Source organism: Brevibacterium sp. SMBL_HHYL_HB1 (assembly GCF_018208375.1).
GTDB classification, from domain to species: Bacteria; Actinomycetota; Actinomycetes; order Actinomycetales; family Brevibacteriaceae; genus Brevibacterium; species Brevibacterium intestinavium.
In genome coordinates, this window is sequence record NZ_CP062936.1 from 1,265,665 (window position 1) to 1,323,335 (window position 57,671).

Annotated in this window: 53 protein-coding genes and 4 tRNA genes (2 of these 57 only partly in view); 51 read left to right on the forward strand and 6 right to left on the reverse strand. The window is 66.7% G+C overall.

The genetic code is table 11. The features are described from left to right. Both lepA and hemW read left to right on the forward strand, forming a co-directional pair. Window positions 1-134, forward strand: the end of a protein-coding gene (gene lepA, locus IG171_RS05815) for a translation elongation factor 4 (protein ID WP_249204111.1). Its footprint begins 1,735 nt before the window's first position; the window shows 134 of its 1,869 coding nt (coding positions 1,736-1,869); the start codon falls outside the window, past its left edge; the stop codon is at window positions 132-134. Continuing rightward, a complete protein-coding gene (gene hemW, locus IG171_RS05820) occupies window positions 135-1,364 on the forward strand; it encodes a radical SAM family heme chaperone HemW (RefSeq protein ID WP_212130544.1) in 1,230 nt (409 codons plus the stop codon). 81 nt (window positions 1,365-1,445) lie between these two features. Here hemW and IG171_RS05825 read toward each other — a convergent pair whose 3' ends face one another. After that, window positions 1,446-2,132, reverse strand: a complete 687-nt coding sequence (locus tag IG171_RS05825; RefSeq protein ID WP_212130545.1) for a DUF4870 domain-containing protein — start codon at window positions 2,130-2,132, stop codon at window positions 1,446-1,448. Window positions 2,133-2,423: 291 nt separating this feature from the next. Between IG171_RS05825 and IG171_RS05830 the strand changes: the two genes are divergently transcribed. Further along, window positions 2,424-2,996 carry a hypothetical protein gene (locus IG171_RS05830; protein WP_212130546.1) on the forward strand — a complete coding sequence of 191 codons (573 nt, stop codon included), beginning with the start codon at window positions 2,424-2,426 and terminating at the stop codon, window positions 2,994-2,996. On the opposite strand, the gene IG171_RS05835 is transcribed toward IG171_RS05830, so the two are convergent. Then, window positions 2,989-3,594, reverse strand: coding sequence for a DUF4870 domain-containing protein (locus IG171_RS05835; RefSeq protein WP_212130547.1), 606 nt, complete (start codon window positions 3,592-3,594; stop codon window positions 2,989-2,991). The two genes, IG171_RS05830 and IG171_RS05835, sit on opposite strands and share 8 nt — an antisense overlap. A gap of 118 nt (window positions 3,595-3,712) precedes the next feature. Further along, a complete protein-coding gene (locus tag IG171_RS05840) occupies window positions 3,713-4,579 on the reverse strand; it encodes a DUF3097 domain-containing protein (RefSeq protein WP_212130548.1) in 867 nt (288 codons plus the stop codon). 154 nt (window positions 4,580-4,733) lie between these two features. Here IG171_RS05840 and hrcA point away from each other — a divergent pair, with 154 nt between their 5' ends. The 8 genes from hrcA (at window position 4,734) to zapE (ending at window position 12,780) form a co-directional block, all read left to right on the forward strand. After that, a complete protein-coding gene (hrcA, locus tag IG171_RS05845; RefSeq protein ID WP_212130549.1) occupies window positions 4,734-5,786 on the forward strand; it encodes a heat-inducible transcriptional repressor HrcA in 1,053 nt (350 codons plus the stop codon). A gap of 84 nt (window positions 5,787-5,870) precedes the next feature. Then, window positions 5,871-6,977, forward strand: a complete 1,107-nt coding sequence (gene dnaJ / locus IG171_RS05850; RefSeq protein WP_212130551.1) for a molecular chaperone DnaJ — start codon at window positions 5,871-5,873, stop codon at window positions 6,975-6,977. Next, window positions 6,974-7,768 (forward strand): 16S rRNA (uracil(1498)-N(3))-methyltransferase, encoded by a 795-nt coding sequence (locus tag IG171_RS05855; protein WP_212130553.1) that lies wholly within the window; start codon window positions 6,974-6,976, stop codon window positions 7,766-7,768. The genes dnaJ and IG171_RS05855 overlap by 4 nt, the downstream gene beginning before the upstream one ends. A gap of 102 nt (window positions 7,769-7,870) precedes the next feature. Continuing rightward, window positions 7,871-8,872 carry a PhoH family protein gene (locus IG171_RS05860; protein WP_249204112.1) on the forward strand — a complete coding sequence of 334 codons (1,002 nt, stop codon included), beginning with the start codon at window positions 7,871-7,873 and terminating at the stop codon, window positions 8,870-8,872. Then, window positions 8,869-9,357 (forward strand): rRNA maturation RNase YbeY, encoded by a 489-nt coding sequence (gene ybeY, locus IG171_RS05865; protein ID WP_212130557.1) that lies wholly within the window; start codon window positions 8,869-8,871, stop codon window positions 9,355-9,357. Before IG171_RS05860 ends, ybeY begins: the two co-directional genes overlap by 4 nt. Before the next feature lie 2 nt (window positions 9,358-9,359). Then, window positions 9,360-10,694, forward strand: a complete 1,335-nt coding sequence (locus IG171_RS05870) for a hemolysin family protein (RefSeq protein ID WP_212130559.1) — start codon at window positions 9,360-9,362, stop codon at window positions 10,692-10,694. Between the two features lies 1 nt (window position 10,695). Then, entirely contained in the window at window positions 10,696-11,631 is a 936-nt protein-coding gene (era, locus tag IG171_RS05875) for a GTPase Era (RefSeq protein ID WP_212130561.1), read from the forward strand. Window positions 11,632-11,772: 141 nt separating this feature from the next. Continuing rightward, on the forward strand, window positions 11,773-12,780 hold the full coding sequence (gene zapE, locus IG171_RS05880; protein ID WP_212130562.1) for a cell division protein ZapE: 1,008 nt from the start codon (window positions 11,773-11,775) through the stop codon (window positions 12,778-12,780). Between the two features lie 36 nt (window positions 12,781-12,816). On the opposite strand, the gene IG171_RS05885 is transcribed toward zapE, so the two are convergent. Then, window positions 12,817-13,293 (reverse strand): TIGR02611 family protein, encoded by a 477-nt coding sequence (locus IG171_RS05885; protein WP_249204114.1) that lies wholly within the window; start codon window positions 13,291-13,293, stop codon window positions 12,817-12,819. A 135-nt stretch (window positions 13,294-13,428) separates the two neighbouring features. On the opposite strand from IG171_RS05885, the gene IG171_RS05890 reads away from it, so the two are divergent. The 17 genes from IG171_RS05890 to IG171_RS05970 all read left to right on the forward strand — a co-directional run bounded on the left by IG171_RS05890 (window position 13,429) and on the right by IG171_RS05970 (window position 30,220). Next, window positions 13,429-13,501 (forward strand) — tRNA-Gly (locus tag IG171_RS05890). 26 nt (window positions 13,502-13,527) lie between these two features. Then, a tRNA-Cys gene (locus tag IG171_RS05895) sits at window positions 13,528-13,598 on the forward strand. Window positions 13,599-13,628: 30 nt separating this feature from the next. Beyond that, a tRNA-Val gene (locus IG171_RS05900) sits at window positions 13,629-13,700 on the forward strand. Between the two features lie 37 nt (window positions 13,701-13,737). Next, a tRNA-Val gene (locus tag IG171_RS05905) sits at window positions 13,738-13,809 on the forward strand. Window positions 13,810-13,977: 168 nt separating this feature from the next. Then, entirely contained in the window at window positions 13,978-15,192 is a 1,215-nt protein-coding gene (locus tag IG171_RS05910) for a DUF4190 domain-containing protein (protein ID WP_212130563.1), read from the forward strand. A gap of 192 nt (window positions 15,193-15,384) precedes the next feature. Beyond that, complete coding sequence (thrS, locus tag IG171_RS05915) at window positions 15,385-17,391, forward strand: threonine--tRNA ligase (RefSeq protein ID WP_212130564.1); 2,007 nt, start codon at window positions 15,385-15,387, stop codon at window positions 17,389-17,391. Beyond that, window positions 17,388-17,996 carry an HIT domain-containing protein gene (locus IG171_RS05920; protein WP_212130565.1) on the forward strand — a complete coding sequence of 203 codons (609 nt, stop codon included), beginning with the start codon at window positions 17,388-17,390 and terminating at the stop codon, window positions 17,994-17,996. The genes thrS and IG171_RS05920 overlap by 4 nt, the downstream gene beginning before the upstream one ends. Further along, entirely contained in the window at window positions 17,993-19,954 is a 1,962-nt protein-coding gene (locus IG171_RS05925; protein ID WP_212130566.1) for a S9 family peptidase, read from the forward strand. Before IG171_RS05920 ends, IG171_RS05925 begins: the two co-directional genes overlap by 4 nt. Before the next feature lie 198 nt (window positions 19,955-20,152). After that, window positions 20,153-20,632, forward strand: a complete 480-nt coding sequence (locus IG171_RS05930) for an NUDIX domain-containing protein (RefSeq protein ID WP_212130567.1) — start codon at window positions 20,153-20,155, stop codon at window positions 20,630-20,632. Window positions 20,633-20,739: 107 nt separating this feature from the next. Then, complete coding sequence (locus IG171_RS05935) at window positions 20,740-21,492, forward strand: YebC/PmpR family DNA-binding transcriptional regulator (protein ID WP_212130568.1); 753 nt, start codon at window positions 20,740-20,742, stop codon at window positions 21,490-21,492. Next, complete coding sequence (ruvC, locus tag IG171_RS05940; protein WP_212130570.1) at window positions 21,492-22,088, forward strand: crossover junction endodeoxyribonuclease RuvC; 597 nt, start codon at window positions 21,492-21,494, stop codon at window positions 22,086-22,088. Before IG171_RS05935 ends, ruvC begins: the two co-directional genes overlap by 1 nt. Before the next feature lie 131 nt (window positions 22,089-22,219). Further along, a complete protein-coding gene (gene ruvA, locus IG171_RS05945) occupies window positions 22,220-22,816 on the forward strand; it encodes a Holliday junction branch migration protein RuvA (protein WP_212130571.1) in 597 nt (198 codons plus the stop codon). 53 nt (window positions 22,817-22,869) lie between these two features. Beyond that, a complete protein-coding gene (ruvB, locus tag IG171_RS05950; RefSeq protein WP_212131556.1) occupies window positions 22,870-23,913 on the forward strand; it encodes a Holliday junction branch migration DNA helicase RuvB in 1,044 nt (347 codons plus the stop codon). An 81-nt stretch (window positions 23,914-23,994) separates the two neighbouring features. Continuing rightward, window positions 23,995-24,588: a preprotein translocase subunit YajC gene (yajC, locus tag IG171_RS05955; protein WP_249204117.1), complete on the forward strand. Its 594-nt coding sequence runs from the start codon at window positions 23,995-23,997 to the stop codon at window positions 24,586-24,588. Between the two features lie 38 nt (window positions 24,589-24,626). Beyond that, complete coding sequence (gene secD, locus IG171_RS05960; protein WP_249204119.1) at window positions 24,627-26,891, forward strand: protein translocase subunit SecD; 2,265 nt, start codon at window positions 24,627-24,629, stop codon at window positions 26,889-26,891. Continuing rightward, window positions 26,888-27,904 (forward strand): protein translocase subunit SecF, encoded by a 1,017-nt coding sequence (secF, locus tag IG171_RS05965; protein ID WP_212130572.1) that lies wholly within the window; start codon window positions 26,888-26,890, stop codon window positions 27,902-27,904. The genes secD and secF overlap by 4 nt, the downstream gene beginning before the upstream one ends. A gap of 18 nt (window positions 27,905-27,922) precedes the next feature. Continuing rightward, window positions 27,923-30,220 (forward strand): bifunctional (p)ppGpp synthetase/guanosine-3',5'-bis(diphosphate) 3'-pyrophosphohydrolase, encoded by a 2,298-nt coding sequence (locus tag IG171_RS05970; protein ID WP_212130573.1) that lies wholly within the window; start codon window positions 27,923-27,925, stop codon window positions 30,218-30,220. A gap of 50 nt (window positions 30,221-30,270) precedes the next feature. Here the strand turns inward: IG171_RS05970 and IG171_RS05975 are convergent, their stop codons facing one another. Next, entirely contained in the window at window positions 30,271-30,810 is a 540-nt protein-coding gene (locus IG171_RS05975; protein WP_212130574.1) for a hypothetical protein, read from the reverse strand. Window positions 30,811-30,931: 121 nt separating this feature from the next. Beyond that, window positions 30,932-32,284, reverse strand: coding sequence for a DUF349 domain-containing protein (locus tag IG171_RS05980; RefSeq protein WP_212130575.1), 1,353 nt, complete (start codon window positions 32,282-32,284; stop codon window positions 30,932-30,934). Between the two features lie 119 nt (window positions 32,285-32,403). Between IG171_RS05980 and IG171_RS05985 the strand changes: the two genes are divergently transcribed. The 23 genes from IG171_RS05985 to carB form a co-directional block, all read left to right on the forward strand. Then, window positions 32,404-33,048: an MBL fold metallo-hydrolase gene (locus IG171_RS05985; RefSeq protein WP_212130576.1), complete on the forward strand. Its 645-nt coding sequence runs from the start codon at window positions 32,404-32,406 to the stop codon at window positions 33,046-33,048. Window positions 33,049-33,149: 101 nt separating this feature from the next. Then, on the forward strand, window positions 33,150-34,484 hold the full coding sequence (hisS, locus tag IG171_RS05990) for a histidine--tRNA ligase (RefSeq protein ID WP_212130577.1): 1,335 nt from the start codon (window positions 33,150-33,152) through the stop codon (window positions 34,482-34,484). A gap of 59 nt (window positions 34,485-34,543) precedes the next feature. Beyond that, the gene (gene aspS, locus IG171_RS05995; protein ID WP_212130578.1) at window positions 34,544-36,328 is read left to right on the forward strand and encodes an aspartate--tRNA ligase; all 1,785 of its coding nucleotides are present in this window, start codon (window positions 34,544-34,546) and stop codon (window positions 36,326-36,328) included. Next, complete coding sequence (locus tag IG171_RS06000) at window positions 36,328-37,809, forward strand: replication-associated recombination protein A (RefSeq protein WP_212130579.1); 1,482 nt, start codon at window positions 36,328-36,330, stop codon at window positions 37,807-37,809. Before aspS ends, IG171_RS06000 begins: the two co-directional genes overlap by 1 nt. 112 nt (window positions 37,810-37,921) lie before the next feature. Next, entirely contained in the window at window positions 37,922-39,130 is a 1,209-nt protein-coding gene (locus IG171_RS06005) for a cation:proton antiporter (protein ID WP_212130580.1), read from the forward strand. 59 nt (window positions 39,131-39,189) lie between these two features. Beyond that, a complete protein-coding gene (locus IG171_RS06010; protein ID WP_249204312.1) occupies window positions 39,190-39,498 on the forward strand; it encodes an NAD-binding protein in 309 nt (102 codons plus the stop codon). A gap of 321 nt (window positions 39,499-39,819) precedes the next feature. Continuing rightward, window positions 39,820-40,419, forward strand: coding sequence for a 30S ribosomal protein S4 (gene rpsD / locus IG171_RS06015; protein WP_212130581.1), 600 nt, complete (start codon window positions 39,820-39,822; stop codon window positions 40,417-40,419). Between the two features lie 433 nt (window positions 40,420-40,852). After that, window positions 40,853-43,507 carry an alanine--tRNA ligase gene (gene alaS / locus IG171_RS06020; RefSeq protein ID WP_212130582.1) on the forward strand — a complete coding sequence of 885 codons (2,655 nt, stop codon included), beginning with the start codon at window positions 40,853-40,855 and terminating at the stop codon, window positions 43,505-43,507. Continuing rightward, window positions 43,504-43,980 carry a Holliday junction resolvase RuvX gene (gene ruvX, locus IG171_RS06025; RefSeq protein WP_212130583.1) on the forward strand — a complete coding sequence of 159 codons (477 nt, stop codon included), beginning with the start codon at window positions 43,504-43,506 and terminating at the stop codon, window positions 43,978-43,980. Before alaS ends, ruvX begins: the two co-directional genes overlap by 4 nt. After that, the gene (mltG, locus tag IG171_RS06030; RefSeq protein WP_212130584.1) at window positions 43,977-45,119 is read left to right on the forward strand and encodes an endolytic transglycosylase MltG; all 1,143 of its coding nucleotides are present in this window, start codon (window positions 43,977-43,979) and stop codon (window positions 45,117-45,119) included. The genes ruvX and mltG overlap by 4 nt, the downstream gene beginning before the upstream one ends. After that, window positions 45,116-46,003 (forward strand): shikimate dehydrogenase, encoded by an 888-nt coding sequence (locus IG171_RS06035; RefSeq protein WP_212130586.1) that lies wholly within the window; start codon window positions 45,116-45,118, stop codon window positions 46,001-46,003. The genes mltG and IG171_RS06035 overlap by 4 nt, the downstream gene beginning before the upstream one ends. 13 nt (window positions 46,004-46,016) lie before the next feature. After that, window positions 46,017-46,799 (forward strand): hypothetical protein, encoded by a 783-nt coding sequence (locus IG171_RS06040; protein ID WP_212130587.1) that lies wholly within the window; start codon window positions 46,017-46,019, stop codon window positions 46,797-46,799. A 10-nt stretch (window positions 46,800-46,809) separates the two neighbouring features. Next, window positions 46,810-48,009: a chorismate synthase gene (gene aroC, locus IG171_RS06045; RefSeq protein WP_212130589.1), complete on the forward strand. Its 1,200-nt coding sequence runs from the start codon at window positions 46,810-46,812 to the stop codon at window positions 48,007-48,009. Next, on the forward strand, window positions 48,006-48,644 hold the full coding sequence (locus IG171_RS06050; RefSeq protein WP_212130591.1) for a shikimate kinase: 639 nt from the start codon (window positions 48,006-48,008) through the stop codon (window positions 48,642-48,644). The genes aroC and IG171_RS06050 overlap by 4 nt, the downstream gene beginning before the upstream one ends. A 96-nt stretch (window positions 48,645-48,740) precedes the next feature. Next, window positions 48,741-49,856, forward strand: a complete 1,116-nt coding sequence (gene aroB, locus IG171_RS06055) for a 3-dehydroquinate synthase (protein WP_212131560.1) — start codon at window positions 48,741-48,743, stop codon at window positions 49,854-49,856. Between the two features lie 151 nt (window positions 49,857-50,007). Further along, the gene (efp, locus tag IG171_RS06060) at window positions 50,008-50,568 is read left to right on the forward strand and encodes an elongation factor P (protein WP_212130593.1); all 561 of its coding nucleotides are present in this window, start codon (window positions 50,008-50,010) and stop codon (window positions 50,566-50,568) included. Next, window positions 50,569-50,979 carry a transcription antitermination factor NusB gene (gene nusB / locus IG171_RS06065; protein WP_212130595.1) on the forward strand — a complete coding sequence of 137 codons (411 nt, stop codon included), beginning with the start codon at window positions 50,569-50,571 and terminating at the stop codon, window positions 50,977-50,979. 110 nt (window positions 50,980-51,089) lie between these two features. Further along, on the forward strand, window positions 51,090-51,641 hold the full coding sequence (gene pyrR, locus IG171_RS06070; protein ID WP_212130597.1) for a bifunctional pyr operon transcriptional regulator/uracil phosphoribosyltransferase PyrR: 552 nt from the start codon (window positions 51,090-51,092) through the stop codon (window positions 51,639-51,641). Beyond that, entirely contained in the window at window positions 51,638-52,618 is a 981-nt protein-coding gene (locus IG171_RS06075; protein ID WP_212130599.1) for an aspartate carbamoyltransferase catalytic subunit, read from the forward strand. The genes pyrR and IG171_RS06075 overlap by 4 nt, the downstream gene beginning before the upstream one ends. Then, on the forward strand, window positions 52,611-53,924 hold the full coding sequence (locus IG171_RS06080) for a dihydroorotase (protein WP_212130601.1): 1,314 nt from the start codon (window positions 52,611-52,613) through the stop codon (window positions 53,922-53,924). The genes IG171_RS06075 and IG171_RS06080 overlap by 8 nt, the downstream gene beginning before the upstream one ends. Next, window positions 53,909-54,403, forward strand: coding sequence for a hypothetical protein (locus tag IG171_RS06085; RefSeq protein ID WP_212130603.1), 495 nt, complete (start codon window positions 53,909-53,911; stop codon window positions 54,401-54,403). The genes IG171_RS06080 and IG171_RS06085 overlap by 16 nt, the downstream gene beginning before the upstream one ends. Next, window positions 54,400-55,560, forward strand: coding sequence for a glutamine-hydrolyzing carbamoyl-phosphate synthase small subunit (gene carA / locus IG171_RS06090; RefSeq protein WP_212130604.1), 1,161 nt, complete (start codon window positions 54,400-54,402; stop codon window positions 55,558-55,560). Before IG171_RS06085 ends, carA begins: the two co-directional genes overlap by 4 nt. Window positions 55,561-55,575: 15 nt before the next feature. Further along, window positions 55,576-57,671, forward strand: the 5' portion of a protein-coding gene (gene carB, locus IG171_RS06095; protein WP_212130606.1) for a carbamoyl-phosphate synthase large subunit. Its footprint extends 1,180 nt past the window's final position; only the first 2,096 of its 3,276 coding nucleotides appear in the window; it begins with the start codon at window positions 55,576-55,578; the stop codon falls past the right edge of the window.

Genomic DNA, 57,671 nt, shown 5'->3' on the forward strand with positions numbered 1-57,671 from the left:
AGCGCAAGCTGCTCGAGAAGCAGAAGGAGGGCAAGAAGCGGATGAAGATGGTCGGCACCGTCGAGGTGCCGCAGGACGCCTTCATCGCCGCGCTGTCCTCCGATGAGCCGGAGACCAAGGACAGCAAGAAGTAAGTGCCCGCACAACCGACCGGTGAGGTGCCACCGCGCGACGGCTCACTTCCCGCCTCGGCGGGGGTGGGCGCCGCCGACCGGGGGCTGAGCCTCTACATCCACGTCCCCTACTGCCGGGTCCGCTGCGGCTACTGCGATTTCAACACCTACACCGCCGAGGACCTCGGACCGGGAGCCTCGCGTGAGGATTTTCGCGCCAATCTCGCCCGCGAGCTCGATCTGTCGGTGACCACCCTCGCCGAGGTCGACGCCGGTGACCGTGAGGTCTCGACGATCTTCTTCGGCGGAGGCACCCCGACTCTGCTGCCGGCGAATGTGCTCGCCGGAGTCATGGACGATATCCGCGCCCGCTTCCGTCTGGCCGCCGACGTCGAGGTCACGACCGAGGCCAACCCCGACACGCTCGATCCGGACTACATCGCCACCTTGGCCGGTTCCGGATTCAATCGCGTCTCGATGGGGATGCAGTCGGCCGTCCCGCATGTGCTCGCGACCTTGGATCGGACCCATGATCCGGACAAGATCCCCGAGGTGGCCCGGTGGGTGAAGGAGGCAGGACTCGATCTCAGCCTCGACCTCATCTACGGCACTCCGGGGGAGTCGATCGAGGATTGGCGGCGTTCGCTCGATGTGGCCCTGTCCAACGACGTCGATCACATCTCGGCGTACTCGCTCATCGTCGAACCCGGAACGAAGATGGGGGCGATGGTCCGCCGCGGCCAGCTGCCGATGCCCGATGAGGACGACCTCGCCGACAAATACGAGATCGCCGATGCCGCGATGACCGCGGCCGGACTGCACTGGTACGAAGTGAGCAACTGGTCGACCGGGACCGAGACCAGGTGTCTGCACAATATGGCCTATTGGCAGGGCGCCGATTGGTGGGGGTACGGTCCCGGAGCTCACTCACATGTCGGCGGAGTGCGGTTCTGGAACGCCAAGCATCCCAGGGCCTGGGCCGATCGGCTGCTGGCCGGGCAGTCCCCGTCGATCGGCCGCGAGGTCCTCGACGAACAGACACGGGAGATCGAACGGATCATGTTGGCCGCTCGCATCGATTCCGAACTGCGGCTGGACTCCTTGGCCGCTGGCAGCGAGCAGGCGATCAGGACCTTCGTCAAGCAGGGTCTGCTCGACGAAGACGGTGTCGCCGACGGCCGGTTCAAACCGACCCTGCAGGGCCGACTGCTCGCCGACCATATGGTGCGAGTGCTCACTGAATTCGTCTGAAGCCCGGCCCCGGGCAATGAACCGGGGTCGGGCTTCCGCACAGCCTTCAGACAGGCTGCGGTCGGGGTCAGCGCAGGCGGCTCACTTGATCCAGTTCGGGGTCATCGGGATTCTGTAGCCCTCCCCGCGGTTGGCGGCGAGTCCGGCGATGATCTCGATGACGATCATGTAGATGCTGACGACTGGGATCAGGAGCAGGATGAGCAGGCCGATGCCGACGATCGAGAGCACCCCGCCGATGAAGCCGAGACCGACGACGGCGATGACCCCGATGATGAGCAGATTGAGCGACTGTGCTCCGTGGTGGCGGATGAAGGGTGATCTGTCCTTGTTGATGAGGTAGAGGACAAGCGTGACGATCCAGCCGAGACCGACGACGTAGGTGGCGGCATGCGCCAGGTGTGACCACAGCGCAGTCGTGCGTTCGGTCTGATCGGCGGCCCAGAAGCCGACCGAACCCGATCCGTAGGCGGACTCGGGAAGCGGTGCGCCGACTGGGACTCCGGCCGCGGGGGAGAAGGCCGAAGCGGCTGCGGTGGAATGGGGCGCATAGCCGGGCTGGGGCCCGCCCTGCTGATACGACTGCGGGCCGTAGCCGGGGCTCTGCTGACCGTACTGCTGGGAGCCGTAGGACTGTTGGCCCTGCTGCTGCGAGCCGTAGGGCTGGTCGCCCGGGTGCTGCGCGTAGGGCTGCTGGGGCCCGGAAGCCTGGGAATAGTTGGGTGGCATGGGGCGGCCGTTGTCCGACGGGTGGGGATTGTTCGACATGTGAGTCCTTTCAAAGCCTCTCGACTCCACCGTAGCCCAGTCGCCGTGTGGGTCCTAGGGAGGAAAGCCCGAATCCTGGGCCAATCCGGCAACGGGTGTAGTAAGGTCGAAACGGAATCGGTCATCGGTGCCGAACGGACTGCCGCTTCGAATATGAGTACACAGGATCCCGGGTTCGGGCAGGAACGCCGGTCAGAAGCCTGGCCGAATCCTGCGCCGCCGCTGACCGGCCACTCTCACTCTGACACGGGTCGCATGCCCGGCCACATGCCGGCCGAGGATCCACGCGAGATGGCCGCACGGGCGAGGGAGGATCTGCTCCGTGGAGCCCACCGCACGGGGCGGATGCACGTCTCCGGTCTGCCGAAGCGCCCGTGGGAGGTCATCGTCGCCTCGGCGTTGGGATTCATCGCCCCGTTCTTCGTCCTTGCAGCTCTCCTCTGGATGGCATTCACCGGCGGGCGGACGTTCCGACTCCTCGGCTGGATGTTGCGCGGGATGGGAGACCTCACTGACACGACGGCACTGTCCTGGGCCGGCGATGCCTCGACAGGAATCGCCACGGTGATCGTCGGCATCGGGACTGCCATCGGTCTCGTCGTCGTTGCGGGATTCACGGCCTATGCGTGGCGACTGGTCGTCGGTCACGAGCGCGCTCGGTGGGTGGCGCTGGCCTGCCTCGGACTGGCCTTCATGGTGATGACTCCGCTCAATCCGCTGCTGATCAGCTGCTTTCTGCTGTCCGGCACCGCGAGCGTGGTGTTGGCCTTCCTGCCCCGGTCGTCGGCTTGGTTCGCCCGTGCTCGGAGATCGGAACGGGCAGGCCCGGGAGCCGGCGGTCAGGACGGCGGACGAGTCATTTGATCATTGAGATCGCCAGGGGAATTCTGTAGCCCTGGCCGCGATTGGCCGCGATCGCGCCATTGACATGGAAGATGATGTCAACGATCGCCGCGGCCAGGAGGATGAGCAGGCCGACTCCGGTGTGTGTGAAGATCGAACCGATGAAGAAGATCGGGAACAGCGTCAGCTCGAAGTTCAGCGACTGCCGAGCATGTTCGCGAACGTACGGGGACTCGTCCTTCTTGACGAGGAAGAGGATGAGCGGGAGAAGCCAGCCGAGCAGGATGGACCCGATGTGGGTCCAGACCGCAGCACTGCGGTCCGAGGGGGAGGGCTGCCAGAAGCCTTCGGACCCGGTGCCGAAGGCCTGCGGCGGCAACAGCTGTGAGTTGAACAGCGCCCGGTCGGCTGCCGGGCCGTTGGCGCTGTGCGAGACCGAGTAGCTCTGCGGTGGCCCATAAGGCGGTTGGGAACCGTAGGGCTGCTGAGACCCGTAGGGGGTTTGCGAACCGTAGGGCGGTTGCGAACCGTAGGGCTGCTGGGGCCCGGATGCCGCAGGGTAATCCGGCGGCATCGGTCGCGGCTGGCTGTCGTCGGGCTGCTGGGGATTCTGCGTCATGAGCGTCCTTTCGAGTCCTCGGACTCTCCGCATTACCGCAGGTGTTGTGATTCCGGGCGGAATCGTCGACTGCTGTCGTCATCGTCGGCAGGCTCCGACTCAGCCGACGTCCTCCGACTCAGCCGACGGTGACGAAGTCGATGAGCTCCTCGACGCGTCCGGACAGGGTCGGTTCGACATCGGCGATGGTGGTCACTTTCCCGAGGATGCGCACCCAGCCGCGGGCGACATCGCGATGATCGGCGTGCGGCCACCCGATGCGCCGCAGGATCCCGGTCTTCCAATCCTCGCCGCGGGGAACGGCCGGCCACTGATCGATGCCGACGACATGCGGTTTGACCGCCTGCCAGATGTCGACATAGGGGTGACCGATGATGTGGACGACGTCGCGGTACCGGGGATCGGCGCGCACCGCCTCGGCGATCTTCGATTCCTTCGTCCCCTCCACCAGGTGATCGGCGAGGACTCCCACCCGATGGTCCGCATCGGGGCCGAACGCCGCGAGCTTGTCGGCGACGTCATCGAGGCCGCCCAGGGGTTCGACGACGACGCCTTCGATGCGCAGATCGTCGCCCCAGATCTTCTCGACCAGTTCGGCATCGTGTTTGCCCTCGACCCAGATGCGCGATCCGCGTGCCACCCGTGCCTTGGCACCTGCCACGGCACGCGAACCCGAGGCAGTGCGAGCAGCGCCGGTCGCCTTCTTCTTCGTCGGCAGGCGGAGATCGACCGGCTGACCCTCGAGGAGGAATCCCGGCCCGAGGGGGAAGGCCCGAACCCTGCCCTGCCGGTCCTCGAGGTTGACGACGACACCGGCCGTGGTCTTCTCGGCCCCGACGACGGCCCCGACGTATCCGCTCATCGCATCCTCGAGGACCATGCCCAGTCCGATCTCGACGGGGCGGGACTTCTTCGGCCGGTGCGAGGACGGGGAGTCACCGGAGAGGACATCGGAGCCATAGCGATCGAAAGCATTCACAGGCATCCACCATAATGGTCCGCGAAGACCGAAGCCCGGTGACCCTCCGACGGTGAGGCGGAAAGCGCGAAAGCGCCGGAGTCGAAATGAAATCACCCGCGAAGAGGCGTAGAATTGGCACTCAGTGTGAACGAGTGCCAAGCGTGTGGGGAGGTCAGCGATGAACGACAGCAGACGGGCCCAGGTTCTGCGCGCCATCGTCGAGGACTTCGTCGCCACGAACGAACCCGTCGGATCGAAGGCCATCGTCCATCGTCACACCCTCGGGGTCTCGCCGGCGACGATCCGCAACGACATGGCCCACCTCGAGCAGGAGGGCTACATCGCCCAGCCGCACACCTCGGCCGGGCGGATCCCCACCGATCTCGGCTACCGGATGTTCGTCGACCGCATCGATGAGTTCAAACCGCTGACCCAGGCGGAGCGACGGGCGATCTTCCAGCTCATCGACGGAGACGTCGACCTCGATGAGATGCTCGACCGCACGGTCCGGGTGCTCTCGGGCCTGACCCACCAAGTGGCGCTGATCCAATACCCGACGGTGTCCTTGGCTCGGATCAAGCACATCGAGATCGTCGGCCTCGGTCCGAGTCGGGTCCTCGTCGTCCTCATCACCGATGCCGGTCAGGTCGAACAGAAGACCGTCACACTCAGCCAGCTGCTCGACGACGGCGGGGTGCGCGAGATCCGCGATCGGATCAACTCCGAGTTCGCCGGTAAGAAGCTCTCCCACGTCGCGGGGGAGGCCGCCGGTGCGGAGCGGACCCCGACTCCCGCCGAGGCGGCCGGTGCCGAGGCCGTCGACCCGGACGAGATCGGCATCGACAGGATCAGGGCCGCGGTCATCGACCTCGTCGCAGCCACCCGCGAGGAGCGCATCATCATGGCCGGCACCGCCAACCTGGCTCGATCCGGGCATGAGTTCGGTGAGCAGATGGCCCCGATCCTCGAGGCCTTCGAAGAGCAGGTGGTGCTGCTGAAGCTGCTGACTTCGATGGCCGAGGACCAAGAGGAGATCAGCGTGCGGATCGGTCGTGAGAATACTCACGAATCATTCAGTTCGACATCCGTCGTCGCCGCCGAATATGGTCATGACGCAGGTTCCTCGGCCCGTCTGGCGGTGCTGGGACCGACGAGAATGGACTACCCGACGACGATCTCGGCCGTCAGGGCAGTGGCGAAGTACGTGTCCTCACTGCTCGACAGGGGATGAAGAGCTGCCGCATTTCCCCGCTCAGACGGCAGCTGACCACCACGAATATCAAGAACACACACCATCAGGGAGAGAGAAGTTTCTGTGGCCGATCACTATGAAACACTCGGAGTGTCCAAGGACGCTTCCGCGGCTGAGATCAAGTCGTCGTACCGGAAGCTGGCACGCAAGTACCACCCGGACGTCAATCCCGGTCACGAAGACGAGTTCAAAGCCATCTCACTGGCCTACGATGTGCTCTCCGACCCGGAGAAGCGCCGCAACTACGATATGGGCGGCGGCGAGAACGGGCAGGGCTTCCCGGCCGGCGGCGGATTCGGCGACATCTTCGAGACCTTCTTCGGCGGCGGAGGCGGTCAGGCCGGCGGCCCGATCCCACGCACCCAGCGCGGCAAGGACGCCCTCGTCGGCGTCAACATCGACCTGGAGACCGCGGCCTTCGGCGGCACCGTCGACCTCGACGTGACCACCGCGGTCGTGTGCGACACCTGCTCGGGTGCCGGCACGCAGGAAGGGACCTCGATCGAGACCTGCAGCCTGTGCCACGGCGCCGGCAGCGTCCAGCGCATGACCCGCACCCTGCTGGGCCAGATGGTCACGAACCAGACCTGCAACTCCTGTCACGGCTTCGGCACCGTCATCCCCAGCCCCTGCCTCAACTGCCAGGGCGACGGCCGTGTGCGCAAGCAGCGGACGATGAAGATCCGCATCCCCGCCGGTGTCTCCGACGGCACTCGGATCCAGCTGTCGAGCCAGGGCGAAGTCGGCCCCGGCGGCGGGCCGGCCGGAGACCTCTTCGTCGAGGTCATGGTCACCCGCCACGACGTCTTCCAGCGCGACGGCGACAACCTGCGCGCCTCCGTGTCCGTGCCGATGACCGCGGCCGCCCTGGGCGCGACGATCCCGTTCGAGACCTTCGACGGCACCCAGGACCTCAGCATCGCCCCGGGCACCCAGTCGGGCACGGTGGTCAAGCTGAGCGGACTCGGTGCCACGCGTCTGCGCTCGGAGACCCGCGGCGACCTGCTCATCACCGTCGAGGTGCTCACCCCCGACAAGCTCGACGACGAACAGCGCGAACTGTTCGAGAAGCTCGCCGAACTGCGCGGCGAGCAGGCCCCGAGAGCTCAGATCACCACCGAGAAGCACAGCATGTTCTCCCGCATGCGTGAGAGGTTCGCCGGTCGGTGAGCCTTCCCGTCTTCCACTGTGCCACCGCCGCTGAGGCGGTCAGCGGCCAGGTCCTCACCGTCGGTGAGGACGTGGCCGGGCACGCGGTGCGGGTGCGGCGGATCGGTCCCGGCGAGCAGATCGAGATCGTCGACGGTCAGGGCACGCGCGCCCGCGGCACCGTCACGGCCGCCTCGGCGACTCAGATGGGCCTCGACATCGCCGAGGTGACCACCGAGGAGGCGATGCGACCGCGTCTGGTCCTCGTACAGGCCCTGGCCAAGGGCGACCGTGATCTGCAGGCCATCGAGGCGGCCACGGAGATCGGCGTCGACGAGGTCATCCCGTGGGCGGCCGAACGCTCCATCGCCGATTGGCCGGCGAAGAAGCGGGAGAAGATGGCGGCGAAATGGGAGCACCTGCTCCAGGCCGCATCCCTGCAGGCGAGGCGATCCCGGTTCCCCCGACTGCACGAGCTGGTCCGCGGGACGTCTCTGGCCCGCCAGCTGTCGGACACCGATTCGATCTTCGTTCTCCACGAGACCGCGCAGCTCCGGCTGTCCCAGGCGCTGAGGGACCTCGGCGGCGAGACCGCCGGGCACGATCCCACAGGCGACCGGCCAGCGTATTCGGCCCAGCCCGAGCGCATCGTCATCGTCGTCGGCCCCGAAGGCGGCATCAGCGGCGGCGAACTCGAGGCCCTGGACGCCGTCGGTGCGAGAACGGTGCGATTGGGCCCGACCATCCTGCGCTCCTCCTCGGCAGGATCCGCGGGCCTGGTCATGACCCAGAGTTCATTGGGCCGTTGGTGAGACAACGGACTAAGATGGGAACACACCTAGGCGCCACCGGTGACGGTGCGCCCCCGCATGCAAAGGAACATTCTGGACATCACCCACCCACCCACGGACCCTGTGAATACCACCGACTCGGACGCAGCCGACGCTGACACCGGTGCGGACGCCCCAGACACCGTCCGCCTCGTCATCCCCGACTCCATCGACCTCGTCGAATTCTTCGGGCCCGGGGAAGCGAACCTGCGCGCCCTCGAACGCAGCTTCGACGACCTCGACATCCACGTGCGGACCAATCAGGTCCAGGCCGCTGGCGGTCCCAAGCGGGTCGAGGAATTCGTCAATGTCATCGGCGAACTCAAGAAGCTCCATGCCGCCGGTCATCGGATCAACGAGGAGACGATCGAGCGGGTCACGACGTTCTCCTCGGAGGGAGCGGCCGCCTCGGCGGTGCTGGGCACGAACATCCTGTCCACCCGCGGGAAATCGATCCGACCGAAGACGATGGGCCAGCACGACTATGTCAAGGCCATCCGCAACCACACGATCACCTTCGGCATCGGCCCCGCAGGCACCGGCAAGACGTACTTGGCCATGGCGATGGCCGTCAACGCCCTCCAGCACAAGGAGGTCTCGCGGATCGTCCTGACCCGGCCGGCCGTGGAAGCCGGAGAGTCGCTGGGTTACCTGCCGGGCAGCCTCAACGAGAAGATCGACCCCTATGTGCGCCCGCTCTACGACGCCCTGCACGACATGATCGACCCCGAGTCGATCCCGCTGCTGATCGAGACCGGCACGATCGAGGTCGCCCCGCTGGCGTATATGCGCGGACGCACACTCAACGATGCGTTCATCATCCTCGACGAGGCGCAGAACACCACGGCCGAGCAGATGAAGATGTTCCTCACCCGGCTCGGTTTCGGTTCCCGCATGGTCGTCACCGGTGACATCTCCCAGATCGACCTGCCGGGCAAGACCCGCAGCGGGCTCAAGGTCGTCCGTGACATCCTGACCGGAATCGACGATCTGCAGTTCTGCGAACTCGGCAGCAAGGACGTCGTCCGGCATTCGCTGGTGACGAAGATCGTCGACGCCTACGACCTGTGGGGGAGTTCCGAATGAACACCGAGATCCTCAACGAGACCGGCGCCGAGGTGGACCTCGACGAGGTCGTGGCCCTGACCGAATACCTCGGTCGGGCCCTCCACATGCACCCGGGGGCGGAACTGGCCGTGACCATGGTCGACTCCGCGGCCATGTCCGAACTCCACGTCACCTGGATGGACCTCGACGGCCCGACCGATGTCATGTCCTTCCCCATGGACCAGCTCCACCGCGGCGACCCCGACCACCCGACGGAAGGCCAGATGGGCGATATCATCATCTGCCCCGAGGTGGCTCGCGCCCAAGCCGAGGCGGCCGGCCATTCGGCGATGGACGAGATCCTGCTGCTGACGGTGCACGGTTTCCTCCACCTGCTCGGATACGACCACGGTGAGCCGGACGAGCGGGAGGAGATGTTCGCCCTCCAGCGGCATCTGCTGCTGACCTTCTTCGCCGCCCGCTACAACGGCCGCACCGACATCCCCACCCCCACCGAGGTCTGAGCGTGTTCGCCTATTTCCTCGGTGCGGCCCTGTGTCTGGTCGTCGCCGCCATCCTGTCTGCTGTGGACGCGGCGCTGCTCAATGTCTCCCACCACGCCGTCGAGGACGCCAAGGACGAAGGCAAGCGCGCGGCCGTGCGGGTCGAGAGGATCCTTGAGGACCTGCCGACGAACATCAACGTCATCATCTTCGTCCGCAACTTCCTCGAGGCGCTGGCCACGGTCTTCATCGCCCTGGCCTACAACTCCTACTACTCCGTGGGACCGCTCATGGTCTTCCTCACGGTCATCACCGCCTCGGTGGCGGTCTTCATCATCGCCGGCGTCTCGCCGCGCACGATCGGCAAGCGCCGGTCCCTGGCCGTGAGCCTCAACCTCAGCTGGATCGTGCGCATCGTCCTCGTCGTTCTCAAGCCGCTGACCCGGATCCTCGTCGTGCTCGGCAACCTGCTGACCCCGGACAAGGTGTTCAAGGACGGTCCGTTCGTGACCTCCGAACAGCTGCGCGACCTCGTGGAGCGGGCCAGCGAATCGGACGTCATCGAAGACGGCGAACGCGAGATGATCCAGTCGGTGTTCAACCTCTCGGACACCTCGGCGAACGAGGTCATGGTCCCGCGCACCGACCTCATCACCGTCGACGCCGATGTGACGCTGCAGAAGACGCTCAACCTGTTCTTCCGCTCCGGCTTCTCCCGCATCCCCGTGTGCGGCAACGACCTCGACGACGTCCGCGGCGTCGCCTATCTCAAGGACGTGGCCAGACGCCTCCACCTCCATCCCGAGGACGCCGATCGGCCGATCGGCAACCTGGCCCGCAGCGTGCTGTTCGTGCCCGAGACGAAGCCCGCCGATGACCTGCTGCGCCAGATGCAGCTCGATTCGACCCATCTGGCGATCCTCATCGACGAATACGGCGGCACCGCCGGGCTCGTGACGATCGAGGACATCGTCGAGGAGATCGTCGGCGAGATCGAAGACGAATACGACAACGGCGGCGATGAGCTCGTCGCCGCCGACGACGGCTCATTCATCATCAGCACCCGCATGTCGATCTCGGACTTCGCCGAGTACTTCGACGTCAAGATCGACGAGGACGACGTCAACAGCGTCGGCGGACTGCTCTCGAAGCTCATCGACCGAGTGCCCATCGACGGTTCGCACGCGAGCATCGAGGGCTTGGAGATCGAGGCCCTGGAAGGCCGGGGCCGGCGCCACCGCATCACCCATGTCCGGGTCACGCGCACGGACACGGACACCGCCGTCGAGGCGACGCAGACGGCTGAGGCCGCTGGCTCGGGAACACAGGACCGGTCGGAGACGAAGGAAGAGGACTGAGATGGAATTTCGCACGGACTACCCCGAGGACTACCGCGCGGGTTTCGCCTGCTTCGTGGGACGACCGAACACCGGCAAGTCGACGCTGACGAATGCGCTGGTGGGGGAGAAGGTCGCGATCACCTCGGCGAAGCCGCAGACGACGCGGCACACGATCCGGGGGATCGTCCACCGTGACGACCACCAGCTCATCCTCATCGACACACCGGGACTGCACAAGCCTCGCACCCTGCTGGGATCGCGGCTGAACGACCTCGTGGCCACGACGCTCAACGAAGTCGACGTCATCGGCTTCTGCCTGCCTGCCGATGAGCCGATCGGTCCGGGCGACCGATACATCGCCTCCCAGCTCGAACTCCTCGACGGCCGGACGCCGATCGTGGCGCTGGTGACGAAGGTCGACCTCGTGCCCAAGGACAAAGTCGCCGAGGCGCTGCTGGCCGTCGGCGAGCTCGCCGATTTCGCCGATGTCGTTCCCGTCTCAGCTGCCGAGGGCTTCCAGGTCGACACCGTCGACTCCGTGCTCGCGGCCCACCTGCCCGTCTCGCCCCCGCTCTACCCCGATGGTGACCTCACCGATGAGCCGGAGGAGGCCATGATCGCCGAGCTCGTCCGCGAGGCGGCACTGGAGGGCGTTCGTGACGAGCTGCCGCACTCCCTGGCCGTGCAGGTCGAGGAGATGTATCCGCGGGAGGGCCGCAGCGAGGACAACCCGCTGTGGAACGTCCACGTCAACCTCTTCGTCGAACGTCCCAGCCAGAAGGCGATCATCATCGGCAGCGGCGGGAGCAGACTCAAGGCGATCGGCTCGGAGTCCCGCCGCGGCATCGAAGGCCTGCTCGGGACCAAGGTCTACCTCGACCTCCACGTCAAGGTCGCCAAGGACTGGCAGCGCGACCCGAAGCAGCTCGGGCGCCTCGGCTTCGATTTCAGCTGAGCGGGGATCCGTCCGGCGGCCGACCGCTGCCATCGTGACGAAGGCGACAGCTCCTCGACCGCCCAGACCCGCTCTGTGACCGAGAGCACCCGCGCGGCCCAGGTTGAACCGGGTGCTCCTGCCTGCCTTAGACTAGGCCGAGTGAATGCCGAGCAGACTCTGGTCGCACTCAGCGACCGATCACCCCAAGTAGCACCCGAAGAGCTCATCGCCGGGCTCGTACCGCCGCCGCAGTTCGCCGACGTCTCCTTCGACAGCTATCGCACCGATCCGAACGAGCCGTCCCAGGAGGAGGCTCGCACGAAGCTGCGCCAGTTCACCCAGCGCTCGACCTCGACCGGGCTCCTCGGGCGTCTGTTCTCGAAGGGCAAGTCCGGTGCCAAGGGCGTCTACCTCGACGGCGGCTACGGCGTGGGCAAGACCCACCTGCTCGCCTCTGCTTGGCATGCCAATGACAAGCCGGCCACTTTCGGCACGTTCGTCGAGTACACGAATCTCGTCGGGGCGCTCGGCTTCGTCCGGGCCAGAGACGATCTGTCGGAGATGAAACTCGTCTGCGTCGATGAGTTCGAACTCGACGATCCCGGCGACACCGTGCTCATGTCCCGCCTCATGCGGGAGCTCACCGATGCCGGGGTGAAGATCATCGCCACCTCGAACACCCTGCCCGGCTCACTGGGGGAGGGGCGCTTCGCCGCTCAGGACTTCCTGCGGGAGATCCAGGCTCTGGCCGATCAGTTCGAGGTCTACCGCATCGATGGTCAGGACTACCGCCACCGTGCGCTCAGCTCCCCGGCACGGCCGCTGCCCGAAGGCGAACTGACCGCGGCCGCTGACGAGCTCGACGGGGTCGTGGCCCGGGATGACTTCTCCCAGCTGCTTGCCCACCTGTCCACCGTCCATCCCTCCCGCTATGGGCGGATGGTCGACGGCATCGATGCGGCCGTGTGGGAGAACGTGACGACGATCGAGAACGAGAGCGTGGCGCTGCGTTTCGTCGCGCTCGTCGACCGCCTCTATGACCGCAATGTCCACATCATCAACTCCGGTGCCCCGCTGGATGAGATCTTCACCGAGGAATCGCTGGCCGGCGGCTACAGGAAGAAGTACATGCGCTGCCTGTCCCGTCTCACCGCACTCTCGTCCTGAGGATCGACGAGACGCTGCAAAGGTCCTCCGACGGTCTCACCGCAGAGTGAGCAGTTCGAAGATCTCCAGATTCGGCACCCAGTCCGGCAGGCCGATGAGCTTGAACACACACCAGACGACGACTGCGACGAACAGCGCAGTCAGAGCCCCGATCGTCCACCGCACCCACAGGCGCTGAGCCATCACCCAGTGCGTCCACTTCTCGACATTCACGCGCACGAAGCGCAGCAGCCTCTGCGCCCATTTGAACTCGCTGGAGATGATGAACAGGCCGATGATGACGATGAGCCATCCCGGCCCGGGCAGGGGAACGAGCATGAGCCCGATGAGCACGACGAGCGTGCCGAGCCCGCCGACGATGCTGCGATAGATGCGAGCGGTGTGCGTGTTCGCCAGCACCGTTCGACGCCAGCGGAGGAATCCCAGCCGCAGCTTGCGCCACGGCCTGGGCCCCTGTCGATGATGGCGTGACAACCAGCCCTTGGGCCGGGTGCGAGGTGGATCGGCATTCACCCAACCACTATAGAACGCCGACCCTGAAAGCTCGATCTGCGGGTGTGAGCACGATCACCCGAGAACGATTTTGCGTATGCCGCCACCTGCGTATAGAGTTGTATCTCGTTGCGAGGGATACCGAGCAGACGAAATGCGGATGTGGCTCAGTTGGTAGAGCATCACCTTGCCAAGGTGAGGGTCGCGGGTTCGAGTCCCGTCATCCGCTCGGAGGCGTCATGGCACTGCCTTGGCGGTGGCGTGGCCGAGAGGCGAGGCAGCGGCCTGCAAAGCCGTATACACGGGTTCGAATCCCGTCGCCACCTCGGATGGCCGACAGCAATGTCGGCTGACCAGCGCGATTGGCGCAGCGGTAGCGCGCTTCCTTCACACGGAAGAGGTCACTGGTTCGATCCCAGTATCGCGCACAGGGACCACACGGTTCCGGTGCAACAACAGAATAGAGCGCGATTGGCGCAGCGGTAGCGCGCTTCCCTGACACGGAAGAGGTCACTGGTTCGATCCCAGTATCGCGCACAGAAGAAGCCCCGGGAACTCCACCCGGGGCTTCGTGCATTCCTCGGAGGCCCCGAGGTCCACCTGTGGCCGTCGTGTTGCAGGTCTGGCACGTGAGCATCATGCGGCACGAGGCTCTTTAGCTAGTAGGCTGGCCCTGTACACGACGGCAATCACTTCGGAGCACCTATGTCTACTCCTCAGAACCCCGACGGATCGAGCGACGGTTCACCCGGTCCGCATTCGAACGGTCAGAACCCGAACAACCAGCCGCCGAGCGCGCCCGACTACGGAAGCGACCCGAACGCGGGGCAGCAGCCTCCGCAGTACGGGTCCCAGCCCGGCGGACAGCAGTACGGTTCGCAGCAGCCGTTCGGCGCCTCCAGCGGTCAGGACCAGCCCTATGGTTCGCAGCCGTCGCAGCCCTACGGTTCGCAGCCGGGGCAGAACCAGAACCCCTACGGCCAGGGTCAAGACCCCTACGGGCAGGGCCAGTACGATGCCAACCAGTACGGGCAGAACCCGTACGATCCGAACGCTCAAGGCTATGACCCGAACCAGTACGGTCAGCAGCCGGCCTATGCCGCTGACGGCTCCTCCGATCAGTTCATCCCGGCCAATCCGAACGCCGCCTACGGTCAGTTCCCCGCGGGCACGGGCGGCAACACCTCGAAGAACCTCTGGGGCATCCTCGCCCTCATCGGCGGCATCGCCGGTGTCCTGACGTCCGGGCTCCTGTTCGGCGGTCTGCTCGGCATCGCCGCTGTGGTCTTCGGCTTCATCGCGCTGTCGGCCATCAAGAAGGGCCTGGCTTCGAACAAGGGGATGAGCATCACCGGCCTCATCCTGGGCTTCGTCGCCGTTCTGTTCACCATCGTCGCGCTGATCATCTACATGTTCCTCGGTGTCGGATTCCTCTCGGCTGTCGAAAGTGCGGCGAGCTCACAGTCGCCCTCGTCCGATCCGGTCGACCCGAGCCAAGGGGCCGACGGTGGCCAGGCCGCCCCCGCACAGGGCAGCGAAGTCACAATCGGAGACGACGTCACCGCGACCGTGCAGGTCCGTCCCGGCACAGCGTCCGGACATGCCTCCGGCGCCGAATCGTCCGATGGTGACATCGCCGTCGTCACGATGACGGTCAAGAACGACTCGAGTTCCGATATCGAGATGACTCTGGCGAACATGGAAGCCACTGACAGCAGCGGTCAGGACTACGACGACGTCTTCGACGGATCGCAGTACAAGGGCTCGCTCGCCTTCACTGACCCGGTGCCCGCCGGGGGCGAGACGACCTACGAACTCGCCTTCGGGGTTCCTGCGGACGAAGTCGATGGCATGCACATCAAACTGACCCTTCCCGAGGACCTCGGAAACGGCAAGGACTTCGAGTTCTCCAAGCAGTGAGAAGCCCCATCCGGGTCTGCGAGTCTGCCCGAGACGGCGTCTTCGGCGCGTGTCCGGGTAGGCTCGCAGACCTCGGCCAACTCAGCATGGGTGGCAGTCGCGTGACTGCCACCCAACTGATTCGGAACCACCGAATCGGTACTAGAATCTTGAGGGCGAGAAGTCCTCACAGCAGACGAATGGAGAAGATCAGTGGCAGACAGCATTGACTGCGCGGGAGAGAGCATCCCTTGGAAAGAGGGGCTGACCGGTACGGAGATCTTCTCCTCGGACCGCACGGTCATTGCGATGTGGCTCAACGGCGAACCCGCTGACCTCAGCCGCGAACTCAACGCCGGCGACTCGATCGCACCGATCACCATCGACTCCGATGCCGGCCTGGACATCCTCCGCCACTCGACCGGACACGTGACCGCCCAGGCCGTCCAGGAGCTGTTCCCCGGAACCAAGCTCGGCATCGGGCCCTACATCACCGACGGCTACTACTTCGACTTCGACGTCGCCGAACCCTTCACCCCCGAAGACCTCAAGGCGATCCAGAAGAGGGCCGCCCAGATCGTCAAGTCCGGGCAGACCTTCAACCGCGTCGTCGTCACCGAGGACGAGGCCCGTCAGCGCATGGCGAACGAGCCGTTCAAGCTCGAACTCATCGACGACAAGGGCCATGCCTCCGACGGTGATTCCGCCGTCGAGGTCGGTGCCGGGGAACTCACCGTCTACGAGAACATCGACCGCAAGGGCGAGGTCGTGTGGCAGGACCTGTGCCGCGGACCCCACCTGCCGAACACCAAACTCATCGGCAACGGCTTCGCCATCACTCGGTCGTCGGCGGCCTACTGGCGCGGCGACCAGTCCAATGCGAGCCTGCAGCGCGTCTACGGCACCGCCTGGGCGAGCAAGGACGATCTCAAGGCCTACCAGGACCGCATCGCCGAGGCCGAACGCCGCGACCACCGCAAGATCGGTGCCGAACTCGACCTGTTCTCCTTCCCCGAGGAACTCGGTTCCGGTCTGCCCGTCTTCCACCCCAAGGGCGGTGTGATCAAGCGCGAGATGGAGGACTACGTCCGGGCCCGCCACATCGAGGAGGGCTTCGAGTACGTCGGCACTCCGCACATCTCCAAGGAATCGCTCTACTACACCTCCGGGCACCTGCCCTACTACGGGGAGAACATGTTCCCGGCGATGTCGGTCGACGAAGTCCGCGACGAATCCGGCCAGGTCGTCAAGGACGGCACCCCGTACCGCCTCAAGGCGATGAACTGCCCGATGCACAACCTCATCTACCGCTCCCGCGGCCGGTCCTACCGCGATCTGCCTCTGCGGCTGTTCGAGTTCGGCACCGTCTACCGCGATGAAGCCTCGGGCGTCATCCACGGACTGACCCGCGTCCGGGCGCTGACCCAGGACGACTCGCACTCCTATGTCGCCCAGGAGGACGCCGGAGCCGAGATCCGTCACCTGCTGAACTTCGTGCTCAGCCTGTTGCGCGACTTCGGGCTCGACGACTTCTACCTGGAGCTGTCCACCCGCGACGAGGAAGGGAAGAAGGCCGATAAATTCATCGGCTCCGACGAGCAGTGGACCGAGGCGACGAGGGTCCTCGAGGAGGTCGCGCAGGAGACCGGTCTCGAACTCGTGCCCGATCCGGGCGGCGCGGCGTTCTACGGACCGAAGATCTCCGTCCAGGCCCGTGACGCCATCGGCCGCACCTGGCAGATGTCGACCGTCCAGCTCGACTTCAACCAGCCCGAACGCTTCGAACTCGAATACGTCGCCGCCGACGGAACGCGCCAGCAGCCGGTGATGATCCACTCGGCGAAGTTCGGTTCGATCGAACGCTTCCTCGGGGTGCTGACCGAGCACTACGCCGGTGCGTTCCCCGTCTGGCTCGCCCCCGTCCAGGTGACCTGCATTCCCGTGGCCGATGAGTTCAACGACTACCTCGCCGAGGTGGCCGCACAGCTGCGCGCGGCCGGTGTCCGCGTCGAGATCGATGACAGCGACGACCGCTTCGGCAAGAAGATCCGCAACGCGTCGAAATCGAAGGTCCCCTTCACCCTCATCGCAGGCGGTGAGGACCGGGACGCGGGCGCCGTGTCCTTCCGCTTCCGATCCGGGGAGCAGGACAACGGGGTGCCCGTCGCCGAGGCGGTCGCCCGCATCCTCGACGCGATCGAGACCAAGGCCCAGGTATGAGCGCAGGCGGCGAGGACCTGACCGCACAGAATCATGCGGCAGACGGCCGCCTCGGCGACGGGATCCCCTATCCCGAGGCGGCCGCCGGATTCCCCCGCGAACCCGATGGGTTCCAACGGCTGTGGACACCGCACCGGATGGTCTACATCGACGGTCAGGACAAACCGAAGGACTCCGGGGTCTCCGAGTGCCCGTTCTGCACCTCACCGACGAAGTCCGATGCCGAAGGACTCATCGTCGGCCGCGGTCAGACGGTGTTCGCGGTGCTCAACCTCTACCCGTACAATCCCGGACACCTGCTCATCTGCCCCTACCGTCATGTGGCCGACTACACGGATCTGACCGAGGACGAGACCGTTGAGCTCGCCCAATTCACGCAGAAGGCCATGCGGGTCATCCGCGCCGTGTCCGGCCCGCACGGATTCAACCTGGGCATGAACCAGGGGCCCGTCGCCGGGGCCGGCATCGCCGCCCACCTCCACCAGCATGTCGTGCCGCGGTGGGGCGGGGACGCGAACTTCCTGCCCGTGGTCGCCCAGACCAAGGCCCTGCCGCAAGTGCACGCCGATGTGCAGGCGCGGCTGTCGAAAGAATGGAACCGATGAACCCCGAAGATCTCGACACCCTCGCCGAGTACTCGACCCCGAAGCTGCGCGGCGACGAAGCCGTCATCTCGATCCGCAGACCCGACCTCGAGTCGAACAGCTACCTGTCCCAGCTCTTCGCGCTCGGGTCGGACCGCTCACGTCGTCTCACCCACGCCTGGCACGACTCGGACCCGCAGATCCACCCGAACTGGTCGGGATTCCTCCGGGCGGAGCGGAAGGCCGCCGCCCAGCTCTACATCGGCTCCACCCTGGAGACGGCGCACCAGATCACCGACAGCCATCTCGGCGTGTCCGAATTCGCCATCGACGACGCCGGCGCCCGCGCCCTCTACGTCGCACGCGTGGCAGAACCCGGCCGCTACGGACTCGACGACGACGTCCCCGCGGCCGAGGAGGCCCCACGCAGGATCACGACCTCGGCCTACCTCAGCAACGGCCTCGGCTACACCGACGACCGTCCGGCCAGAGCCTTCCTCGTCGACCTCGCCGAACCCGGGCTCGGCAAGGTCGGACTCCGCGCAGCCTCTGAGGTGCCGCTGTCGACGCTGCTGAGCACCCCTGACTGCGATGTCCACGACCCGCAGTTCTCCCCGGCAGGCACCCGCGCGTCCGTGGTTGCGGCGCTCCACCCCGACCGGGGCCGGCCCGACCTGCGATCGACCGTCTGGCTGCTGGGCGGAGACACCGCCGAACCGCTCGACCTGCCGTCGATGGACGTCAGCCGGCACCTGTGGCTCGACGAGGACACGGTGGTGCTGGTCGGCATTGCGCTGACCCGCGACGAACTCGACTTCGTCGGGCAGATGCCCGGGCTGTTCGTCCACGACCTGCGAACCGGTTCGACGCGGCGCCTGACCGACCCGGAGACCGTGGCCGTGGCGGCGCTGCGCCCGCGGGCTGTCGAGGGAGGACTCATCGCCGTCGTCGACACCGACGGAGCCTCCCGCCTGGCGAGGATCGACCTGCAGGCCGAAGGCCTCGGCATCGACGAGATCGATTTCCTCAGCGATGCCACGACCGTCGTGAGCGGCTTCGACGCCGATGACGAGACACTCGTGTTCACCGGGTCGACCTCGAGCTCCCCGGCCGTGCTCGGCCGCCTCGACCTGAAGACCGACGACGCCCCGCTCATGCTCAGGCAGCATCCGGCGCCGGCGAATTCCGTCGTGCCCGAGGTGCTGAGGGTGCCAGGGGACGGCGGAACCATCACCGGGTGGCTGGCGAAACCGCGCGGACAGGGACCGTTCCCCGTCATCGTCAACATCCACGGCGGGCCCTTCTCCCAATACACCCACTCCTGGTTCGACGAGACCCAGGTGCTGACCTCGGCGGGCTTCGCAGTCGTGTACTCGAATCCGCGCGGGTCCGGCGGACGCACCCGCAGTTGGGGGACCGCGGTGCAGGCCGATATGGCGGGACCGGCCATGGCCGATGTGCTGGCTGTGCTCGACCACGCACTCGAGAACGACCCCGCCCTCGACGCCGACCGCCTCGGCGTCCAGGGCGGCTCCTACGGCGGCTATCTCACGGCCATGACGATCGCCGCCGATGATCGATTCCGCGGCGCCATCGTCGAACGCGGATACCTCGATCCCGACAGCTTCGTGGGCACCTCGGACATCGGACGCTTCTTCACCGAGGAGTACACCAGCCGCAATCCGCAGGCGATCGCTCGCCAGTCACCGCTGGCCCACGCCGACCAGGTGGGGACACCGACGCTGGTGATGCATTCGGAGCTCGACTTCCGCTGCCCCTTGGAACAGGCGCAGCAGTACTACGCGGCCCTGCAGCGGGCAGGGGTGGACACCGAGATGCTCATCTTCCCGGGAGAGAACCACGAGCTGTCCCGGGCCGGTCAGCCGCGCCATCGTCGGCAGCGCTTCGAGGCCATCCTCGACTGGTGGGATCGTCATCTCACCTCTGCCGACGACGCCGGCTCGGCCGCAGCCGACTGAGCCCATGCACGCACTCAGCGCCGCCTCGGCGATCACCCCGTCACATCACTGCCGACCGCTCGATGCGCGCCTCAACTTGGCCGCGGCGGTGCGGAGCCGATATCGTTCTCTGGGCCGCTGTCGCGGTCTTGCCGAAAACCCCCAGCATCACTATTCTGCAAACACTTGCCTGCCCTCGTCGTCGACCACTGGAGAACCATGAAACCTCGTAAAGCCTCACGGGTCGTATTACTCAATGAGCGCGACGAGGTTCTCCTGATTCGAGCCCAGGATCTGCTCGCCCCCAGCCATCAGTGGTGGATGACGTGCGGGGGAGGATCCGAACTCGGCGAATCCGCTGCCCAGACAGCAGCCCGGGAACTGGCCGAGGAGACCGGAATCGAATGCGAGCCCCACGAACTCATCGGCCCCTTGGCCACGCGCGACGAAGTCTTCGAATTCACCGAGAAGTCCCTGCGTCAGCTCGAGACCTACTTCGCGTTCCGCACCAGCGAGGACATCGAACTCGAGGACGCGGTGTGGACGGACATCGAAAAGCGCAGCCTGCTGGAGTTCCGCTGGTGGACACGCGAGCAACTGATGGCCACGACCGAGACGATCTATCCGAAGAACCTGCTCAGCCTCATCGATCTGGCCACTGCCGGTTCCGTGCCCGACGTGCCTCTCGTCATCGACTGAGGCCCGTCGGGCCCACCCCGATCCGGGCGGCTGACGCGAACGGTCGGAGCGGAAGTCCCGGGCGAGCGTATAGACTTGAGAGGCTGTAACTACAGGAAGGAACACCAGTGGCAGGTCATTCCAAATGGGCAACGACTAAACACAAGAAAGCTGCCATCGATGCCAAGCGCGGCAAACTCTTCGCCAAGCTGATCAAGAACATCGAGGTTGCCGCTCGCAACGGTGGACCTGACCCCGACGGCAACCCGACGCTCTTCGATGCGATCCAGAAGGCGAAGAAGAACTCCGTCCCGGCCGACAACATCAGTCGCGCGGTCAAGCGGGGCGGAGGCCTCGACGGCTCGGGTGTCAACTACGAGACGATCATGTACGAAGGCTACGCCGCCGGCGGTGTGGCCCTGCTCATCGAATGCCTCACCGACAACCGCAACCGCGCGGCCTCCGAAGTGCGCGTGGCCGTGACCCGCAACGGCGGGACGATGGCCGACCCGGGCTCGGTGACCTACAACTTCAACCGCAAGGGCGTCATCATCGTCAGCGCTGAGGAGGCCGACGAAGAGGCCATCCTGCTGGCGACCATGGACGCCGGTGCCGAAGAGGTCAAGGAATCGGGCGAGAAGTTCGAGATCATCTCCGAGGCCACCGACCTCGTGGACGTGCGCACGGCGCTCGTCGACGCCGGAATCGACTACGACTCCGCCGACGCGTCGTTCGTTCCCGAACTCGAGGTCGACCTCGACGCCGAGACCGCGCGGAAGGTCTTCGGCCTCATCGATGCGCTCGAGGACTGCGACGATGTCCAGAACGTGTACTCGAACGCCGATGTCAGCGACGAGGTCCTCGCCGAACTCGACGCCTGATGCGCATCCTCGGCGTTGACCCCGGACTGACCCGCTGCGGGATCGGTGTCATCGACACCCTGCCCGCGCGGAAGGTGAAGATGACCGCCGTCGATGTGCTGCGGACACCGTCCGCGGACTCCATCGACCTCCGCCTCGGGGCCATCGCCGAGGCGTTCGACACCTGGTTGGACACCCATCGGCCTGACATGGTCGCGATCGAGCGGGTCTTCGCCCGCAACGACGTCTCGACGATCATGGGAACGGCACAGGTCTCCGGGCTGACGATGGGGCTGGCGGCCCGCCGCGGACTGCCCGTGGCCATGCACACCCCCTCGGAGGTCAAGGCCGCGATCACCGGTTCCGGCCGGGCCGACAAGAAGCAGGTCACGACCATGGTCACGCGGATCCTCGGCCTCGAGGCCCCACCGAAGCCCGCCGATGCCGCCGACGCCCTGGCCATCGCGATCTGCCATTCCTGGCGGGGCGCGCTGAGTGCCCAATCCACTCCCGGCCAGAACAAGGACCTCACTCAGCGCAAGTCCGGCGGCCGGCAGGGGTCCGGGCTGACGAAGGCCCAGCAGCAATGGGCCGAGGCCATGCGGCGGACGAAGTAGACGCGGGAGTCACCGACGAACGGTCGGCCGGGCCGTCAGACGGTCCAGCCCTCGGGCGCGCCGGAGACGGCGATGACGGGGGCACCTGCTAACCTGGATTCGTACACGTGTTCCCACTTGAAAGGCAGTTCGTGATCAGTTTCCTGACCGGTACGGTGCATCGGATCGCAGCTGACCACCTCGTCGTTCTCACCTACGGGGTCGGCCGGAAGGTCCACGTCACCCCCGAGACGCTGGCGAGCACCCGCCACGGCGCAGAGATCGAACTGGTCACCAGCCTCGTGGTGCGTGAGGATTCGCTGACCCTCTACGGCTTCGGCTCCGAGGACGAGAACCACACCTTCGAGGTGCTCCTGACGATCTCGGGCATCGGCCCCCGGTTGGCGATGGCGATCCTGTCCGTGATGGGCCCGGACGAACTCGCCTCGGCGATTTCGAACCAGGACGCGAACGCGCTGACCCGCGTGCCCGGAATCGGCAAGAAGGGCGCCTCACGGATCATCCTCGAACTCGAGAACAAGCTGCCCCAGCCCGCAGCCTCGGCACCCGGACCGGCCCTGTCCTTCGGCGGCGGCAACCAGCAGGTCGTCGACGCCCTCGTCGGACTCGGCTGGAAGGAACAGCAGGCCGAGGAGGTCGTGGCCGAGGTCGTCAAGGACGCCGGTGCCGATGCCGGGACCTCCGCACTGCTCAAGGCCGCTCTCAAGGTACTGGGTGCACGCAAATGACCGGTCCCTTCGAACCCAGCACCGGGGGCAGCCACGAGCCCGGCTCCTATGAGATGGACTTCGGTGACCAGGGGCTGACCGGCGCCGAACGCGACCGACTCGTGTCCGGTCAGGCCGAGATGGCCGAACGCGATGACGAGGCGGCGCTGCGGCCCAAGGGCCTGGCCGATTTCATCGGCCAACCGCAGGTGCGCGAACAGCTCTCGCTCGTCCTCGATGCGGCCAAGGCCAGGCAGAAGGCACCGGACCATGTCCTGCTGTCCGGGCCACCCGGACTCGGCAAGACGACCCTGGCGATGATCATCGCCCACGAGATGGGTTCGAGTCTGCGGGTGACCTCCGGGCCGGCCGTCCAGCACGCCGGAGACCTCGCCGCCATCCTGTCCTCCCTGGAAGAGGGCGAAGTGCTCTTCATCGACGAGATCCACCGCATGGCCCGCGCCGCCGAGGAGATGCTCTACGTGGCGATGGAGGACTTCCGCGTCGACGTCATCGTCGGCAAGGGCCCGGGGGCGACCGCGATACCACTCGACCTCCCGCAATTCACCCTGGTCGGGGCCACCACCCGATCCGGTCTGCTGCCGGCGCCGCTGCGGGACCGCTTCGGCTTCACCGCCCTGCTCGACTTCTACTCGAGCACGGACCTGTTCACCGTGCTCGAACGCTCGGCCCGGATGCTCGGCATCGACGCGAAGCCGGCCGGACTCAAGGAGATCTCGACCCGCTCCCGCGGCACCCCGCGCGTGGCGAACCGACTGCTGCGCCGGGTCCGTGATTGGGCCCAGGTCAGGGGCAGCGGGGTCATCGACTTCGACGCCGCCGTCAATGCTCTGGAAGTCTACGAAGTCGATGCGCTCGGTCTCGATCGGCTCGACCGATCCGTGCTCTACGTGCTGTGCAAGCGCTTTGGCGGGGGACCGGTGGGTCTGGGCACGCTCGCGGTCTCGGTCGGGGAGGAAGCCGACACCGTCGAGACGGTCTCCGAACCCTATCTCGTGCGGGAGGGCCTGATCAGCCGCACTCCGCGCGGACGCGTGGCCACCTCGGCGGCTTGGAAGCATCTGGAAATGCAGATCCCAGCAAACTATGAGTTCTGAACCCCGCAATTGAGTTCGCCATGGGCACTGAGGACGAACTAAGCTGGTTCACTGGTTCATTCATATGAAAGGCTGATATCTGTGGATTTGTTGATCCCCCTTGCGCTTGCTGCGCTGCTGATCTTTTTCCTGTTCAATTCTCGGCGTAAGCAGAAAGCGCGTGCGGAGCAGATCAAATCGGGACTCGTGCCCGGCGCAACCGTGATGACGACCTTCGGCGTCTTCGGAACCGTCCTCTCGATCGATGAGGACAACAACCAGGTGACCATCGAGTCGGGCCCCGGGACCGTGCTGCGCGTCCACCGTCAGGCCATCGGCCAGGTCGAGAACGCCGAGGCCGCCGCCTCGGTCGACGCCCCCGTCGCCGACGCTCCCGCCACCGATGTCGACGAGGAGAAGCCGGCGATCACCGATGCCGAGCTCGATGCGATGAACGCGCGCAAGCGTGCCGAAGAGGACTCGGATTCCGAGACCGCCGATGTCGGCGACGAGGCCGACGGCGTCTCCGAGGCTGCAGGCGACGATGCCGATGCTGTCACCGAGGACGCAAGCGATGAGGCCGATGCCGCGACGACGACCGACGATGAGGCCGCGAAGACGGATGAGGCCGAGGACGCCGCCGATTCCGATGCGGATGCCGATTCCGCCGACTCGGATACCGACAAGAAGAACTGATCCGCCCTCGCACTCTGCTCCCGATCGAAAGCTGAAACGTGTCCGATATCGAAGAAAAGCCACGTCCTGGTCTGCGCTTCCTGTGGCTGACGATCGTCACCCTCGTGCTGGGCGGAATCATCGCCGCCGGCGTCATCTTCTCCGACGCCACGACGTCTCCGAAGCTCGCGCTCGACCTCGAGGGCGGAACGTCGATCATCTTGGAGCCGCAGGTGTCCGAGGACACGGACATCAGCAAGGAGCAGCTCGATCAGGCCGTGTCCATCATCCGGCAGCGCGTGGACTCCACCGGTGTCTCGGAAGCGGAGATCACTACCCAAGGTGATCGCAACATCGTGGTGAACCTGCCGGGCAACCCGGATGAGGAGACCCGCAACCTCGTGCGCTCTTCGGCTCAGCTGGTCTTCCGTCGGGTCGCATTGGTCGGAGACCCGCGCTCACAGGAGCAGATCCAGAAGGAGCAGGAGGAGAGCGGCGACAGCGGTGAGGAGTCCGACGACGGGCTCACCGACGAAGAGCGCAAGCGCATCGAGGACCTCACCGGCGACGATTCGGGCTCTGACGGTCAGGAACAGCAGGACCCCTCCGGAGGGGGAGAGGTCGCCCGCGCCGGCAGCGGTGCCGACGATGCCGGGTCGGACGATTCGACGAAGGAGTCATCCGATTCAGCGAGCGAATCCGCCGATGAGGGCACCGAGGGCGAAGGCTCGAGCGATGATACGAAGGTCACCGATGCGACTCCGCGTCCGCTGTTCGATCCCGAGAAGGACAGCAGCGAATGGCAGACCGACGCGATCATCAAGGAATACTCCGAGCTCGACTGCACGGATCCCAAGAACCGCACCGGCGGTCAGCAGCAGCCGTCGGATGAGCCCGTCGTCTCGTGTTCTCACGATGGCCAGGCCAAGTACATCCTCGGCCCCGTCGAACTCTCCGGTGACCACCTCGCCGATGCGAACTTCGGGTATGCCTCCGGTGCCAACGGCGTTCAGACCAACCAGCCGGCGGTGAACCTGGAGTTCGATTCGACCGGGCGTGAGATCTTCAAGCAGATCACCTCGGATATCACCGGCAAGCAGCAGCCGTACAACCAGTTCGCCATCGAACTCGACGGGCTCGTGCTGTCCGCACCGACCTCGAACGCCGTGATCTCCGACGGCAAGGCGGAGATCTCGGGCAACTTCACTCTCGATGAAGCGCAGACCCTGGCCGATCAGCTCAAGAACGGTTCCCTGCCGCTGAGCTTCCAGGTCCAGAGCGAGGACCAGATCTCACCGACGCTGGGTTCGAACTACCTCACGATCGGTCTGCTCACCGGGCTCGCCGGGCTCATCCTCGTCGTCGTGTACTCTCTCCTGCAGTATCGGGTGCTCGGCCTCGTCACGGTCTCGAGCCTCGTGGTCGTCGGTGTGCTCACCTATCTTCTTCTGCTGCTGTCGTCGTGGCGATACGGCTACCGACTGTCTCTGGCCGGTCTCGCCGGTATCATCATCGGCATCGGCATGGCCGCGGACTCGTTCATCGTCTACTTCGAACGTGTGCGAGACGAGTTGCGCAGCGGCAGGAACCTGCTCTCGGCCGTCGAAGTCGGCTGGGACCGGGCGAAGCGCACGATCTACGCCTCCAAGGGCGTGAACATGCTCGCCGCGATCATCCTCTACATCCTGGCCGTCGGCTCGGTGCGCGGCTTCGCGTTCACCTTCGGCCTCGCAGTGATCGTCGACGTGATCGTCGTCTTCCTCTTCACCCACCCGATGCTCGAAGTCCTCTCCCGCACGAAGTTCTTCGGCCAGGGCCATCCGATGTCCGGAATGGACCCCCGCCTGCTCGGGGTCAAACCCGCCGCGTACAGGGGAGCGCTGAACATCAGCGGCCCCGACAGCGCGAAGTCTCCCGAGGCCAAGCGGCGGGAGAAGGCGCGCCGTCGCAAGGCCGGACTGTCCTCCGAGGATTCCCAGGCCGAGTCGACGACCGCTGCGGAGTCGACCGCTTCGTCGGCGACGTCGAGCGGGAAGAAGAAGCGCAAGCAGGCCGGAGGCTCGATCGCCGAACGCAAGCGCAGCCACAGCGAGGACGCCTCGCATGCGGAGTCGGCGGACACACTGACCGAGGAGTCCGAGACGGGGGAGCCGACCGAGACCGATGCCGAGGACGCCTCGTCGGATGGAGCTTCGAAGGCCGGTTCGTCGAAGACCACGGCGGCCCGGTCCCGGCTCAACGGCGGATCCATCGCCGAACGGAAGGCGGCCCGACGCGCCGCCGAGGACGAGGCGGATGAAGACGGCAAGGAGGCAGACAAGTGAAACGGTTCTTTGCCTGGGGCAACCGGCTCCACAACGGTGAGACCTCGATCCCCTTCGTCGGCAAGGCGAAGCTGTGGCTGACGATCGCAGGAGCCCTCGTCATCCTGTCTCTGCTCGTCCCCCTCTTCGCCGGCTTCAACTTCGGCATCGCCTTCAAGGGCGGTTCGCAGTTCCAGATCGACCAGGTCACCGACACCTCGGCGCCCAAGGGTGAGGACATCGTCAACGATGCCGTCTCCGGGGCCGAGCCGCGTCTGACGCCGACCAGCGACACGGCCGTGCAGATCGAGACGAATCAGCTCTCCGATGATGAGATGCAGCAGGTCCGCGATGCGCTCGTCAGCGGCTACGACGTGCCCAAGGAGGACGTCACCTCGACGTTCGTCGGTCCCGAGTGGGGTCAGGACGTGACGGAGAAGATGGTTCGGGCGCTGGTCATCTTCGTGGCCATCGCGATGATCGTCATGGCCCTGTACTTCCGCACCTGGAAGATGTCGCTGGCCGCGATCCTCGGCCTCGTCGCCGTGATGATCGTGACCATGGGCATCTACTCGGCCACCGGCATCGAGGTCACACCCGAGGCGGTCATCGGCTTCCTCACGGTCTTGAGCTTCTCGCTCTATGACACGGTTGTGGTCTTCGACAAGATCCGCGAGAACACCACGCGGTTCAAGGACAAACGCGATCTGAAGTTCTCCGAGCTCGTCAATCTCGGCGTCAACCAGACGACGGTGCGCTCGATCAACACGACCGTGGTCTCCGTGCTGCCTGTCGCGTCGATCCTCTTCATCGGTGTCCTGGCGCTCAATGCCGGAACACTGATCGATATCTCCCTGTCGCTGTTCATCGGTATGATTGTGGCCGCGTCCTCTACTCTGTTCGTCGCCAGCCCGCTCTACGCCCTCCTTCGAGCCCATGAGCCGGATGTCAGAGAGCAGGAAGAGGCCGTGCGTGAACTACGCTTGAAGAACGGACAGGATGACGTCCCGCCGGTGATTCACGCCGAGGTCTGACCCGAGGGAGGAGATGTCATGGCTTCATCTGCCGATGCGCGCCGACCGCGAGGCATCTCCCGCTTAGCCTGGTGGGCGGCCAGGGCACAGAACAACCCCGGCTACCCCCGAGTGCTGGGCCCGATGATCCGTGCCCTGCAGTCGAACCATCCGAAAGCGGACATCGACCTCGTCGTCCGCGCCTACAAGGTCGCCGAGGTCGCCCACCGCGGGCAGACCCGGAAATCCGGCGACGCCTACATCACGCATCCGATCGCAGTCGCGACCATCCTCGCCGAGATCGGCATGCTGCCGGTCACCCTGGCCGCGGCTCTGCTGCACGACACCGTCGAGGACACCTCCTATTCGCTCGACGAACTGACGGAGGAATTCGGTTCCGAGGTCGCGGCCATGGTCGACGGGGTCACCAAGCTCGACAAGCTCACCTACGGTCAGGCCGCGCAGTCCGAGACCGTGCGCAAGATGATCGTGGCCATGGCCAAGGACATCCGCGTGCTCGTGATCAAGCTCGCCGACCGTCTGCACAACGCCCGCACCTGGCGTTTCGTCCCGGCCTCGTCGAGCACGAAGAAGGCCCGCGAGACCCTCGACATCTACGCCCCTCTGGCCCACCGCCTGGGCATGAACACGATCAAATGGGAACTCGAGGACCTGTCCTTCCAGGTCCTGCACCCGAAGGTCTACGACGAGGTGGTGCGGCTGGTCGCCGACCGGGCTCCCGAACGCGAGAAGTACCTCGAGACGGTGTCGGGCCAACTCCAGTCCGAGCTCAAGGAGTCCGGCATCGAGGCCGCGATCACCGGACGGCCGAAGCACTACTACTCGATCTACCAGAAGATGGTCGTGCGCGGACACGAATTCGCCGACATCTACGACCTCGTCGGCGTGCGCGTCCTGGTGGAGTCGGTGCGCGAGTGCTACGCGACCCTCGGCATCGTCCACGCCCGCTGGAACCCGGTTCCGGGCCGGTTCAAAGACTACATCGCGATGCCGAAGTACAACATGTACCAGAGCCTGCACACGACGGTGATCGGACCCAACGGCAAACCCGTCGAGATCCAGATCCGCACCCATGAGATGGATCGCCGGGCCGAGTTCGGCGTCGCCGCCCACTGGAAGTACAAGGACCAGGGCAAATCGTCGAAGGCGGTGACGACGAACACCGCACGCTCGGTGAAGGTCTCCGACGCCGGCGAGGTCGACGATGCGGCCTGGCTGCGCCAGCTGCTGGACTGGCAGCGGGAGGTCTCCGACCCCGACGAATTCCTCGACAGCCTCCGCTACGAGGTCAATTCGAAGGAAGTCTACGTCTTCACCCCCAAGGGCGATGTGATGAGCCTTCCCTCCGGGGCGACCCCCATCGACTTCGCCTATGCCGTGCACACCGAGGTCGGCCACAAGACGATGGGCGCCCGTGTCAACGGCCGCCTCGTGGCCCTGGACACGGAGCTGAAGAACGGTGACTCCGTCGAGGTCTTCACCTCGAAGGACGAGAACGCCGGACCGAGCCGTGACTGGCTCGGCTTCGTCAAGAGCCCGCGTGCGCGCAGCAAGATCCGTCAGTGGTTCTCGAAGGAGCGCAGGGAGGAGGCGATCGAGAACGGTCGCGAGCAGCTGGCCCGGGCGATGCGTCGGCACACCATCTCCGCCGCCTCGCTGATGAGCCAGGAAGCCCTGCAGGTGGTGGCCACGGAGCTGCGACTGCCCGACGTCACCGCGCTGTACGCCGCGATCGGCAACGGCGTCTCCTCGGCCCAGCACGTCGTCGAACTGCTGGCCAAGGAAGTCGGTGAGGACGATGAAGAGGTGGTGCTGCCGCCCAAGCCGCGCAACCGCACCGGCCAGTCCTCCGGCCATCACTCCTCGTCCGAGGGCGTGACCGTCAAAGGCGTCGACGATGTGCTCGTCAAACTCGCCCGCTGCTGCACCCCGGTTCCCGGAGACGAGATCCTCGGCTTCGTCACCCGCGGTTCGGGAGTGTCCGTCCACCGCGTCGACTGCCCGAACGTCGCCTCCCTCAAACGCGAACCCGAACGCATGGTCGAGGTCGAATGGGGGGAGAAGACCAGCGGAATCTATCTTGTCCAGATCCAGGTCGAAGCCCTCGACCGGTCCGGGCTGCTCTCCGATATCACGAAGGTGCTCACTGACACCCATGTGAATATCCTCTCCGCGTCCGTGGGCACCTCGCGGGCGCGGGTCGCACAGTCGAAGTTCGTGTTCGAGATGAGCGATGCCAGCCATCTGGACACCGTGCTCTCGGCCGTGCGCAAGGTCGAAGGCGTCTTCGACGTCTACCGCATCTCCGGCGGCTGAACGCGCCGCCGGCCCGATCGCGGTGCCTCGCCGCGGCGTCGCCGTATCGCTCACCGTTGGCGCCCGTCGACGAGTGCGCGCATCTGCGCGACGAAGGGACGGCGCGAGACCGCGTCGAGATAGAGCCTGAACCGGTGGCACAGCGCGTCGGGAACCTCGTCGACGATGCCGCGCAGGGCCTGCGCCGACTGCGCAGAGGGGGTCCGGAGATGCGGCAGGAACAGATCGTAGAGCGTCCGCTCCTCGGTGGTGATCGGCAGCCGCCCGATGAGCTGCCACTCATCAGCGGTGAGAGCGACCTCGTGGACTTCGAAACCGTCGTGACTGACCCAGCGCCGCCGCGGCAGTGTGATGAAGCTCAGCGGCGATGGTGCCCGCCCCAGCCCCCGATGCACCCACCACGCGCTGTCATGGGACACGGCCAGGCCCGGTGGGATCAGTGACTTGAGCGCCGCGATCCGGTCCGCGGGCGAGAGGACCGCGCCCTTGCGCACCCAGGTGGTCTCCGTCAGACGGATGAGCAGACCGTCGAGGGTGAGCTCGGTGAGATGGTCGTACCCGTAGTCTCGCAGCTGAAACAACGTCTCCATGCACCGACTATCGTCGGCGTCGGCAACCCGTGGCAAGACCCGGGCAGGTGCCTGTGGACAGCCAGCGACTCGAGCGCCCGGGCCTGTGGACGGTCGAGCCCCTGGACGGCTGGGCCTTCGTTCAGTCGAGCTCGGCCGCGGTCTGGTTCAGCTGGTCCCGCCAGGCGCGACGGGCATCGAGGGCGGACTGCGCCTCGGCGACGGCCTTGTCATCCCCACCGGCCCGTGCGGTCTCGAGCTTCTTCTCGAGTTCGACGATCGAATCCTCGAGCTGGCTGAGCGCCCCCGTGGTGCGGGCCTTCGTCTCCGGGTTGCTGCGCTGCCACGCAGCCTCCTCGGCCTCGGACAGGGCGCGCTCGACCTCCCGCAGACCGTTCTCCATCCGCGAGATATCGGCCCGAGGCACCTTGCCGGCCTCTTCCCACTTGTCCTGAATGGTGCGCAGATCCTTCTTCGCCGCAACCGGGTCCGTGATCGGCAGCAGCGCCTGGGCTTGCTTCAGCAGCTCTTCCTTGACCACGAGATTGGCCTTGTACTCCTCATCGAGAGCGGCGTTCTCCGCGTCCCGAGCAGCGAAGAATACGTCCTGGGCGGCTCGGAACCGTGCCCACAGCGCATCGTCGACCTTGCGCGAGGCGCGCGGGGCACGCTTCCACTGGGTCATGAGGTCCTTGTACTTCTGGGACACGGAGCGGAAATCGGTCGATGCCGACAGCGACTCCGCCTCGGCGACGATCTTCTCCTTGATCCGCTTGCCCTCGGCGTTGAGCTTGTCGAGTTCGGCGAAGAACTCCTTGCGCTTGTGCTCGAAGGTCGTCCGTGCCTGCGAGAAGCGGCCCCACAGCTCCTGATCGACCGAGCGCGGCAGGCGCGGACCGTTGCGCTGCATATCCTTCCACTGTGCGAACAGCTCACGCAGACGCGCGCCCGACTGCTTCCACTGGATCTTCGACGGATCCTGCTTGGCCAGAGCCTCGGCCTCGGCGACGAGCTCCTCACGGTCCTCGGCCGCGGCGAGCTTCGCGGCCTGCGCACGGGCGGCCTGCCGGGACTCCGTGGCCTCGGCATCGGAGATGAGAGTGTCGAGGGTCGCGCTGAGGTTCTTGAGATCACCGACGACATTGGCCTGCGGAAGCGACTCCTGCAGGGTCGTGGCGGCTGAGACGATCTCACGGCCCGGCGCTCCGGCGGAGAGCCGGTTGCGCAGCAGGACCGCGCTCTCGACGAGCTCGACGTACTTCTTCGCGAAGTACTCGAGTGCCTCCTCAGGCGTGGCGTCCGGGTACTGTCCCACGGCACGCTCGCCGTCAGGAGTGGTGACGAACACATTGCCGTCCGAATCGGCACGACCATGAGTCACCGCGCGGGCCACCTCGGCGTCGTGATCGACATGGCTGGCATTGACCACCTGTGCCGCCTGTGTGCGAGGCAGGGATGACGGGCGGGGGGTCGGCTTCGGTGTCGGGGTCGACATGGTTCTCACCTTGTTTCCATCGGTCGAACCGGCGGGTCTTCACTCCCGCCGATCACTCGATTGTGGGATAGACGTTATCCCAGCATAACCATCAGCGAACGTGTGGATAGACTTTGCACATGGATGTGTTGACAACCCACGCCGAATTCCTCGACGTCAACTGCTACGCGGTGCGTGCCGAAGGTCGCAGCGACTGCATTCTCATCGACGCCGGATACGACTGCGCTCCGCGGCTGGAGAGCCTGCTGGCCGAGGCCGGACTGGTCCCGCAGGCGGTCTTCCTCACCCATGGTCACCCCGACCACATCCTGGGGCTGAACAATGTGCTCGCCCGCTGGAACGTGCCCGTCCACCTCGGCGGACCCGACCGGTACCGGCTGCAGGACCCGGCCTCGACGCTCAGCCCCCAGTTCGCACCGATGCTCGCCCCACTCGTCGAAGGATGGACGGCCCCCGAGGTCAGCGACCTCGCAGACGGGCAGAGCCTCGAGACGGCAGGACTGACCGTCACCGCCGTCTCCGCGCCCGGCCACACCGAGGGCTCGATGCTGCTGCGCGTCGTCGACGGAGACGAGGAGAACATCTTCACCGGCGATGTCGTCTTCGCCGGCGCGATCGGCCGCGTCGACCTGCCCGGGGGAGACGCCCAGGCGATGCAGGACTCGCTGCGGGCCTTCGCCACGCTGCCCGACGTCGCCATCTATCCTGGACACGGTCCCGCATCACGGGTCGGTCGAGAACTGGCTGCGAACCCTTTCCTCTGAGCCACCGTCGTCGGGACCGAACCGACCCGCGTCCGAACATCGACACCGGTGGCCGGGCCGCATGAAACAGCACCGCAACCGCACCGAAAGCAAGGAGCACCATGGCGAAGTCAGCCCGTCTGTCCGGATTCCCGGAACGACTCCCGGCCGAGCGCGTGATCGAGAAGGCCATCATCGACACCCTCGAACACACCTTCGCCCTGCATGGGTTCTCCGCGCTCAACCACCGTGCTGTCGAGCCGATCGCCCACCTGGCCAAGGACGGGGAGATCGACAAGGAGATCTTCGCGATCTCGCGCCTCCACTCCGACGGCACCGACCGCAACCCCCTGGGTCTGCACTTCGACCTCACGGTGCCCCTGGCCCGCTATGTCGCCGACAACGCCAATGAGCTCAGCTTCCCGTTCAAGGCCGCCCGCGTCCAGCCGGTCTGGCGCGGAGAACGACCCCAGGCCGGCCGCTACCGCGAATTCATCCAGGCCGACATCGACGTCATCGCCGACACCGAACTGCCACGGCACTTCGAAGTCGAGATCCCGCTGGCCGTCGCCGATGCCTTCAGTCGACTCGCACCCCTGGGGGTGCCCGGGATCAGGATCGTCGTCAACGACCGCCGTCTGCTCGAAGGCTTCGCCCGCGGCATCGGTCTGACCGACATCCAAGCGGTGCTGCGCTGCCTGGACAAGTACGACAAGATCGGGCCCGAGGAGGTCGCGAAGCTGCTGGCCGCCGAGGCCGGAGCCGATGAGACCCAGCAGCAGCTGTGTCTGAGACTCGCCGCCATCGAATCCGCCTCCCCGGACTTCGCCGACGAAGTGCGCGCCCTCGGCGTGGAGCACCCGCTGCTCGATGACGGCCTCGATTCGCTGACGACCCTGCTGCGGGCCGCCCACGAACGGGCCCCCGGCGTCGTCGTCGCTCAGCTCAAGATCGCCCGCGGGCTCGACTACTACACGGGAGCCGTCTACGAGACACAGCTGATCGGCTACGAGGACCTCGGCTCGGTGTCCTCCGGCGGTCGCTACGACTCGCTCGTGAGCGTGGGCAAGAAGAACTATCCGGGGGTGGGGATGTCCATCGGCGTCTCCCGACTCATGGCCTTCATCCTCGGCGAGGAATCCGGCATCCGCGCCACCCGCGGCACACCCTCGGCGGTGGTCGTGGCCGTGACCGAGGAATCCAGGCGCGGCGAGGCCGATGCCGTGGCCATGGCCCTGCGGGCCCGCGACATCCCCTGCGAGGTCTCACCGAGTGCCGCGAAGTTCGGCAAGCAGATCCGCTACGCCGAACGCCGCGACATCCCCTTCGTATGGTTCACCGACGGTGAGGCCGGTCACGAGGTCAAGGACATCCGCAGCGGCGAGCAGGCACCGGCCGACCCGGCCAGGTGGACCCCGGACGCCGACGACCTCTGGCCCCGCGTGTACAGGGCCTGATTCAGAAGCGACTATCATTGTTCAGGCGCTGACACATCAACATCAACAAGGAGCCCTAGGTGCTGCGAAGCCACGAAGCCGGAAGCCTGCGAGCCGAGAACGCAGGAGAAACCGTCACCCTCGCCGGGTGGGTCGATCGTCGTCGCGATCACGGAGGTGTGGCCTTCATCGATCTGCGTGACGCTTCGGGAATCGTGCAGGTCGTCGTCCGTGAGGACGATGCCCACCAGCTGCGCAACGAAACCGTGGTCAAGGCCACTGGCACCGTCTCCGTCCGCCCCGAGGGCAACACGAACCCGAACCTGCCCACCGGCGAGATCGAGGTCATCGACACCTCCGTCGAGGTGCTCTCGGAGGCGTCGGCCCTGCCGTTCCAGGTCTCCGACCATGCCGAGGACTCCGGCGCCGTGGGCGAGGAGACCCGTCTGCGCTACCGTTACCTCGACCTGCGCCGTTCGGGCCCGGCGAAGACGATGCGTCTGCGCTCGGAGGTCAACAAGGCCGCACGGTCGGTCCTCGATGCCCACGACTTCTCAGAGGTCGAGACCCCGACCCTGACGAAGTCGACTCCTGAAGGCGCCCGCGACTTCCTCGTCCCGGCCCGGCTCAAGCCCGGCTCCTGGTACGCCCTGCCCCAGTCCCCGCAGCTGTTCAAACAGCTGCTCCAGGTCGCGGGCATGGAACGCTACTACCAGATCGCTCGCTGCTACCGTGACGAGGACTTCCGCGCCGACCGCCAGCCCGAATTCACCCAGCTCGACATCGAGGCCTCGTTCGTCGAGCAGGAGGACATCATCGCCTTGGCCGAGGAGATCCTCACCGCGCTGTGGAAGCTGATCGGGCATGAGATCACGACTCCGATCCCGCACATCACCTACCACGAGGCCATGGAGAGATACGGGACGGACAAGCCGGACCTGCGCTTCGGACTCGAGCTGCACAACCTCACCGAATTCTTCGCCGACACCCCGTTCCGCGTCTTCCAGTCACCCTACGTCGGCTCCGTGGTCTACCCCGGCGGCGGATCGCTGCCGCGTCGTCAGCTCGACGGCTGGCAGGACTGGGCCAAACAGCGCGGCGCCAAGGGCCTGGCCTATGTGCTCGTGGGCGAGGACGGAACCCTGTCCGGGCCCGTGGCCAAGAACATCTCGGAGCAGGAGAAGGGCGGTCTCGTCGCCGCCGCCGGAGCGAACCCCGGTGATGCGATCTTCTTCGCCGCCGGCGAAGCGAACGACTCCCGCGCCCTCCTCGGCGCCGCCCGCAACGAGATCGCCGAACGCACCGGACTGATCAAGGACGGCGACTGGGCGTTCGTCTGGGTCGTCGACGCGCCCCTGTTCGAATCGGCCGCCGATGCGGAGGCCGCCGGTGACGTCGCCGTGGGTGAGGGCGCCTGGACGGCCGTCCACCACGCGTTCACCGCGCCCAAGCCCGAGTTCCTCGACACGCTCGAATCCGATCCCGGTTCGGCCCTGGCCTATGCCTACGACATCGTGTGCAACGGAAACGAGATCGGCGGCGGTTCGATCCGCATCCACCGCCGGGACGTCCAGGAGCGTGTGTTCAAGATCATGGGCATCACCGAAGAGGAGGCGACGGAGAAGTTCGGCTTCCTGCTCGAGGCCTTCAAGTTCGGCGCGCCCCCGCACGGCGGCATCGCCTTCGGCTGGGACCGCATCGTGTCCCTGCTCGCCGGTGTCAACTCGATCCGCGAAGTCATCGCCTTCCCGAAGTCCGGCGGCGGCTTCGATCCGCTGACCCAGGCCCCGGCCCCGATCACCGAGGCCCAGCGGGCCGAGGCCGGCGTCGACTTCGAACCGGAAGACGACCACGCCGAGGCCTGATGAGCCAGGAACCGAATCTGTTCTCCGACGGCCCGGACCAGCAATCGTCTGGTCCGGGCTTCACCGGTTCCTCCGGCGGCTCCTCCGGCCGGGCGCTCGACCCCCTGGCCGTGCGGATGCGTCCCCGCACGCTGACCGAGGTGGTCGGACAGGAGCATCTGACCTTCCCCGGATCTCCGCTGAGCCAGCTCGTCGAGGCCAGCGGGGGAGACCGCGCCGGCGCCTCCTCGGTGATCCTGTGGGGCCCGCCCGGGGTCGGGAAGACGACCTTGGCGCATGTGATCTCGCATGCTCCCGGACGCACCTTCGTCGAACTCTCCGCGATCACCGCAGGGGTCAAAGACGTCCGCCAGGTGATCGAGAACGCCCGCCGGGAGCGGGAGATGTACGGTCGGACGACGGTGCTCTTCCTCGATGAGATCCACCGCTTCTCCAAGGCCCAGCAGGACGCCCTGCTGCCGGCGGTAGAGAACCGCCTGGTCGTGCTCGTGGCCGCGACGACGGAGAACCCTTCGTTCTCCGTCATCTCCCCGCTGCTGTCGCGCTCGCTCATGCTCACCCTGCGTCCGCTCGACGATGCGGCGGTGGGCAGGCTGCTCGACCGGGCGATGGAATCCGAACGCGGACTGGCCGGGCAGTTCGTCCTCGCCGACGATGCCCGGGACTTCATCGTCCGCATCGCCGGAGCCGATGCGCGCCGGTCCCTGACCGTGCTCGAAGCCGCCGCCGGCATCGCCGCGGCCCAAGCCGCGACCGGGACGGCAGACGAGGACGGAAGGGTCGCCTCGGCGGACGGGGAGGGGCAGGCCGCCTCGGCGGGCGAGGACGAGGCCGAGGAGGACCGGACGATCCTCATCACCGCCGAGGCCTGCTCCGAGGCGAGCAGCGAAACCGTGCTGCGCTACGACCGGAACGGTGACCAGCACTACGACGTCGTCTCGGCCTTCATCAAATCCATCCGCGGCTCCGACGTCGACGCGGCCCTGCACTATCTGGCGCGGATGATCGTCGCCGGTGAGGACCCGCGGTTCATCGCCCGCCGCATCGTCATCTCCGCGGCCGAGGACATCGGCATGGCCGACCCGCAGGCGTTGCCCATCGCGGTCGCCGCCTCCACTGCCGTGCAGAACATCGGCATGCCCGAAGGGCGGATCCCGCTGGCCGAGGCGGTCACCTATCTGGCCCTGGCACCGAAGTCGAACGCCAGCTACCGGGCACTCGATGCCGCCATCGCCGATGTCAAGAACGGGCTGGCCGGGCAGGTGCCGACCCATCTGCGCGACGCCCACTATCCCGGCGCCAAGGAACTCGGCCACGGGCAGGGCTACAAGTACTCCCACGACTACCCGCACGGGGTGGCCGATCAGGAGTATCTGCCCGAGACGCTGCGGGGCAAGCGCTACTACACCCCGAGCACGAACGGCATGGAGCGGACGATGGCCGAACGGCTGGAGAACCTCCACCGCCTCCTGCGACCCTGAACACGCTGCCGCCCGGGATGTGCTGTCATCGCGGCCCGCGACGGAGTAGTTTTGACACAGACGAGGCGCCGGCCCGGGACCGGCCCGGACGCGGCCGAGCGAGGAGGACGGCATGGCAGACATCGTCATCACCATCGCTGCCGCCCTGGCGTTCGGGTTCCTCGCCCATGAAGTCCGCATCCCGCCCCTCGTCGGATTTCTGCCAGCCGGATTCTGCCTCCACCTCGTCGGATTCACCGCTTTCGACGGCCTCCAGGAGGTCTCTGACCTGGGCGTCGTGCTGCTGCTGTTCACCATCGGGCTGAAGTTCGATCTCCGCTCCCTGCTCCAACCCGAGGCCCACGGCACTGCGGCGCTGCACATGATCACGGTCGTCGCCCTCGGCGCCGGCACGATCGGTCTGGCCGCTGCGATCGGCATCGTCAGCGTCACCGGCGGCCTGGGCACGCTGGCCCTATTGGGCTTCGCACTGTCGTTCTCGTCCACCGTCCTCGTGGTCAAAGTCCTCGAGGACCGCTCGGACGACGGGTCCTACTACGGTCAGATCGCGATTGCGATCCTCGTCCTCCAGGATCTCGCGGCCGTCGCCTTCATCACGATCGCCGGAGAGGAGCCGCCGAGCCCGTGGGCCCTGGCCCTGGTTCTCCTCATCCCCGGAGTGTGGCTGCTGTCCCGGGTCCTCGACCGTGTCGGACGCGGCGAACTGCTCGTGCTCTTCGGCGTGGTCATGGCTTTGGGGCCGGGGTATGTCGCCTTCGAGGCCGTGGGCATCCACGGCGACCTTGGCGCCCTCGTGCTCGGATTGGCCTTCTCCACGCATCCGCGCGCGGTCGAGATGTCGAAATCGCTGTTCAGCGTCAAGGAGCTGTTCCTCGTCGGCTTCTTCGTCGTCATCGGCCTGCAGGCGGTTCCGACGTGGTCGGATCTGCTCATGGCCCTGACCCTGTGCGCGATCCTGCTGCCATTCAACTTCGTGAGCTTCTACCTCATGGGCCGGCTCTTCGGCCTGCGCAACCGCACGAGCGTGCGCAGCAGTCTGGCGCTGAGCAACTTCTCCGAATTCGCGCTCATCGTCGTCGCCGTCGGCATCGACAACGGCCTGTTCGAAGACGACTGGCTGACCATCACCGCTCTGGCGGTGGCACTGGGCATGATCATCTCCTCACTGGCCAACGCCTACAGTCTGCAGATCGTGGCGAAGCTGGACGCCGTTCTGCCGGATGAGAACGAGGCGCGTCTGCGGACGAAGGACCGACCGCTGGACACCGGCGAGGCAGAGGTCGTCGTGCTCGGCATGGGCCGGATCGGCCGCGGTGCCTAGAACGGTTCGTCGATCGCGGCGGCAGCAGCGTCATCGGCATCGACAACGACCTCAACGTCATCGGATCGCTGCGCCGCGATGGGTTCACCGTGCTCGAAGGCGACGCCACCGACCATGAGTTCTGGCACCGGCTCGTCGTCGGCGGCACCGCCCACACCGTGGTGCTGGACATGGCGCTGCACGACTCGAACACTTTCGCCCTCGAGCAGCTGCGCATCGCCGGGTTCCCCGGCACCATCGCCGCGGTGGTCCAACGCCCCGATCAGGCCGACCACTTCGCTCGGGTCGGAGTGCACGCGGTGATCAACATCTACAGCGGCTCCGGAGCGGCCGTGGCCGATGCCGCGATCGAGAGCCATGACCGGTGACCGGGCCAGAACGGGCGGCGGCCACGGGACACCGACGGCGGTGACCAGGACCGAGCGGCCGGCGGTGGGCCGAGGCGTCGGGAAGATCACAGTCGCGCCCGCACTGATCGGCTTTGCGGTGGGCGCCGTGCACCCGCTAGAATCGACTGCTGTTGTGCCTGCAGTCTAAAGGCGGTCGGTGCGAGCGGATCTCGACGCTCAATCCCTCTTTCCCACCCGGGGAAACAACTGTCGCGATCAGGGCGAGAACCGTGTGGCCGGTCGTGACGAATCACAGTGATGAAAGGTAATACAGTGCCAGCACCAGCACGTAATCGCCGGATGACGCGCGTCTCGCGCGCCCTCGGCATTGCTCTGACACCCAAGGCCGAGAAGTACTTCGAGCGTCGCCCGTATCCTCCAGGTGAGCACGGACGCGCCCGCCGTCGCAACGACAGCGACTACTCGGTCCGCCTCAAGGAGAAGCAGCGTCTGCGCGCGCAGTACGGCATCCGTGAGGCTCAGATGCTCAAGATCTACAAGGAAGCCAGCCGTCTTCCCGGTCTGACCGGTGAGACCATGGTCGAGCTCCTCGAATCGCGTCTCGACGCCCTCGTGCTGCGTGCCGGCTTCGCCCGCACCATGGCACAGGCCCGTCAGTTCGTCGTCCACCGTCACATCACGGTCGACGGACAGCGCGTGGACCGCCCCTCCTTCCGCGTGAAGGAAGGACAGACGATTCAGGTGCACGAGCGTTCGGCATCGATGGATCCGTTCCAGGTCGCCGCCGCCGGTGGCCACAAGGACGTTCTGCCGGCAGTGCCGGGCTACCTCAATGTGAACCTCGAGGGCCTGCAGGCCACCCTGCTGCGTGCCCCGAAGCGCGAAGAGGTGCCGGTCACTTGTGACGTTCAGCTCGTCGTCGAGTTCTACTCGCGCTGATCGCCTCCAGCTCAGGCTGATCGCCTGAGCGAACCGCGACGCGATATCACGACTGCCCGGGACCTTCGGTTCCGGGCAGTCGCTGATTCACAGCAGTTCCGCGCGAACGCAGCCGCCGCGCGGACCGGACGCGGCCTCGATCAAGACGGAGCGCGAATATCGAATGGCCCACGGGTCGACAGACGCGCTGCGCCTTGAACGAGAGGGGGAAGCCGGTGTCCGAAACGGGGCCGGGGCGGAGCCGGACCACCGGTGACGGCGGGTCGGGCGCGGCGGATCGGCTCCGGCCCGGAGCACGACCTCGCGCCGGGGCGGTGACGGCGCGCCGCCGCGCCTCGCATATTGCGGCTGAGCCATTAAACTAGTCCCTGGTAAGTGCGGGTACGCATGAGTGAGTGCGGGTACGCACGGACGATTCGTGAAAGGTCTTGGATTGAAGACGGCAGAGATCAAACAGCGCTGGTTGGACTACTTCGAAGCGAACGGGCACACCGTGGTCCCCTCGGCGTCGGTGATCAGCTCCGATCCGTCCATCCTGTTCAACATCGCCGGAATGGTGCAGTTCATTCCGTACCTCACCGGTCGTGAACCCGCTCCGTTCAACCGCGCCACCAGTGTCCAGAAGTGCGTGCGTACCGCCGATATCGAAGAGGTCGGCAAGACCACGCGTCACGGCACCTTCTTCCAGATGAATGGCAACTTCTCCTTCGGCGACTACTTCAAACGCGAGGCCATCCGCTTCGCCTGGGGGCTGCTGACCAACCCTGTCGCCGAAGGCGGGTTCGGCTTCGACCCCGAACTGCTGTGGGCGACCGTGCACGAGGACGATGCCGAGACGATCGATCTGTGGCTGGCAGAGACCTCGATCCCACGGCATCGGATCCAGCTGCGTGACAGCGAGGACAACTTCTGGCACACCGGCCAGCCCGGCCCCGGCGGCTACTGCTCGGAGATCTACTACGACCGCGGACCCGACTACGGAGTCGACGGCGGACCGGTCGCCGACGAGAACCGCTACATCGAGATCTGGAACCTCGTGTTCATGGAGTTCGAGCTCAGCGACGTCCGCTCGAAGGTCGACTTCGACATCGCCGGAGAGCTACCGGCGAAGAACATCGACACCGGCATGGGACTCGAACGTGTGGCCTTCCTGCTCCAGGGCGTGGAGAACATGTACGAGATCGACGAGGTGTTCCCCGTCATCGAGGCCGCCAGCCGACTGTCCGGGCGCGCCTACGGTGCCGACGAGGACGCCGATGTGCAGATGCGCGTCGTCGCCGACCACGTCCGCTCTGCGCTGATCATCATCGGCGACGGTGTCCGGCCCGGCAACGAAGGCCGCGGCTACATCCTCCGCCGCCTGCTCCGCCGCTCCGTGCGCGCGATGCGCCTGCTCGGGGTCAAGGACGAGGTCCTGCCCGAGCTGCTGCCGGTGTCCATGGAGGCGATGAAGCTGTCGTATCCCGAACTCGAAACGGAGTTCGACCGGATCTCGCGCGTGGCCTATGCGGAGGAGAAGGCGTTCCTGCGCACCCTCGAATCCGGCACGCAGCTGTTCGCGAATGCGGCCGATTCCCTGTCCGGATCCGAGAAGACCATCAGCGGCGACATCGCCTTCGCCCTCCACGACACGCACGGTTTCCCCATCGACCTGACCCTCGAGATGGCCGCCGAGGCGGGCCTGAACGTCGACGAGGCCGGCTTCCGCGAACTCATGGACCAGCAGCGCAGACGGGCGAAGGCCGATGCGAAGGCGAAGAAGGGCGGGGCCCATGCCGACCTGTCCGCGTACTCCGCTCTGCTCGATGAGGGCGCCAGCGAATTCGTCGGCTACGACCGGCTCGAATCCGATTCCCGCATCCGCGGCATCGTCTCCGACGGGGTCGCCACCGAAGTGCTCACGACCGGTCAGAGCGCCGATGTGGTCCTCGACCTCACTCCCTTCTACGCGGAATCCGGCGGGCAGAGAGCCGATGTCGGACTGATCTCCGGTCACGGCTTCACCGCCCGTGTCACCGACGTGCAGAACCCGGTCAAGGGGCTGCCCGCTCACCGCGTGGAGGTCATCGACGGTGAGATCCACGTCGGCGACGAGGTGCTGGCCGCCGTCGACCACGACCACCGCTTCCAGGGCGCCCAGGCCCACACGGCCACCCACCTCGTCCATGCGGCGCTGCGTGAGATCCTCGGCAGCCACGCCGTGCAGGCCGGTTCGCTCAACCAGCCCGGATACATGCGCTTCGACTACTCGTTCCCCGAGGCCCCGAGCACGCAGATGCGCGCCGAGATCGAAGAGGTCGCGAACCTCGCGGTGCGCTCGAACTACGAGGTCGGCACCGAATACCTGCCCTTCGACGAGGCCCGGAAATCCGGAGCCATAGCGCTGTTCGGCGAGAAGTACCCGAACATCGTGCGCGTCGTCGACATCGGCGGGCCCTTCTCCCGCGAACTGTGCGGCGGCACCCACGTCGGAGCCTCGGCCGAGGTCGGACCTATCTCCGTGCTCTCCGAGGCCTCGGTCGGCTCGGGTGTGCGCCGCATCGAAGCCGCCGTGGGGATGGACGCCTTCCGCTCCCTGGCCGCCGAACGCACCATCGTGTCCTCGCTGTCGGAGATGCTCAAGGTCCCCGGTCCCGATGTGACGTCCCGCGTGTCGGAGCTGATGAGCCGTCTCAAGGACGCGGAGAAAGAGATCTCCCGGCTCAACTCCCAGCAGCTGCTCGCCTCGGCGGGGAAGTTCCTCGACACCGCCGAGACCGTGGGTGCGACGCTGTTCGTCGTCGCCGAACTCGGAGAGGTCGCTGCCGGCGGAGACGTCCGCACGGTCGTCACGGACCTGCGCGCACGGGTCAACGATCGTCAGGCCGTGGTCCTCGGACTCGGGGTCAGCAACGGCAAACCCGTCGTCGTCATCGCCACCACCGAGGCGGCCCGCACCGCCGGACTCCAGGCCGGTCGGCTCGTGTCCCTGGCCTGCGGCGAGCTGGGCGGCGGAGGCGGCGGCAAGCCCGACCTCGCCCAGGGCGGCGGCAGCGACCCCGCAGCGATCCCGGCCGCCATCGCGGCCGTCAAGGCGGCCATCCAGTGAGTTTCCGCCGAGGCCGTCGCCTGGGCCTCGACATCGGCTCGGTGCGGATCGGGGTCGCGGCCAGCGACCCCGACGGCATCCTGGCCACTCCGCTGACCGTGGTCCGACGCAAGGACGAACCGGCGGCGCTGAAGCAGCTGCGCGAGATCGTCGCAGAGTACGAGCCGATCGAACTGCTCGTGGGGGACCCGAAGTCCCTCGACGGGGCCGCGCGCGCCGCGGCCACGGCGGCACTGGAATTCGCTCGCCGGATCGGCGCGGCCACCGGAACCCCGATCCGGCTGGTCGACGAACGGTTCACGACCGTCGAAGCCCACCACTCCCTGGCCGCGGCCGGGAAGTCCTCGCGTCAGCGGCGAGAGATCGTCGATGCCCAGGCGGCCGTGATCATCCTGCAGAACGCCCTCGAGTTCGAACACAACACCGGTGCCCCCGCCGGACGTGAGATGCCCGACGAGGAGAGTGAGCAATGAGCCCGTTCCCAGGCGAGTTCTCGGCAGACGAAGGCCTGACGCGATCGGAGATCCGCGCGAAGAAGCGGCGTCGGATGCTGCGCAGACGACGGACGACGACGATCGTGGTCATCTGCGTCCTCGTCTTCGGCTTCGGGGGCTTCTTCGGACTCAGGGCCGCCGGGGGAGTGTTCGACGACCTCTTCGGGCCCAAGGGCGACTACGAGGGGCAGGGCACCGAAGAGGTGTCGATCGAGATCGCGCCGGGGTCCTCGGCGCGAACCGTGGCCAACCAGCTGGTCGAGGAGGGCGTGATCATGAACTCCGAACCCTTCCTCGACGAAGTCGAACGCCGCGATGCGACCATTCAGGCGGGCACCTGGACGATGCGGAAGAAGATGAGTTCGGAGGCCGCGGTCGAAGCGCTCATCGACCCCATCGCGCCGCCGAAGATCACCGTCGCCGAGGGCAAACAGGTCGAAGAGATCAAATCGATCATGATCGAATCGGGGATGAGCGCCGACCAGGTCGACAAGGCCATCGACGACAAGACGCCGAAGGACTACGGACTCGACATCGATTCGCCGAGCCTCGAGGGGTTCCTCTACCCGGCGACCTACGACCTCAAGAAGTCGAAGACCGCCGAGGACATCGTCCAGGAGATGGTCGAGCGGACCGAGAACGAACTCGACGAGTTGGGCATCGACGATGAGGACGCCAACCGCGTGCTCACCCTCGCCAGCCTCGTGGAGAAGGAGTCCCCGGGCGACGAGGACGTGCGCAAGAAGGTCGCTCGCGTCTTCCTCAACCGCATCTCCGATGATTCGCGGACCGGGGGACTGCTGCAGTCCGACGCCACCGTGGCCTACATCCACGGTGCTCGCTCGGATCTGACGACGACGAAGAAGGAGCGGCAGTCGGACTCTCCGTACAACACATACAAGAAGAAGGGACTGCCTCCCGGACCGATCAACGCCCCGAGCGCGGGTGCGGTGAAGGCCGCACTCGACCCGACCGAGGGCGACTGGCAGTTCTTCGTGGCCACGAACCCGGACACGGGGGAGACGAAGTTCGCCGACACCTACGACGAGCACAAGAAGAACGTCGAGATCTACCGCAAGTGGCTCAAGGAGCACAGCGAGGACAGTGACGAGGAATGAGGGTCCTCGCCGCGGTGCTCGGACGCCCGATCGCCCACTCCCTGTCGCCGCTTCTGCACCGTTCGGCCTTCGCGGCCCTGCAGATGGACTCGAGCCGGTACTGCCGGTTCGACCTCGGCGCCGATGAGCTCGCCGCCTTCCTCGACGCCCATCCCCAACACACCGGCTTCTCATTGACCATGCCGCTCAAGGACCGTCTGGTCGCCCTGGCCGGCGAACGCGGGTGGATGCTCGAGGACACCGCCGAACTCACCGGTGCCGCGAACACGCTCGTGCGCACGGGACAGCAGGTGCAGGTGGCGAACACGGATGTGCGCGGGATCGTGCGCGCGATCGCCCCGCACCTTCCCGCCGGCACGGCAGCGGAGGGCTCCGGCCCGGCAGATGCGCACGCGACGATCCTCGGCGCCGGAGCCACGGCCGCCTCGGCGCTCGTGGCCTGCCGGGACCTGGGCATCGAACACGTCGACTTCCTCGTCCGCAATCCCGAGCGCGCCCGCCGCGTCCTCGACCTGGCCGAGCGGATCGGCATCACCGCCTCGGTCGCGGGACTCGATCGGATTCGCGAGTCGGCGATCGTCATCTCCACCCTGCCCGCCGAGGCGGGAGTGGCACCCCGCTGGGACCGGCCCTTCACCGCCGGCGGGGTCGCCCTCGACGTCGCCTACGCCCAGGACTCGGCGTTTCTGGCCGCTGCCGCCGCGCACGGACTGCATCCGGTCGACGGAACGGCGATGCTCGTCGAACAGGCCGTGGCCCAATCCGAGATGTTCCTCAGCGCCGCCCGGGCACCGGTCGGCCTCGAGGGAGCCGAGCTGCGGGAGCGGATCGCGGCGGCCATGTACGCCGCACTCGAACACCCGGGCCCGTCGTCCCAGGACTGAACGGAATCACGCAGTGGAGACCGGAGTGCTGCACGGGATGATCATCGGCCTCACGGTCCTCATCGCCCTGGCCACCGGACTCGTCGTCTCCCGCACGGCCGGGGCCTGGATCGCCGATTCCGCGCAGACGGCCGTGTTCGAACGAGCAGGGGCGGCCGCGCGGGTCCGCACCGTCGTCACCGGGATCGTCATCGCCGCCGTCGCCGCATGGTTCCTGCCCGTCGACACCGTGCTCAGCGGGGCAGCGGGCCGGGCGGAGGCCGCCTACCAGTCGGCCGCGGTCGGTGCCGTACCGGCGGTCAGCGAGTCCGTCGACCACCTCGCCGCGGCGCTCATCCTCGGTTCGGTCGCCGGCGTCACGCCCTTCCTCATCCGCGTCGACGTGCTCGTCCACCGGCTGCCGGACCGTCTCGTCTATCCGCTCATCGGGATCTGCTTCGCCGCGGCCGCACTCGCCTCGTTCCTCGGCTCCTCACTCGTATGGTCATCAGCCCTGATCATCGGCACCGTTGCCACACTGGCCTTCGCCGCGATCCACCTTCTCGGCCGCGTTTTGGGAGCACGCACGATGGGCCTCGGCGACGTCAAGCTCGCCTTCATCGTCTTCTCCACATCCGCTCTCTACCACCCCTGGGCTGCGGCCGTCGTGCTCGTGGTGATGATGGTCATCGCCGGGGTGTGGGCGCTCATCGGCGCGGTCCGGGCCCGCCGCCTGCACGGGGTGAACATCGCCTTCGGACCCGCGATGCTATCCGGAATGTGGCTGGGGTCCGTGCTCGCCCGATTCGTTTTGTAGAATCGGTGGAATGTTGAGATGGCTGACTGCAGGCGAATCCCACGGCGAGGCGCTGACCGGGATCATTGAGGGGCTTCCAGCCCATGTACCGATCACCAGGGACGACATTCGAGCGAGCCTGGCTCGCCGCCGGCTCGGCTACGGCCGAGGAGCACGAATGAAGTTCGAAGCCGACGAGGTGAGGCTCCTCGGCGGAGTCCGCCACGGCCGGACCCTGGGCTCACCCGTGGCCATCGAGGTGGGCAACACCGAATGGCCCAAATGGGAATCGGTCATGAGCCCGGACCCGGTCGACGAGGCCGAACTCGAAGGTCTGGCCCGCAATGCCCCGCTGACCCGGCCCCGCCCGGGACATGCCGATATCGTCGGCATGCAGAAGTACGACTTCGACGAGGCCCGCCCGGTGCTCGAACGCGCCTCGGCCCGCGAAACCGCGATGCGGGTGGCCTTGGGAACCGTGGCCGCGAAGTTCCTCGGCCAGCTCGGCATCGGTCTGGTCTCCCACACAGTGGCCATCGGCACAGCCGAACAGGACCGCGAGGCCGAACACCCGCTGCCGAGCGCAGCCGATGTGGCAGACCTCGACGCCGACCCCGTCCGCTGCTTCGACGCCGAGCTCTCGGCCGCGATGGTCGCCGAGATCGACACGGCGAAGAAGGCCGGGGACACCCTCGGCGGAGTCGTCGAGGTCCTCGCCTACGGCCTGCCGTCGGGACTCGGCTCCCATGTGCACTGGGACCGCCGACTCGACTCCCGGCTGGCCGGAGCCCTCATGGGCATCCAGGCCATCAAGGGCGTGGAGGTCGGCGACGGCTTCCAGACCGCGAAGCGACCCGGGTCGAGGGCCCACGACGAACTCGACGTCGGCCCCGACGGATTCCGACGCACGAGCAACCGCGCCGGCGGCACCGAGGGCGGAATGTCCACCGGCGGACCGCTGCGGGTGCGGGCAGGGATGAAGCCCATCGCCACGGTCCCGCGTGCCCTGTCCACCGTCGACGTGAGCACCGGGGAGGCCGCGAAGGCCAACCACCAGCGCTCCGACGTGTGCGCGGTCCCGGCCGCCGGCGTCGTCGCCGAGGCGATGGTCTCCCTCGTCCTCGCCGAAGCCGTGGTCGAGAAGTTCGGCGGCGATTCCGTGGCCGAGACGAAACGGAACCTGGACGCCTATGTCGCGGCCGTTCCGGAGAACCTCCGCATCGGACCATGAACCAGACCCCGATCCCGAAACCGGTTCCGCCGCTGGAACCGGTCCCCGCCGCGCTCTCGCGCATCGTGCTCTCCGGCCCGCCCGCGGCCGGGAAGTCCACGATCGGGCGGCTGCTGGCCGACCGCCTCGGGGTGCCGCTGATCGACACCGATGCCACCATCGTCGAACAGTACGGTGTGATCGCGGAGATCTTCGTCGAACGCGGTGAGGACTATTTCCGACGCATCGAACGCGAAGTCGTGCGCAAGGCGCTGCGGCGCCTGCTCGACCGACCGGGGATCGTGTCCCTGGGCGGGGGAGCGATCCTCAATCCCGGCACCCGAGCCCAGCTCAAGCACCCGGCGATCAAGGTCGTGCACATCGACATCGACGTCGAGACCGTCAGGCAGCGGATCAACGCTCCGCACCGGCCGCTGCTGCGCGGGGCCGGCACCGCGGTGGAGAACTGGCAGGCGCTCGTCGCCGAGCGCGAACCCCTGTACGAACAGGTCGCGACCTTCCGCGTGCAGGCCTCGAACTCTCCGCCGTCGACGGTGGTCAACCGCGTCGTCGACGTCCTCACCGGTCTGCAGAGGGCCGAGGAGTACGCGAAGTACGCCCACCTCGATGAGGGCGGCACCGAGCGTGGGCGGTGAGACCGGCCGGTCCACCGAGCATGGGCGTGTGGCGACCGCGGACCCCACAGGACTAGGGTGGCCGATGAGACTACGAACGATCAGGAAGACGGACGAATGAGCTTCACACGCATCAATGTCGACGCCGGAGGGACCTACCCGGTCCTCGTCGGGCACGGACTGCTGGGCGAACTGCCCGCACTGCTGGGCAACCGCGTCGAGAAGGTGCTCGTCATCCACCCCCGCGCCCTGCGCACGACCGGTGAGACTGTCCGGGACGACCTCTCGGCAGCCGGGCTCGACGCCGTGGCCGCTGAGATCCCCGACGCGGAGGAGGCCAAGCACGTCCAGGTCGCGGCCTTCTGCTGGCAGGTGCTCGGACAGTCCGACTTCACCCGCACCGATGCCATCGTGACCGTCGGCGGGGGAGCCGTGAGCGACCTCGGCGGCTTCGTCGCCGCCACCTGGCTGCGCGGGATCAGGGTCGTCCACATCCCCACCACCGTCCTGGGTATGGTCGATGCCGCCGTCGGCGGCAAGACCGGCATCAACACCGCCGAAGGCAAGAACCTCGTCGGGTCCTTCCACGCCCCGGCCGGGGTCCTCGTCGACCTCGACACGCTGGGCACCCTGCCGGAGCACGAACTCTTCACCGGCCTCGCCGAGGTCGTCAAGACCGGTTTCATCGCCGATTCCGCCATTCTCGATCTCGTCGCCGCCCATACGAAGGACGAGATCGGCGCCGTCGACGGCCCCGTGCTCAGAGAACTCATCGAACGCTCCATCCGAGTCAAGGCCGAAGTCGTGTCCGAGGACTTCGAGGAATCCGGCCGCCGCGAGGTCCTCAACTACGGGCACACGCTGGCCCACGCGATCGAGCACAAGGAGCGCTACCAGTGGCGCCACGGTGCCGCCGTGTCCGTGGGCATGGTCTTCGCCGCCGAGGTGGCCGCCATGGTCAAGAACCTGCCCGAGGAGACCGTCGACCTGCACCGTCGGCTGCTCGGCAAGCTCGGCCTGCCCACCGGCTACCGGTCGGATGTGTGGCCGCAGCTGCTGGAGACGATGAAGCGGGACAAGAAGGCCCGCGGGTCGATGCTGCGGATGGTGCTGCTGACCGATATCGGTCAGCCGAGCACCGTCGAGATCCCCGATGCCTCGATCCTGCACACCGCCTATCAGGAGGTCGGCGAGACCTCACCGACGGTGGCTCTGCCCACCGAGCTCGGCTGAGCCGGTGCCCGCTCGGATGGAAGCAGAGGTCCGGGCTTGTTAGAATTGCCCAGTGGCGCTCCCGTGTGCCCACCGCTCGGGCACGGGACGAGCGCCCGCCGACTGCGATCACCCGTCGGTGATCATGACTGAAGCGAAGAAGGACGGATTAGTGGCGACAACCAACGACCTGAAGAACGGCCTCGTGCTCAACCTCGACAAGCAGCTGTGGCAGGTGCTGGAGTTCCAGCACGTCAAGCCCGGCAAGGGGCCGGCGTTCGTTCGCACCAAGCTCAAGAACGTCATCTCCGGCAAGATCATCGACAAGACCTTCAACGCCGGCACCAAGGTCGAGACCGCCAACGTCGATCGTCGCGACATGCAGTACCTCTACCATGACGGCACCGACTACGTGTTCATGGACAACGAGGACTTCGAGCAGGTCAGCATCTCCGCCGAACTCGTCGGCGACGCCGCGAACTACATGCTCGAGAACCAGCAGCTGCAGGTCTCCTTCCACGAGGGCACCCCGCTGTCCGTGGACCTGCCGCCCTCGGTCGAACTGACCATCACCCACACCGAACCCGGACTCCAGGGCGACCGTTCGACCGGCGGATCGAAGCCGGCGACGCTCGAGACCGGTTATGAGATCCAGGTGCCGCTGTTCCTCGAAGAGGGCACCGCGGTCAAGGTCGACACTCGCAGCGGCGACTACCTCGGACGCGTCAAGTAAGTGGCCTCGGCACGCACCCGAGCCCGCCGCAGGGCTCTCGAGCTGCTCTTCGAAGCCGGGCAGCGCCGACTGGCCATGGACGAACTGGTGGCCATGCGGTCGAACGATCCCGACTACCCGATGAAGGAGTACGCGGTCGAGATCGTCTCCGGCATCACCGAACGGCAGTCGGAGATCGACGAGATCATCTCCACCTACGCGCAGGGCTGGACCCTGGATCGGATGCCCGCCGTCGACCGGTCTCTGCTCGAGATCGGCACCTGGGAGATCCTGTTCAACGACGATGTGCCCGACAAGGTCGCCATCGACGAGGCCGTGTCCCTGGCCCGCCAGTTCTCCACCGATGACTCGCCCGGCTTCATCTCGGGTCTGCTCTCACGCATCCTCGACGTCAAACCGACGCTCATCTGAACCGGCGGGTCCGCAGTTCGGACCCGCCGACCGGTGCGCTCCGCGCCGGGTCTACAATCGAATCGCACCGCTCCTTTAACCACCGTCCGGAGAGGCGGAGAAGGGCAATCATGACACAGCGAACAGTGCTGGACGCTCCCGACATCTCGAGGGCGATCACCCGCATCGCGCACGAGATCCTCGAATCCAACAAGGGCAGCGACGACCTCATCCTCCTCGGCATCCCGCGCCGCGGAGTCCCCTTGGCCGACCGGCTCGCCGAGGCTATCGCCACGATCGAGGGCCGGGCAGAGGCGGCGAGCGAACTCGCCGGCGGCCTCGACATCACCATGTACCGTGACGATCTGCGCGGCGGCTCCTACCGTGCCCCCGAACCCACGCGGATCCCGGCCGCCGGCATCGATGCGAAGACAGTCGTCCTCGTCGACGATGTGCTCTTCTCCGGCCGCACCATCCGGGCCGGACTCGATGCCCTCTCCGACGTCGGCCGCCCCGCCAGGGTCCGCCTCGCCGTCCTCGTCGACCGCGGCCACCGCGATCTGCCGATCCGCGCCGATCACGTAGGCAAGAACCTCCCGACGTCGAGCAGCGAACGCGTCAACGTCAGCCTGGCCGAGATCGACGGCAGCGATGCGGTGACCATCTCGGGAGGCCGCGAATGAAGCATCTGCTCGACACCGGCTCGCTGACCCGGGCCGAGGCCATCGGCATCCTCGACATCGCCGAGGAGATGACCCTCGTGTCCGAACGCGAAGTCAAGAAGCTGCCCGTGCTGCGCGGACGCACCGTGGTCAACCTCTTCTTTGAGGACTCCACCCGCACCCGCCTGTCGTTCGAAGCCGCCGCCAAACGCCTCTCGGCCGATGTGCTCAACTTCTCCGCCAAGGGCTCCTCGGTGTCGAAAGGCGAGAGCCTGCAGGACACCATCCAGACGATCTCGGCGATGGGCGCCGACGCCATCGTCGTCCGCCACTCCGGGGCCGGGACCGCGCACCGGCTCGCCCACACCGGCTGGATCGACGTTCCCGTCGTCAACGCCGGCGACGGCACCCACGAACACCCCACGCAGGCGCTGCTCGACGCCTTCACCCTGCGTCGGGCACTGGCCGGGGTGCCCGCCTCGGGGCCGGTGACCGACGGTCCCCGCGGTCAGGGCCTCGACGGGGCCAAGGTCGCCATCGTCGGAGACGTCCTGCACTCGCGGGTGGCGCGGTCGAACGTCCACCTGCTGTCGGGCCTCGGCGCCGATCTCCACCTCATCGCCCCGGCCACCCTGCTGCCCTGGGGAGTGGAGAACTGGCCGGTGACCGTCCACTACGACCTCGATGCCGCGCTGAGCGCCGAGGACTTCGCGGCCGTGATGATGCTGCGCGTCCAGCACGAGCGCATGCACGAATCCTTCTTCCCCAACGCCCGCGAATACGCCCGCCTGTGGGGACTGAGCGCGGCCCGGCTGGAGAAGCTGCCGGCCGAGACATTCATCATGCACCCGGGACCGATGAACCGGGGCTTCGAGATCTCCGCTGCCGCAGCGGATTCACCCCGCGCCCTCGTGCTCAACCAGGTCGAGAACGGGGTGAGCGTGCGCATGGCGGTCCTCTACCGTCTGCTGACCGGTCAGGAGGAGACCAATGACTGATTACCTCATCCGCGGAGCCGATGTGCTCGGACGCGGAGTCGCCGACATCGGCGTCCACCACGGCCGCATCGTCGACCCCGAACTCCTCGCCGCGGGCGAGACCGAGGTCGTCGACGCAGCGGGGCTCGTGGCGCTGCCGGGACTGGTGGATATGCACACCCACCTGCGCGAACCGGGCAAGGAGGACGCGGAGACCGTCCTCACCGGATCCCGGGCGGCCGCGGCCGGCGGCTACACCTGCGTGCACGCCATGGCCAACACCGCACCGGTGGCCGACACCGCAGGCGTCGTCGAGCAGGTCCACCGTCTGGGTCGGACGGCCGGTTTCACCGAGGTCGTGCCCGTCGGGGCGGTCACCACCGGACTCGAGGGCCGGCAGCTGGCCGAACTCGGGGCCATGGCCCGGTCCGAGGCGCGGGTGCGGATGTTCTCCGACGACGGCATCTGCGTCTCGGATCCGCTCCTCATGCGTCGGGCGCTCGAATACGTCAAGACCTTCGACGGGATCATCGCCCAGCATGCCCAGGAACCCCGCCTGACCGAAGGCGCGCAGATGAACGAGGGCACGGTCTCGGCCGAACTCGGACTGCCCGGCTGGCCGGCGGTGGCCGAGGAATCGATCATCGCCCGGGATGTGCTCCTGGCCGAACACGTCGGTTCCCGACTGCACATCTGCCATGTGTCCACGGCCTGCAGCGTCGATCTCATCCGCTGGGCCAAGGCCAGGGGAGTGGCCGTGACCGCCGAGGTGACCCCGCACCATCTCATGCTCACCGACGAACTCGTCCGCAGCTTCGACCCCGTGTACAAGGTGAATCCGCCGCTGCGCACGGATGCCGATGTGCAGGCGCTGCGGGTCGGCCTGGCCGACGGCACGATCGACGTCGTCGGCACCGACCACGCCCCGCACACCGCCGAGCACAAGTGCAGCGAATGGACCGCGGCGGCCATGGGCATGGTCGGGATGGAATCGGCACTGCCCATCGTCGTCCGGGCGATGGCCGATCACGACTTCGACTTCGGTGACCTCGCCCGCGTCATGTCGGCGGCCCCGGCCCGGATCACCGGTGCCTCGGGACACGGCAGCCTCGAGATCGGAGCGAGTGCGAACATCACCCTCGTCGACCCGACGGCCGCGCACACCATCGCACCGGCCGACCACGCCACGAAGGGGCGCAACAACCCCTTCGCCGGCATCGACGTGACCGCGAAGGTCACCGACACCTTCTTCTACGGCCACCGGGTACTGGCCGCAGGGGCACTGACCACACCCCACCCGGCAGGAGCAACATGGACAGATCAATAGGCACCCTCATCGTCGCACTCGTCATCGTCCTCGTGATCGTGGCGATCGCCTGGGGATGGAGCCGACGCAAACGATCCCAGGCCGATGTCGTCACTCCGCCGAAGCCGCATCTGGGGATCACCCCGGTGGCCGATCCCGTCGAAGGCTCCTATGTGTCGACGACGAAGGCCGGCCACCCGCTCGAGCGCGTCGCCGTGCACGGCCTGGGCATCCGCACCACCGGTGAACTCGTCATCACCGACGGGGGAGTGATCATGGACCTGGCCGGACGCGAGGACTTCCTCATCCCGCGTCGTGACATCGTCTCCGTGGACACCACCTCGGGGATGATCGGGAAATTCGTCGAACGCGGCGGAATCGTGCGCATCACCTGGCGCCTGGGCGACACTCTCGTCGACACCGGCTTCCGCGCCCGCTACGGGGCCTCCACGGCCCCCACCGTCGACCGCATCCGTGAAATGATCGAAGAGGCACAATGAGTTTTTCCACCACCCCCGCCGTCCTCGTGTTCGAAGACGGCCGCACCTTCCACGGCTCCGCCTACGGCAGCGTCGGCCAGACCACCGGCGAAGCCGTGTTCGTCACCGCCATGTCCGGCTACCAGGAGACGCTGACCGATCCGTCCTACCACCGCCAGGTCGTCATCCAGGCCGCCCCGCACATCGGCAACACCGGAATCAACCGCACCGATGACGAATCGGCCCGGATCTGGGCTGCCGGATACGTCGTCCGCGACGCCTCTCGGATGTCGTCGAACTGGCGCGCCGAGGGCGACCTCGTCGACTGGCTGGTCGAATCGGGAATCGTCGGCATCAGCGACGTCGACACCCGAGCGCTGACCAGACACCTGCGCGAGGCGGGCTCCATGCGCGTGGGCATCTTCTCCGGACCCGCCGCCGAGGCTCCCGAGGCGGAGCTGCTGGCCCGTGTTCAGGCCTCCCCGCAGATGGCCGGGGCCAAGCTCGTCGATGAGGTCTCGATCACCGAACCGCAGCTCATCCCCGCCACAGGGCAGAAGCGGTTCAGCGTCGCCGCCGTCGACCTCGGCATCAAATCGATGACTCCGCAGCGTCTGACCGAACGCGGCATCGACGTCCACCTCGTGCCCGCGTCGACCACCTTCGCCGAGATCGAGGCGATGAACGTCGACGGAGTGTTCTTCTCCAACGGCCCCGGCGACCCCGCCACGGCCGATGACCAGGTCGAACTGCTGCGAGCCGTCCTCGACGCGCGTCTTCCCTTCTTCGGCATCTGCTTTGGCAATCAGCTGCTGGGCCGGGCGCTGGGCTTCGGCACCTTCAAGCTGCCCTTCGGCCACCGCGGCATCAACGTGCCCGTGATGGACAGGACGACTCAGAAGGTCGAGATCACCTCGCAGAACCACGGCTTCGCCGTCGACGCCCCGCTCGAGGGCGAGACGACCGCGCCGTTCAAGGCCGACTACGGTCGTGTCGTCGTCTCCCACGTGTGCCTCAACGACGATGTCGTCGAGGGTCTGGCCTGCCTCGACATCCCGGCCTTCTCCGTCCAGTTCCACCCCGAGGCCGCGGCCGGCCCGCACGATTCGAGCTATCTGTTCGATCGCTTCATCGACCTCATGTCCGCTTCCCGGGCCGACCAGGCCGCCCAGGCCTAAGGAGAGAGACCACCCATGCCACTGAGACACGACCTCGAATCCGTCCTCGTCATCGGCTCCGGCCCGATCGTCATCGGCCAGGCCTGCGAATTCGACTACTCGGGAACCCAGGCCTGCCGCGTCCTGCGGTCCGAGGGCCTGCGCGTCATCCTCATCAACTCGAACCCGGCGACGATCATGACCGACCCCGACATCGCCGACGCCACCTATGTCGAGCCCATCGACCCGCAGGTGATCGAGACCATCATCGACAAGGAGCGGCCCGACGCTCTCCTGCCCACCCTCGGCGGGCAGACGGCGCTGAACGCGGCGATCTCCCTCTACGAGTCCGGAGTGCTCGAGAAGTACGGCGTCGAACTCATCGGCGCCGACGTCGAGGCTATCCAGCGCGGTGAGGACCGCCAGAAGTTCAAGGACATCGCCGTCGAATGCGGTGCCGAGGTGGCCCGTTCGGCCATCTGCCACAGCCTCGACGAGGCCCTGGCCGCGGCTGAGGACCTCAACTACCCCGTCGTCGTCCGCCCCTCGTTCACGATGGGCGGCCTCGGCTCGGGAATGGCCTACGACGAGGCCGATCTGCGCCGCATCGCCGGAGCCGGACTCGCCGATTCCATCACCCACGAGGTGCTGCTCGAGGAATCCATCCTCGGGTGGAAGGAATACGAGCTCGAGCTCATGCGCGACAACAAGGACAATGTCGTCGTCGTCTGCTCGATCGAGAACGTCGACCCCGTGGGCGTGCACACCGGAGATTCGATCACCGTGGCCCCGGCCCTGACGCTGACCGATCGCGAATACCAGGAGATGCGCGATATCGGCATCGCCATCATCCGCGCCGTGGGCGTGGACACCGGCGGCTGCAACATCCAGTTCGCCGTCGACCCGAAGTCCGGACGCATCGTCACCATCGAGATGAACCCGCGCGTGTCCCGGTCCTCGGCGCTGGCGTCGAAGGCCACCGGCTTCCCGATCGCGAAGATGGCGGCGAAACTCGCCGTCGGGTACTCGCTCGACGAGATCCCCAATGACATCACGAAGGTCACCCCGGCCAGCTTCGAACCGACATTGGACTACGTGGTCGTGAAGATCCCGCGCTTCACCTTCGAGAAGTTCCCGGCCGCCGATCCGACCCTGACGACGACGATGAAATCCGTCGGCGAGGTCATGGCCCTGGGCCGCAACTTCACCACCGCCCTGCAGAAGGCGATGCGCTCACTCGAGCAGAAGGACTCCAGCTTCGGTTGGAACGACCTGCCCGATGTCGCCGATGACGAGGTCCGCGAATCCGTGCTCGAGGCGATCTCGCACGCCACGGCCGATCGCATCCACTCCGTCCAGCGCGGACTCGCCGCCGGCCTCAGCGCCGCCGAGGTCTTCGCCGCCTGTGAGATCGACCCCTGGTACCTCGACCAGATCCAGCTGATCAACGAGGTCGCAGAGCACATCCGCGACGCCGAGGAGCTCGACGCCTCCGTGCTGAGAGTGGCGAAGAACCACGGGTTCTCCGATGAGCAGATCGCGGCGCTGCGGAAACTCGAGACCGGTGTCGTCACCGGCATCCGCCACGCTCTGCGCGTGCGCCCGGTGTTCAAGACCGTCGACACCTGCGCCGGGGAATTCGAAGCCCACACTCCCTACCACTATTCGAGCTACGATTCCGAGACCGAGGTCGAACCCCGTGACCGACCGGCCGTGATCATCCTCGGCTCCGGCCCGAACCGGATCGGGCAGGGCATCGAATTCGACTACTCCTGCGTGCATGCGACCATGGCGATCGGCTCGGCCGGCTACGAGACGGTCATGGTCAACTGCAACCCGGAGACCGTGTCGACCGACTACGACACCGCCGACCGCCTCTACTTCGAGCCCCTGACCTTCGAAGACGTCATGGAGGTCTACCATGCCGAGCTCGCCGCCGGAGACGTCCTCGGCGTCGTGTGCACCCTCGGCGGACAGACGCCTCTGGGACTGGCCGATCAGCTCAAGGCCGCCGGCGTGCCCGTGCTCGGCACCCAGCCCGAGGCGATCGATCTGGCTGAGGACCGCGGCGAGTTCGGCACCGTCCTCGAGCGGGGCGGTCTGACCTCGCCGAAGCACGGCACGGCCGTGAC

Bases quoted from the DNA above. Each gene is read 5' to 3' on its own strand.
- IG171_RS05835 (WP_212130547.1), bottom strand. From the start codon at position 3,594: ATGACGCAGAATCCCCAGCAGCCCGACGACAGCCAGCCGCGACCGATG.
- ruvB (WP_212131556.1), top strand. From the start codon at position 22,870: ATGGACTTCGGTGACCAGGGGCTGACCGGCGCCGAACGCGACCGACTC.
- ybeY (WP_212130557.1), top strand. From the start codon at position 8,869: ATGAACACCGAGATCCTCAACGAGACCGGCGCCGAGGTGGACCTCGAC.
- IG171_RS06035 (WP_212130586.1), top strand. From the start codon at position 45,116: ATGAGGGTCCTCGCCGCGGTGCTCGGACGCCCGATCGCCCACTCCCTG.
- IG171_RS05985 (WP_212130576.1), top strand. From the start codon at position 32,404: ATGGATGTGTTGACAACCCACGCCGAATTCCTCGACGTCAACTGCTAC.
- IG171_RS05930 (WP_212130567.1), top strand. From the start codon at position 20,153: ATGAAACCTCGTAAAGCCTCACGGGTCGTATTACTCAATGAGCGCGAC.
- IG171_RS06075 (WP_212130599.1), top strand. From the start codon at position 51,638: ATGAAGCATCTGCTCGACACCGGCTCGCTGACCCGGGCCGAGGCCATC.
- IG171_RS05925 (WP_212130566.1), top strand. From the start codon at position 17,993: ATGAACCCCGAAGATCTCGACACCCTCGCCGAGTACTCGACCCCGAAG.
- IG171_RS06000 (WP_212130579.1), top strand. From the start codon at position 36,328: ATGAGCCAGGAACCGAATCTGTTCTCCGACGGCCCGGACCAGCAATCG.
- aroC (WP_212130589.1), top strand. From the start codon at position 46,810: ATGTTGAGATGGCTGACTGCAGGCGAATCCCACGGCGAGGCGCTGACC.
- IG171_RS05920 (WP_212130565.1), top strand. From the start codon at position 17,388: ATGAGCGCAGGCGGCGAGGACCTGACCGCACAGAATCATGCGGCAGAC.
- pyrR (WP_212130597.1), top strand. From the start codon at position 51,090: ATGACACAGCGAACAGTGCTGGACGCTCCCGACATCTCGAGGGCGATC.
- IG171_RS05830 (WP_212130546.1), top strand. From the start codon at position 2,424: ATGGCCGCACGGGCGAGGGAGGATCTGCTCCGTGGAGCCCACCGCACG.
- IG171_RS06050 (WP_212130591.1), top strand. From the start codon at position 48,006: ATGAACCAGACCCCGATCCCGAAACCGGTTCCGCCGCTGGAACCGGTC.
- carA (WP_212130604.1), top strand. From the start codon at position 54,400: ATGAGTTTTTCCACCACCCCCGCCGTCCTCGTGTTCGAAGACGGCCGC.
- IG171_RS05980 (WP_212130575.1), bottom strand. From the start codon at position 32,284: ATGTCGACCCCGACACCGAAGCCGACCCCCCGCCCGTCATCCCTGCCT.
- ruvC (WP_212130570.1), top strand. From the start codon at position 21,492: ATGCGCATCCTCGGCGTTGACCCCGGACTGACCCGCTGCGGGATCGGT.
- IG171_RS06085 (WP_212130603.1), top strand. From the start codon at position 53,909: ATGGACAGATCAATAGGCACCCTCATCGTCGCACTCGTCATCGTCCTC.
- IG171_RS05975 (WP_212130574.1), bottom strand. From the start codon at position 30,810: ATGGAGACGTTGTTTCAGCTGCGAGACTACGGGTACGACCATCTCACC.
- IG171_RS06005 (WP_212130580.1), top strand. From the start codon at position 37,922: ATGGCAGACATCGTCATCACCATCGCTGCCGCCCTGGCGTTCGGGTTC.
- era (WP_212130561.1), top strand. From the start codon at position 10,696: ATGGAATTTCGCACGGACTACCCCGAGGACTACCGCGCGGGTTTCGCC.
- mltG (WP_212130584.1), top strand. From the start codon at position 43,977: ATGAGCCCGTTCCCAGGCGAGTTCTCGGCAGACGAAGGCCTGACGCGA.
- IG171_RS05970 (WP_212130573.1), top strand. From the start codon at position 27,923: ATGGCTTCATCTGCCGATGCGCGCCGACCGCGAGGCATCTCCCGCTTA.
- IG171_RS05825 (WP_212130545.1), bottom strand. From the start codon at position 2,132: ATGTCGAACAATCCCCACCCGTCGGACAACGGCCGCCCCATGCCACCC.
- IG171_RS05910 (WP_212130563.1), top strand. From the start codon at position 13,978: ATGTCTACTCCTCAGAACCCCGACGGATCGAGCGACGGTTCACCCGGT.
- IG171_RS05840 (WP_212130548.1), bottom strand. From the start codon at position 4,579: ATGCCTGTGAATGCTTTCGATCGCTATGGCTCCGATGTCCTCTCCGGT.
- IG171_RS06080 (WP_212130601.1), top strand. From the start codon at position 52,611: ATGACTGATTACCTCATCCGCGGAGCCGATGTGCTCGGACGCGGAGTC.
- rpsD (WP_212130581.1), top strand. From the start codon at position 39,820: ATGACGCGCGTCTCGCGCGCCCTCGGCATTGCTCTGACACCCAAGGCC.
- hisS (WP_212130577.1), top strand. From the start codon at position 33,150: ATGGCGAAGTCAGCCCGTCTGTCCGGATTCCCGGAACGACTCCCGGCC.
- aroB (WP_212131560.1), top strand. From the start codon at position 48,741: ATGAGCTTCACACGCATCAATGTCGACGCCGGAGGGACCTACCCGGTC.
- hrcA (WP_212130549.1), top strand. From the start codon at position 4,734: ATGAACGACAGCAGACGGGCCCAGGTTCTGCGCGCCATCGTCGAGGAC.